Consider the following 57,671-nt stretch of genomic DNA (forward strand, 5'->3'; position numbering starts at 1 on the left):
TCGTTGTGGCGGCCTCGTCGGGCCGCGGTATCGCTGCAAATCTATCAAGCGGCCAGATCACCTGTACCGGTCTGCCGAGGACCCGGTCCAGTGGGACCATTCCGCCGCCCGGTGCCCCCAGCAGGCTGCGGGAGTCGGCCGACGCGGACCGGTGGTCGCCCATCAGCCAGAGCCGGCCCGCCGGCACGATCACGCTGAACTTCAGTTCGCTGGGAGCGTCGCCCCCATACAGATAGGGTTCCGCAACTTGCTGGCCGTTCACTGTGAGCCTGCCCTCGGCGTTACAACAGATGACGTGGTCACCGGGGAGGCCGATGACGCGCTTCACGTAGGTGGTGTCGCTGCCGGTCAGGCCCAGCCAGTGGCCTGCGCCGGCGAGGAAGTCCGCTGCCGGTCCCCGGCCGCTGTTGAGCGGGGCGAAGGATCCCCTGCCGTCGAAGACCACGACGTCGCCCCGGCGGACCGGTTCGAGCGCAAAGTCGGTGCGGGAGACCAGGATTCTGTCCCCGTCCCGGAGCAGCGGTTCCATCGACGCCGACGGAATGAAGTAGACGTCCAGCCAGAGGGAGCGCACCAGCCCGCTGATGAGCACCGCCAGGAACAGTCCCAGCAACGCAAAACGCCAGCCCAGTTTCCTGGACCGGCGTCTTGTCTGTTCCATGCTCCAGGCCCTCTAACGCTTTTCTGAGATGAACAGCGCAGTGGCGGAAGGCCGGGCACAAACCCGGACCCTCCGTGGATCCGCTGGGAAAGTCCGGAGACTTACTTGGCGGTCTGGAAGTCGCGCTTTTCCTTGATCTTCGCAGCCTTACCGCGCAGTGCACGCATGTAGTAAAGCTTGGCGCGGCGCACATCGCCCTTGGAGACGAGTTCGATCTTGTCAATGATCGGGGAGTGCACCGGGAAGGTACGCTCCACGCCGACGCCGAAGGAGACCTTGCGGACGGTGAAGGTTTCGCGGACGCCGTCGCCCTGGCGGCCCAGGACGAAGCCCTGGAAGACCTGGACACGGGAGTTCTTGCCTTCGATGATGTTCACGTGCACCTTGATGGTGTCGCCGGCGCGGAACTCGGGAACATCGCTGCGCAGCGAGGCTGCGTCTACGGAATCGAGGATATGCATTGATCCACTCCTGGTGAACGCCACAGGTCATTCACGTTGGGTCACGGCGGCCAAGCCCGGGCATTGGATGCTCCGGAAATTGCCGCCGAAAGTTTGTCGTTCCGGCGTCGTCAGGACTTGACGGTGCCGGGGTGCCGGGCTGTTGGTAGCGCTCCCCCTGTGGCAGGTTCGCAACCCAGCGGGCACAAGGACTAATTTTGCCACATGGGGGCGTGTTTTGGTGAATCGGCCGCGTGGTTTGCCCAAGTTCAGGCGTCGGAGCGGCGCCGCAGCCGGCCCTCGACGATGTCGTACCCCAGGTCCCCGAAGACCGCGCGGTCGGCGCGGGGCAAAGTGCCGGCGTCGAACCCGTCAAGCAGGTCCGGGCGGCGTTCTGCGGTGCGCCGGTATTGTTCATGCCGCCGCCACTGCGCGATCTTGCCGTGGTTGCCGCTCAGCAGCACGGCGGGCACCTCGCGGTCCCGCCAGTTCGACGGCTTGGTGTAGACCGGGTATTCGAGCAGTCCGTCGGAATGGGATTCCTCCACCAGCGACTCGGGGTTGCCGACGACGCCCGGCAGCAGCCTGCCCACGGCCTCCACCATGGCCAGCACGGCCACCTCGCCGCCATTGAGCACGTAGTCTCCGAGGCTCATGGGCCGGACGGTGAAATGCTCCGCAGCCCAGTCCAGGACGCGCTCGTCGATCCCCTCGTAGCGTCCGCAGGCGAAGACCAGCTGCTGCTCCGCCGCGAGTTCGTAGGCGGTGGCCTGGTTGAAGCGCTCCCCCGCCGGCGACGGAACGATCAGTACCGGCTTGCCGCCGTCCTGCCCGGCGGCCCCCGCGACACCCGCGACGGCGGCAAGGGCCTGGGCCCAGGGCTCGGGCTTCATCACCATGCCGGCTCCGCCGCCGTACGGCGTGTCATCCACCGTGCGGTGCCGGTCGGTGGTGAAGTCCCGGAGGTCATGGACGTTCAGCTCCAGCAGCCCGTCCTGGCGCGCCTTCCCGATCAGGGACAGCTCCAGCGGCGCGAGGTAGTCCGGGAAAATACTGACGACGTCGATCCGCATGTCAGCCGCGGTCCCCGCTGCCGTCGGAGCCGGCTGCCGTGTCGGCATCGGCGGCGGCGTTCGTGTCGGCGACCGTGTCGCCGTCGTCCGGCGCGGCGCCGGCCTCGGCGTTGACCTCGAACAGCCCGTCCGGCGGCGTGAGGCGGATGTACTTGTCGCCGACGTTGACCTCGGGGACGATCTGCTCCACGAAGGGGACCAGGATTTCCTTGCCGTCCGCATCCGTGACGACCAACAGGTCCTGCACCGGCATGGTGTGCAGGGCCGAGACCCTGCCCACCACCTGGTCGCCGACCCGGGCCTCCAGGCCGACGAGCTCGTGCTCGTACCAGCCCTCGTCGTCGTCCTCGTCCAGTTCCTCGGTCTCGATGAAGAGCTTCGCGCCACGCAGGGCTTCCGCGTCGTTGCGGGTCTCCACTTCCTCGAAGGCGAGCAGCAGGATGTCCTTGTTCCAGCGCGCGCTCTCCACCGTCAACGGCCCTGCCGACGCCGGTTCGACCACGAACTGGGTGCCGGGAACAAAGCGGTCACCCGGCGCGTCCGTGAGCACTTGGACTGTTACTTCGCCGCGGATGCCGTGGGGCTTGCCGATTCGTGCCACCTGGAGCTGCATGTGTTCCTCTGTTCGGGTTCTCTGACGTCTTGGATTCGCTGGCGCCTTGGATTCGCTGGCGCCTGCCGCGCAAAACAGTCCGGCCCCTCCACCATAAGCTGGTGAAGGGGCCGGACTGAAGATCGAGCTAAGCTGGCTGCGCTACCGGCGGCGGTCGGTGTCGACGACGTCGACCCTGACCGGTTCGCCGTCGGCCAGTGCCGCCACCACGGTGCGCAAGGCGCGCGCCGTACGGCCCTGGCGTCCGATCACCCGTCCGAGGTCGTCCTGATGAACGCGCACCTCGAGGGTATCCCCGCGGCGGTTGTTCTTGGCACTGACCTTGACGTCCTCGGGACTGTCAACAATCCCGCGGACCAGGTGTTCGAGCGCTTCTGCCAGCAAGTTACTCAGCCTCGGTGGTCTCTGCTTCGGCGTCGGCGGGAGCCTCGGCTGCGTCGTCCTTCTTGGCCTTCTTGGTGATGGCTTCCGGGATGATCACGGAACCCTTTTCCGGGGCGACGAAGGCTTCCTTGGCAGCCTTGGTCTTCAAGGTGCCCTCCTGGCCCGGGAGACCCTTGAACTTCTGCCAGTCACCGGTGATCTTGAGGATCGCGGCGACCTGCTCGGACGGCTGTGCGCCGACGCCGAGCCAGTACTGGGCGCGGTCCGAGTCGACCTCGATGTACGAGGGCTCTTCGGTGGGGTGGTACTTGCCGATCTCTTCGATGGCACGGCCGTCACGCTTGGAGCGTGCGTCCATGACGACGATGCGGTAGTACGGTGCGCGCATCTTGCCGAAGCGCTTAAGGCGAATCTTTACGGCCACTTTTGTGGTCACTCCTGTTTCTGAAACGGGGTCGAGCCCGGTGTTCTGCACCCGTGGGGCGGGCCGTACTAGGGGGTTCTAAAGGACAGGATCCGGACGCGGAGAGAGGGGCCACGCGGATCGAGTACCTGTTCATTGTGCCAGATCACCGCGCGGATTTCGACTTGACACCCGTGCCAGGGGTCTTCAAGGGGTGTTTTTTCTCGGGACGGTCTCCGGGGGCGCACGCTGTCGGGCGTCAGGACGTCCAGACGTAGAGCCCGGTCCTGGCGGCCGGGTCCACGCCTGCCGCGAGTTCGGCCAGCTGCCGGACGTAGCCTGCAGCCTGCTCCGGGCCGAAAGGCATGTCCTCCTCCGCGGCCCACTGCGCGGAGACATCCGCGAGAACGTCACCGTCGCCTTCGGTCTCGTAGCTCAGCAGGTCCGCCAACGCCCGGACCATCGCGGCCGGAACACCCAGCAGCGAGTCGCTCGCCACGTCCACCATTGCCAGCTCATAGTCGGCGCCCGCAGCGTGTACCGCTGTGCCGGCCAGGTCGCCGAGCCGCTCGACCTCGAAGTCGCTGATCTCCGAAATCCGGACTGCGCCGGGGGCAACGGCGGCGCCAGCTTCGAGGGCCGCGGCCCGCTTCAGAGCGGCGTCGTGCGTGGCGACGAAGATTTCAGTAAATCCCAAGGAAGAGCTCCCTAGCTGTCGTGCGGCGCAGTGCCGCTGTTGTCGGCGTGGTTTCAGCCTAGCGGCTCCGGCCGGGCCGACCGCGCACCGGACATGCCCTCCCCTGGCCACCAGCACTGGACATATAGCCGACATGCCAGCCATGACAGCAACCAGTGGACATGCTCTCCTCCGACCGTGAGCAACGGACATATAGGCCATGTGCCCACCCTTGGCCGCGACCACTGGGCATTTCCCCACGTCATCCCAGCCGCGGCCCGCTTTATCCAGGCTCCCGGAGTGGACATGCCCTCCGCCGGACGTGAGCAACGGACATATAGGCCATATGCCCACCCTTGGCCGCGACCACTGGGCATGTCCCACGTCATCCCAGCCGCGGCCGGCTTTGTCCAGGCTCCCGGAATAGACATGCCCTCCTCCGGCCGTGAGCAACGGACATATAGCCAACATGCCCAGCCATGACGTCAACCAGCGGACATGCCCATCGCCCACCACACGCACCGGATATGCCCACCCTTGGCCGCTACCACTGGACATGTCCCACGTCATCCAAGCCGCGGCCCGCTTTACCCAGGCTCCCCGAGCGGACATGCCCTCCTCCGGACGTGAGCAACGGACATATAGGCCATATGCCCTTCCATGACCGCGACCACTGGGCATGTCCCGTGGTTAGCGGACGGTGACGCGGATCCGGTTGCGCCACGGATCGTCGAAGCGCAACTCGGCGCCCGTGTGGTGGGACTGAATGCCGGCGGTCTTGAGCCGGTCGGCAAGAGCGCCGACGTCGTCCCCGGACGGCACCTCGATCACTACTTCACCGAGGCCCAGCGTGTCCCGGCGCGGTCCGGCGCCACGGCTGTTCCAGACGTTCATGGCCATGTGGTGGTGGTAGCCGCCGGCGGAGACGAAGAGCGCCTGGCCGTGCCACCCGGCAGTCTTTTCGAAGCCGAGCGTGCCGACGTAAAAGTCGTGGGCAGACTGCACGTCGCCAACCTGCAGGTGGACATGGCCGACGCCGGCGTCGGTCTGCCGCTGCCCGGCCAGGGACGCTTCGGTGAGGTGCTGTTGGAGGTAACGCTGGGGCGGCAGGGCCAGGCTGTCCATGACGACGTTTCCGCCCTCCCAGGACCAGGCGTCCCGGGGGCGGTCCCAGTAGAGCTCAATGCCGTTGCCCTCCGGGTCGTTGAAGTAGAAGGCCTCGCTGACCAGGTGGTCGGCGCTTCCGGTGAAGGACTGCGGTTCGTACTGCGCCGCGCTGGCCACGGTGGCGGCGAGGGCAGACTGGTCATCGAACAGCAGGGCGGTGTGGAACAGGCCGGCCTCGCCGCGGGAGGGCAGGCTGAGCCCGGGGGCGGGGGCAAGGTGGACCAGCGGCTTCTGCTTGCGTCCGAGGTAGAGCCCGCCGTCCTGCTCCGCCACGATATCGAGGCCGAGGGCGCGCTGGTAGTAATCAGTCATGAGCTTCATGTCGCCAACCTTGAGCATCACGGTGCCCATGGTGAGTTCAGCGGGAAGAAGGTCCTGGGTGCTGGCTTCTGCAGTCATCGAAACGCTCCAGTGGTTGTGCGGCCACCGACCTTCGGCGACCCTCATCTATCTAAATTACTTGAAGCTTCAATTTATTCCTAACGCGCGGAAGGTTCCGGCCGGATCGGTTCGCCGCGGAGCACCACGTGGCTGAGCTTGTGCAAGGTACCGAGGTTTCCGCGCGGGTCTTCGGTGCAGACCAGCACGTCGGCGCTGGCACCCTCGGTGATCGCGTCCGCGCCCAGCCAGTTACGGGCAGACCAGGCCGCGGCGTCGAGGGCGGCCCGGGCGGGGAGCCCGGCGGCATGCAGCGCCTCGACTTCGTCAACGATGCGCCCGTGCCGGATGACGCTGCCGGCGTCCGTTCCCGCATAGATTGCCACGCCGGCCTCGTAGGCGGCGAGGATGCGTTCGGCGCGGCCTTCCCAGAGCGAGCGCATGTGGGCCGCGTAACGCGGGAACTTGGCCTCGGCCTGTTCCGCGATGTCCGGGAAATTGGCGATGTTGATCAGGGTCGGGACGATCGGCACCCCCTGTTCCACGAAGCGGGGCAGGTGCCGGGGAAGCAGGCCGGTCCCGTGCTCGATGCAGTCGATACCCGCGTCCAGCATGTCGTCAAGGGTCTCCTCCGCGAAGCAGTGGGCGGTGACCCGGGCCCCCTCGTCGTGGGCGGCGGCGACGGCGCCCCGCACGCTGGCGGCCGGGAAACTGGCGGCGAGGTCGCCGGCGTCGCGGTCGATCCAGTCCCCCACCAGCTTGACCCAGCCGTCACCGGCGCGCGCCTGTTTACGGACGGCCTCCACCAGCTCGGCGGGTTCAACCTCGACGGCGAAGCCGCGGAGGTACCGCCGCGTCCGGGCGACGTGGCGGCCGGCGCGGATGATGCGGGGCAGCTCGCTTCGCTGCTGGAGCCAGCGCGTGTCGTGCACGGCGCCGGCGTCGCGGACCAGCAGGGTGCCGGCGTCGCGGTCGGTCTGCGCCTGGGCTTCGGCCACGTCCTCCGGAACGTCCCCGCCGGGCCCGAGGCCGATGTGGCAGTGCGCGTCGACCAGCCCGGGAATGACCCACCCGTCCAGGACCAGGTCCGGGACGGACTGCGGACGGTGGAAGGTCAGTGTGCCGTTGACGGACCACAAGCCGCGCCGTTCCTGGTCCGCCGCAGTGAGGATGGGGCCGCTGAACTCGATGATGCCGGTCATGGCTTAAAGCCTAGTCCTCACCCCCGCCGCCGCGCCGCGGTGTCAGGAAGCCCGGGCGTGCCCGCTCCGGTTCATCTCGGCAAGGAAGGTGCGGATGGCGCGGTCCCCTTCCCGGGAGTCCTGGGGCCGGTGTCCGCCGGGCGCGGTGACGTGGAGCGCGCCGGTCTCGCGCAGGTAGCCGGCTATTTCCTCATAGAGCGGCTCCCAGCCGCCGGTGAGGACCAGGGTGGGTACGCCCGGAACGATCTGCAGCGGCGCTTCCCACGCCGGTGCCTGGAGGCGCAGCCGGTGGGCCTCCCGCGCGTCGTCCGCCACCGGCGCGCTGCCCACGGTGCCGCGGACGGGGGCGTGCGCTGCGAAGACGCGGCGGACGAACTCGCGGTGGTAGTCGTCGTCGCTGAGGCTGTGCCGGACGTCGAAAAGGGGCTGCATGAGTTCCCGGTGCGCCGCCGAGGCCGGAAGTTCGGCCGTCAGCGAGAGGCAGGCGGGCTCCACCAGGGTGAGGGAGAGCACCAGGTCAGGCCGTTCCACGGCCGCCATCATCGCCGCGATGGCCCCCTGGGCGTGGGCCACGACGTGACCGCCGGCGGCGCCGCGGCCGTCGTCGGCCAGGGCCCGCAAAACGATGCCGGCGTCCGCCGCGAAGTCCGTTTCCGCAGGTTCGGCAACGGGGTCGTAGCCGTGCCGCCGCAGGAACAGCGCGTCGTAGCTCAGTGCCATGCCGTGCTGTTTCGGCCACGCCGCAGCACCAAAGCTGCCGGCGCCGTGGACGAAGACTACGCGCTCCTTGAACATGACCTAAGCCTATGGCACCGGTTTGTCAGGAAAGCGGACGACATACTGGCCGGAGGCACGCGGCTTTGTCCTTACTTGCTGCCGCCGAGGAACTTGTCGAAGCCCTTGGGCAGGTTCAGCTGGGACGGGTCAAAGTCGCCGCCCTGCTGGCCGAAGGCCGCGCCCGTGGGGAGCGCCTTGGCGCCGGCGGCGCGCCGCGCCTCGGCGTCCTTGAGCTCCTGCGCGGCCTTGGCCGGGTTGCCGGACCGGGCCTTCTTCTTGGGAGCCGGCTTGGCGCCCTTGCGGCCTCCGCCGCCGCCCATCCCGGGCATTCCCGGCATCCCGGGGATGCCGCCGCCGGCTGCCATCTTCTTCATCATCTTCTGGGCCTGGGCGAACCGCTCCAGCAGGCCGTTGACCTCGGAGACGTGCACGCCGGAGCCGCGGGCGATGCGGGCTCGGCGGGAGCCGTTGATGATCTTGGGAGCCAGCCGCTCGTGCGGGGTCATCGACCGGACGATCGCTTCGACCCGGTCGATCTCGCGCTCGTCGAACTGCTCCAGCTGCTGCCGGATGTTCTGCGCCCCCGGCATCATCATGAGCATCTTCTTCATGGAGCCCATGTTGCGGATCTGCTGCATCTGGGCGAGGAAGTCCTCGAGGGTGAAGTCTTCCTGGTCGGCGAACTTCTTCGCCATCCGGGCCGCTTCGTCCTTGTCCCAGTTCTTTTCGGCCTGCTCGATCAGGGTGAGCACGTCACCCATGTCAAGGATGCGCGAGGCCATCCGGTCCGGGTGGAACAGCTCGAAGTCGTCCAGGCCTTCGCCGGTGGACGCGAACATGACGGGCTTTCCGGTGACCGACGCGACCGACAGCGCGGCACCGCCGCGGGCGTCGCCGTCGAGCTTGGAGAGCACGATGCCGGTGAAGTTGACGCCTTCATCGAAGGCCATCGCCGTGTTGACGGCGTCCTGGCCGATCATCGAATCGATCACGAAGAGGACTTCGTTGGGCACGATGGCCCGGCGGATCTGGCGGGCCTGTTCCATCATCTCGGCGTCGACGCCGAGCCGGCCGGCGGTGTCCACGATCACCACGTCGTGCAGGGTGCGCTTGGCTTCTTCGACGCCGGCGCGGGCGACGGCGACCGGGTCACCGGCGGGGTGGTCCAGTTCGGTGGAGGTGGCGCCGGGGTGCGGGGCGAAAACGGGTACACCGGCGCGCTGGCCGACGACCTGAAGCTGGGTGACAGCGTTGGGGCGCTGCAGGTCACAGGCGACGAGCATGGGGCTGTGGCCCTGCGCCTTGAGGAACTTGGAGAGCTTGCCGGCGAGGGTGGTCTTACCGGCACCCTGCAGGCCGGCGAGCATGATAATGGTGGGTCCGGTCTTGGCCAGCCGGATCCGGCGGGTCTCGCCGCCGAGGATTTCAACGAGCTCCTCGTTGACAATCTTGACGATCTGCTGGCTGGGGTTCAGGGCGCCGGACACCTCAACGCCGAGCGCACGCTCCCGGACGCGGGCGGTGAACTCCCGGACCACGGGGACGGCAACGTCGGCGTCCAGCAGGGCACGCCGGATCTCCCGGACGGTGGCGTCAACGTCCGCCTCCGTGAGGCGGCCCTTGCCGCGGAGATTCTTGAAGGTTGCTGTCAACCGGTCAGAGAGTGAATTGAACACGCGCCGTGAACTTCTTTCAGTGGATCTACAGCTGACGGCCGGTGCGGCACGCCAGAGTCGGAACGGTTTCGCCGGAACGAACTGCCCAGACTACGGGACTCGACTATCTAGGGTACCAAGCCACGCCTCGTAGATGGCATGCTGGGCTAGATGAGCAGCCAAACAACCGTAAAGACCCTGCTGATCCTCGGCGCCTCCGGCGATTTGACGGGCCGGCTGCTGCTGCCGGGCCTGGCCCGCCTCGTGGCAAGGGGCCACGCGCCGGAGCTCACGCTGGTTGGCGCGGGCTCGGACGACTGGACCGAGGAGCAGTGGCTGGAGCGGCTGGACACGGCGTTCGCGGACGCCAATTCCCAGGCCGGCGCTGCCGGCAAACGGGAGCTGAAACGGATCCGGAAAGACACCCGCTACCACCGGCTCGACGTCACCGACGCCGGGCAGCTGTCCGGCCTGCTCAAGACGCTGCAGGGACCGGTGGCGGTCTACTTCGCGCTCCCGCCGAAGGTCAGCCAGTTGGCCTGTGAGGCCCTGGCCCCGGAGGAAGTGCCCGCCGGGACGCGGCTGGTGCTGGAAAAGCCGTTCGGCTCGAGCGAAGATTCAGCGCGGCAGCTCAATAAGACGCTTGCCGCGCTGGTGCCCGAGGACCACATTCACCGGGTGGACCACTTCCTGGGCAAGGCCACGGTCCTGAATATCCTGGGCCTGCGTTTCGCCAACGCCCTGCTGGAACCGGTGTGGAACCGGGACTACGTCGCGAAGGTCGAGATCATCTTCGACGAGGACCTGGCCCTCGAAGGCCGGGCCCGCTACTACGACGGCGCCGGCGCCCTGCGGGACATGATCCAGAGCCACCTGCTGCAGGTAATGGCCCTGATGGCCCTCGAACCCCCTGCCTCGGTCCATGAACGGGACCTCCGGGACGCCGTGGCCACGGTCCTGCGCGCCAGCAGCATCAAGGCCCCGTACGCCAAGAACACCCGCAGGGCGCGGTACACCGCGGGCACCATCGAGGACCGGAAGGTTCCGGATTACGCCAAGGAGGCGGGTGTCGATCCGTCCCGGAACACCGAGACCCTCGCCGAGGTCCAGGTCAGCATAGACAACTGGCGCTGGCAGGGCGTCCCCTTCATCCTCCGCTCCGGCAAGGCACTGGGCGCCACCCGCAAGGAAGCCGTGGTCACGTTCCGGCCGGCACCGCATCTGCCCCGGGGATTCACCGGCGTGGACGAGCCAAACCAGCTGCGGATCGGCTTCGGGCCGGACACCCTGCAGTTCGACCTCGACGTCAACGGCCCGGGCGACGTGCTGAGCCTGGACCGGGCCACCCTGCACGCCGAGCTCAGCGCCTCCGAGCTGCTCCCCTACGGCGAAGTCCTCGAAGGGGTCCTCAACGGCGACCCGCTGCTCTCCGTCCGGGCCGACGTCGCGGAGGACTGCTGGCGCATCGTGGACCCCGTCCTCCAGGCCTGGACGCGGGACAGTGTGCCGCTGGAGGAATACGCCGCCGGCTCCCCGGGTCCCCAGGGCTGGCTGGATTAGGCCGCGGCGCGCCGCACCGGGCGCCGCGGCAGCCCCGCCGCACCGAGCCGCCGCAGCCCCGCGCGCAAAAACGGGCCGGACACCTTGGCAGGTGTCCGGCCCGCTGTCGCAGCCCTCATTCGCGATCCGCGGATGCGGTGCGGCTGGAGGGCCGCAGCTTAGACGGCCGCGGCGCCACGCTCACCGGTGCGGACCCGCACTGCCTCATAGACATCGACAATCCAGGCCTTTCCGTCGCCGGCCCGGCCGGTGTTCGAACTGGCGATGATCACGTCCAGAATGTCGTCCGCCTGCTCGTCGGTGGCGAGCACCTCAACCCGGATCTTGGGCAACAGGTCCACGTTGTATTCGGCGCCGCGGTAGACCTCGGTGTATCCGCGCTGCCGGCCGTAGCCATTGGCGGCACTGACGGTCAGGCCCTGCACCCCGTAGGCTTCCAGCCCTTCCCGAATCACGTCGAGCTTTTCCGGCCGGACGATGGCTGTGATGAGTTTCATGCGCCCACGCTCTCTTTGCCGGCTGCCGCCGCCTTCTTGCCGTTGGACGCGGCCCCCATGGCCGGAACCTCAGCGGCGGGAAGCTCAGCGGGTTCGCCCTGGGCTTTGCCGGTGATGAGCTCATGCAGGGGCTGGAAGCTCCCGCCGTTGCCGCCGACGCCGAACTCGTAGGCGGTCTCGGCGTGCAGGCTCAGGTCCACGCCCACGGCTTCCTGTTCCTGGGAGACCCGGAAGCCCATGGTCTTGTGGATCGGGAAGGCGATGAGGAAGGTCATGACCGCGGTAAAGACGATGGAACACAGGGCCGCGAGCGCCTGGGCGACGAGCTGGGTGCTGCCGCCGCCGTAGAACAGCCCTGCCGGGCCCTGCGACGGGGTGGCCAGGAAACCGATGGCAACGGTGCCGACGACACCGGACACCAGGTGCACCCCGACGACGTCGAGCGAGTCATCGTAGCCAAACTTGAACTTCAGGCCGACGGCGAGCGCGGAGGCGGTGCCGGCGGCGACACCAAGGGCGATCGCACCGAGCGGAGAGACGTTGGCGCAGGCGGGGGTGATCGCCACCAGCCCGGCCACCACACCGGAAGCAGCGCCCAGGGACGTGGGGTGGCCGTCGCGGAAGCGTTCGACCGCGAGCCAGCCCAGCATCGCGGCGGCCGGTGCGGCCAGCGTGTTGACCCAGATCAGGCCTGCCTGCTCCACCGTGGCGGCGGCGCCGGCGTTGAAGCCGAACCAGCCGAACCACAGGATGGCGGCTCCCAGCATGACGAACGGGACGTTGTGCGGGCGGTGGTTCGGGTCCTTGCCGAAGCCCTTGCGGTTGCCGATGACCAGGACCAAGATGAGGCCGGCCACGCCGGCGTTGATGTGGACCACGGTGCCGCCGGCGAAGTCGATCACCGGCGCGAAGGTCTGGCCGAACCAGCCATCCTTGGAAAACAGGCCGCCGCCCCAGACCATGAACGCGAGCGGTGCGTAGACCAGGGTGGCCCAGATGGGGGTGAAGATGACCCACGCGGAGAACTTGGCCCGGTCCGCGACCGCGCCGGAGATCAGCGCCACCGTGATGATGGCGAAGGTCGCGGCGTAGCCGACTTTCAGCAGGTCAGCCGGGTCGGTGAAGTTGTGCAGCCCGAAGTGGCTGAAGGGATTGGCGAAGATCTGGAAGAAGTTGTCCTGGTTGCTGGTCGCCATCGAAGCGCCCCACAGGACCCAGGTGATACCGACGGTGCCGATGGCGACGAAGCTCATCATCATCATGTTCAGCGCCGACTTGGCGCGCGTCATGCCGCCGTAGAAGAATGCCAGGCCCGGGGTCATGAACAGCACGAAGGCTGATGCGACCAGGAGCCAAACGAGACCTGCGGTGAGTTCCATGGTCTACGTCCTCTCTTGCTTATGGTGCGGACTGGTCCGCCGGTCCAACGCCTTTTTGCGTTCTACGAAAAGTTTGCCGGGGCCGTGTTTCACCGGTCGCAGAATTGCGTTGCCGGCTTGTTACGGGAGCCGTGGGGAAGTAAATGGTGCGTCTCGCGCTTGTTACGGTTATGTTTCCAGGGTCTATCCCCGCCCCGGGCTTCCCACAGGCACCGAAAGCAGCACCATGAGCAAAGCAACCCGTTCCGCCGACGGCGCCCGGCTGCCCTGGGGACTCCGCCGTCCCGGCGGCCCCCGGCTGCCACGGGACATCAAGGTGATGCTGGCCGCAGCGTTCCTGATCGCGCTGGGCTTCGGCCTCGTGGCGCCGGTCCTTCCCCAGTTCGCGACCACGTTCGACGTCGGGGCGACCGCTGCAGCGGTTATTGTCAGCATCTTCGCGTTCATGCGGCTCGTGTTCGCCCCGGCGGGCGGGGCGCTGATCGTCCGGCTGGGCGAACGTCCGGTGTACGTGGCGGGGCTGCTGATCGTGGCGGCCTCGACGGCGGCGTGCGCCTTCGCCCAGGACTACTGGCAGCTGCTGATTTTCCGGGGCCTGGGCGGGGCCGGGTCGGTGATGTTCACGGTGGCGTCGATGACCCTCGTGGTGCGGCTGGCGCCCCCGGAGAGCCGCGGCCGGGTGTCCGGTGCCTACGCCTCGGCTTTCCTGATCGGCAATGTCTGCGGCCCGATCGTGGGCGGCCTGCTGGCCGGTTTCGGTTTGCGGGTCCCGTTCCTCGCCTACGCGGCGGCGCTGGTGCTGGCAGCCGCCGTCGTGCAGACCCAGCTCAGCCACGTCCCGGCAGGTTCCCGGGCCGCCGGCGGCGCGGCTCCGGCGCTGCGGCTGCGGGAGGCGCTGCGGGACAGCGCATACCGCGCGGGGCTGGGTTCCAGCTTCGCTAACGGGTGGGCGACCTTCGGGGTGCGGATGGCGACCGTCCCGCTGTTCGCCGTCGTGGCGCTCGACGGCGGCCCGGGGTCTGCGGGCTGGGCGCTGGCCGTGTTCGCGGCTGGCAACGCGGCGGCGCTGACGTTTTCGGGGCGGCTGACGGACAGGCTGGGTCGCCGGCCGATGGTGCTCTCCGGACTGCTGGTCACCGGCCTTGCCACCGGCGGCATCGGCCTGACCCAGCAGCTGCCCTGGTTCCTGCTGGCCTCCACCGTGGCGGGCATCGGGGCGGGGATGCTGGGGCCGGCCCAGCAGGCGGCGATCGCCGACGTCGTGGGCAACGAACGTTCCGGCGGCCGGGTGCTGGCGGTGTTCCAGATGACCGCGGACAGCGGCGCCATCCTGGGGCCGGTCATCGCCGGCCTGCTCGCGGACCGCCTGGGCTACGGCTGGGCGTTCGGCGTGACCGGCGGGGTCCTGCTCGCGGCCGCTGTGGGCTGGCTGCTCGCCCGGGAAACCTACCGGCCGAAACCCACCTAACTCGCAGCCGGTGTCATTTTGGGCGCTGACATCGACACCTGCTGCACGCTGGTTCGGCATGGTCCGCCGCGGCTGCATCCATTGGCTAAGCTGGGGTCAATTCCCACGATCTCCCGGAGGCAATACCCCCATGGCCAGAATCGACCCTTCCCCCGGGCCCGCCGACGCCGGTGACCGCGCCAAGGCGAACACCACGAGACGGAAGCGGGCGGGAATTATCGCCGGCGCAAGTCTCGCCGCCGTCGTCGCGGCCGCAGCGGTCCTGGTGCCGCTGGCCGCTGGGAACCCGGCACCGGCGCCGGCACCAGTAGCCTCCGCCACGGAGGAACCCGCAGCAACGACGGCGGCCGCGACGCCTGAAGCGGGGCCGCCTGAGGTGGGCCCGCCGGTAACCTACTACGAGCAGCCTGGGCCGCCGGCCGGGTCTCCGCTGGAAAACGTCGAACCCCTAAAGGTCAGCGTCTCAGCGGACGCTGTTGGAGCAACGCTGAACAAGAGCACCGCAGGGATGTCCTTCGAGGCTACAGACTTGGCCGATCCGGCTCTTGCCGCGGACAACCCCTCAGCGGTCGCCCTTCTGAAGCAAATGGATCAACCGTTCCTCAGGTTTGGCGGCCGGGCCGTCGATCGTCGCTTTTTCTGGACCTCCTCCGGCGAACCCCTACCCTCGAATTACCGAGGAGACAAGGCTCACGTACCGCGGGTCGTCGGCCCGGCGGATCTGACCCGGGTGGAGGCGCTGCTGGAGGCAACCGACGCCAAGCTGACCATCACGGTCGATCTCGGCCACTACGACCCTGCGCGGGCCGCTGACTTCGTCAAACACGCCGCCAAGATTTTCGGCAAGCGGCTCCTCAGCGTCACCGTCGGAAACGAACCCAATGGCTACGCTGCCGACGGCGTCCGGCCGCAGAGCTACAAGGTCGGCGACTACCTCAAGGAACTTCAGGCCTACGCCGCTGCCATCTACCAGGTCGCACCCGACCTGCCGATTTCGGGCCCCGGAACCTATGAGGAAAGCTGGTGGCAGCCCTTCGTTGACCTTAAGCTGCCGCAACGAAAGATCCTGACCTTCCACTACTACGGACTCTTCAGCTGCGATGGCAGGAACGCTGACAGTTCTCCGGTGATGTCGAACTTGATGAGTTCCCGAATGCACGAACGCGCCGTGCAGTACGTCGGCGAAGCACTCAAAATCGGCCGGGCGGCAGGGATTGAAACGTGGCTGCCGGAGACCGGCGCTTCAACCTGCCCCGGTTCCAACGACATTACGAAAACACATGCTTCCGCGCTGTGGGCGGCCGACTACATCCTGAACACAACGCAGCTCGGCCTATCCAGGCTCGCCTTCCACAGCTCCCTGCTGACCTGCGTTGGGGGGCCGCCGATGTCGGCCGTCTGCAGCGGCGGCCCGTACCTGCAGTCCAACGGGGTGCTATCGCCCCGGGCCAACTACTTCGGCATCGCCATGGTCAGTGCGCTGGAGGGCGGGAAGTTTCTGAAGACCTCCAGCGACGGCGGCGGTCTGACGACCGCCTACGGACTGCAGAACGCGGACGGCAGCACCTCGGTTGTCCTGGTCAACGAAAACAACCCCGAGAAAGCCGCCCAGCTGGACGTCACCCTTACCTTGCCGGGCAAGGCTGTCACCGGAACCATGACCCAGCTCACCGGCCCCAGCTACAAGGCCGAGGACCAGACGGTCATTGACGGCGCCAAGTCCGGACCGGTTCCGCTGGCTAAGCGTGCCACGGTCCCCGGCTTCGCCTACAAGTCGGCCACGCAGAAGTTCAAGCTGACCGCCGGGACCGTGACGGTGCTGAACTTCAAGTACTAGCCGTCCCCCGTACCCCGTCCCCGTACCCCGACGGAACGCAGAAGCTCCCCGACCTGGGCCAGGTCGGGGAGCTTTTGGGTTCGGCCGCTGGTTGGGGGGGCGGCCCTAGTTCAGCAGCGCGTCCACAAAGCTTTCGGCGTCGAAGGGCGCCAGGTCGTCGGCACCCTCACCCAGGCCGACCAGCTTGACCGGCACGCCGAGGGACTTCTGGATTGCGACGACAATGCCGCCCTTGGCGGTGCCGTCCAGCTTGGTCAGCACGATGCCGGTGATGTTGACGACCTCGGCGAACACCCGGGCCTGGTTCAGGCCGTTCTGCCCGGTGGTGGCGTCCAGGACCAACAGGACCTCGTCCACCTCGGCCAGCTTTTCGATCACGCGCTTGACCTTGCCGAGCTCATCCATCAGCCCGACCTTGTTCTGCAGCCGGCCGGCGGTGTCGATCATCACGACGTCGACCTCGCCGTCGATTCCTGCCTTGACGGCTTCGTAGGCGACGGAGGCCGGGTCCGCGCCGTCGATGTCGGACTTGACCGTCGGTACGCCGACGCGCTGGCCCCAGGTGGCGAGCTGCTCGGCCGCGGCGGCCCGGAACGTGTCGGCGGCGCCGAGCAGGACATCCTTGTCCTCGGCAACGAGCACGCGGGCCAGCTTGCCCACCGTGGTGGTCTTGCCAACGCCGTTGACGCCGACCACCATCATCACCGCCGGCTTGTCCGCGTGCCGTTCCACGTTCAGGCTGCGGTCCATGCCGGGGTCCACGAGCTTGATCAGCTCTTCGCGGAGCATGGCCTTGACGTGCTCGGGCGAGCGGGTGCCCAGGACCTTGACGCGCTCCCGCAGGGCGTCCACCAATTGCATGGTCGGTTCGGTGCCGAGGTCCGCCAGCAGCAGGGTCTCCTCGACTTCGTCCCAGACGTTTTCGTCGATTTTGTCTGCCGAGAGCAGGGCGAGCAGGCCTTTGCCCAGGATGTTGTTGGATTTGACCAGGCGCTCGCGCAGCCGGGTCAGGCGGCCGGCGACGGGCAGCGGCGTCTCGACCGGGACGGTCTCGAGGCCGGCAACGTTGTCCGGCACCTCGACGGTCTCAAGTCCCTCGAGGTCGGCGGTGTCCGTGGCGGCCGGGCCGGCGGGCGGCGCCGGCCGGTCCTCCAGCAACGTGCTGCCGCCGGAACCCTGCACAGGGTCGTTCGCGTCGCGCGTTCCCGGGTAGTTCGTGATGTTTTTCCGGGTCTTCATGAGCACCGGGATGAGCGCTCCGAGGACCACCAGGACTACGAGGATGGGCAGGAGGATGGGAAGGATGTCGTTCACTCCCCTAGCTTCTCACAGGCACCTCAGACCTCCGCGCCCAGCCGCTGGCTGATCACGGTCGAGACGCCGTCGCCGCGCATGGTGACCCCGTACAGCGCGTCCGCGACCTCCATGGTGCGTTTCTGGTGGGTGATGACGATCAGCTGGCTGGACTCGCGCAGCTCCTCGAAAATGGTGATCAGCCGGCCCAGGTTGGTGTCGTCCAGGGCCGCCTCCACCTCGTCCATGACATAGAAGGGCGAGGGCCGGGCCTTGAAGATGGCCACCAGCAGGGCCACTGCTGTGAGGGACCGCTCGCCGCCGGAGAGCAGCGAGAGCCGCTTGATCTTCTTCCCCGCGGGCCGGGCCTCCACCTCGATGCCGGTGTTCAGCATGTCCGAGGGGTCGGTCAGGACCAGCCTGCCTTCGCCGCCGGGGAACAGCCGGGCAAAGACCCGGACGAACTGGGCGGCGGTGTCCTCGAAGGCCTCGGCGAAGACCTTCTGGACCCGTGCGTCGACTTCCTTGATGATGTCCAGCAGGTCCCTCCGGCTGGCTTTAAGGTCTTCGAGCTGGCTGCTGAGGAACTGGTGGCGCTCTTCCAGGGCCGCGAATTCCTCCAGCGCCAGCGGATTGACGCGGCCCAGGGCGGACAGGTCACGCTCGGCTTTGCGGAGCCGCTTCTCCTGCTCGGCACGGACGAACGGCTTTCCCTCGACGATCTCCCGGCCCTCCTCGTCCACCGGGGCGCGGAGGGCGGCCCACTTGTCCGCCGTTTCGGATGCGGCCACGGGGACCGGACGGTCCGGGCCGAAATCGGCGACGAGCTGGTCCGGGGTCAGGCCCAGTTCTTCGATGCTTCGCAGTTCGAGGGCCTCGATCCGGAGCCGCTGCTGCGCCCGGGCCAGTTCGTCCCGGTGCACGGAGTCGGTCAGGTCGGCCAGCTCGCGGGCCAGGGCGTCGTTGCCGCTGCGCACGTCGGCGAGTTCCCGTTCCATCTGCTCCCGCCGTTCCTCGGCCTCGTCGCGTTCCCGGCGGGCCAGGTCCACGGACACGTCAAGGTAGCCGATGACGTGTTCGACGGCGGCGGACACGGCGGCGGCGCGGCCTGCCTGGAGCCGGCGCCGGCGGGCCCGTTCGGCGGCTTCCTCGCGGGCCCGGCGTTCGGTGGCGGCGGCCCGTTCCAACGACGTCGCCCGGTTGCGGATCGCGGTCAGCTGTTCCTCCGCGCTGCGCAGTGAGAGCCGCGCCTCCATCTCCGCGGCCCGGGCCGCCGTTGCGGCGGCCGCGAGCGCGTCGCGGTGTTCCGGCGAGGGTTCCTCCTCCGTGGGGGCTTCCTGCGCGGCGGCCAGCCGGGCGGCGACGGCCTCCAGCGCCTCCTGCTCCGCAGCGATGTTGGCTTCGGCGCGGGCCAGCGACGCGGCCAGCCGGTCGCTTTCCCCGACGGCGCTGCGCAGCACCGAATTCAGGTGGCCGAGCCGTTCGGCGACGGCGGCGAGCCGCGCGTCGGAGTCGTGCAGCTTCTCCAAGGCGGCGTCGGCCCGGTCCTGCGCGGCGGCCCGCTGCGCCTGCGCGGCGGAGACGGCGAAGCGGTTGCGTTCCAGGTCCGCGGCGAGGCTCTCGAGCCGGGCGGCGGCGTCATCCACGGCGGCCTGGACTTCCAGCAGCGAGGGCGCCGTGGCGGACCCGCCGCTGACCGTAACCGCGGTGAACACATCACCGGCCCGGGTCACAGCCGTCAGTTCGGGCCGGGCGGCCACCAGCCGCGCGGCGCCCTCGAGGTCCTCGACGACGGCGGTGCCAGCCAGCAACTGCCCCAGCGGGGCCGCGGCGCCGGCGCGCTTCCGCCCGTCCCCGGCGTACCGGACCAGGGTTGCGGCCCACCGGGCGCCGTCCGGGAGTGCCGCCGGTTCCGCCTGGGGTTCCCCGGCGGCGTCCGCCAGCAGCAACGCGGCCCGGCCGGCGTCGTCGGCCTTCAGCAGGGCGACGGCGGCGGCGGCGGCGGCAGCGTCGCGGACCACCACGGCATCGGAGCAACTGCCCAGCGCCGCGGCGACGGCCGCCTCATAACCGGGTTCAATGGTCAGCATGGCCGCCAGGGCGCCGACCACGCCGGGCAGCTCCGCGGCCAGCAGGTGCCCGGAACCGTCCTTGCGGTTCAGGCCCAGCTGCAGGGCATCCCGGCGCGCGACCAGGGCGTCGCGTTCGCGCTCGGCATCCCGTCCAGCTGCCGTCAGGGCGTCGATTTCGGCGGTCGAAGCGTCCAGGGCTTCGCTGGCAGCCTCGTATTCGGCGTCGAGGGTTTCCTCGCCGTCCTCCACGCCGGCAACCTGGGATTCGAGGGCGGTGAATTCGCTCTGGGCGAGGCGGCGGCGTTCCTCGCCGGCCTTTTGGGACTCCCGCAACCGGCCCAGCTCGGCCTGCGCGGATTCGACCCGCGACCTGGCGGCGCCGACCTGGCCGGCCAGCCGGGCCAGGCCCTCGCGGCGGTCCGCGGCGGCGCGGAGCAGCGTGGCCAGGCGTTGGTCTTCGGCGGCTGCGGCGCTTTCGGCCTGCTGTTTGGCGGCGGTGGCCGCGTCTAGGCTTGTGCTCCGCTCGGCGATCTGCGCTTCGAGTCCGGCCTGTTCGGCGCGGACCCGGGCTGCCTGCCGGTCCAGCTGCTCAGGGTCCCGGCCGGCGTCCGGGGCCGGGTCCGCTGCCCCCAGCAGCCGGCGGCGTTCCTCGGCGAGGGACCCGAGCGACCGCAACCGTTCCCGGGCGGCGGAGAGCTGGTACCAGTTGTCCCGGGCGGCGTTGAGCGTTGGGGTTGCCTCCGCGGCGAGCTGCTCCAGCGTGGCCTGCCGACGGCGGCCGCCGTCGAGGTCCCGCTCGACGACGGCGCGGCGGGCCTTGAGGGCGGTCTCGTCCGCGACGTCCTGGTCCAGCACGGTCTGTAGTTGGACCAGATCGTCCGCGAGCAGCCGGGAGCGGGCATCACGGACCTCGAACTGCACGGTCTGGGCGCGGCGGGCCACTTCGGCCTGCTTTCCAAGCGGGGTGAGCTGGCGGCGGATCTCCCCGGTCAGGTCGCTAAGCCGGGCCAGGTTGGCCTGCATGGCTTCGAGCTTGCGGACTGTTTTTTCCTTGCGGCGGCGGTGCTTGAGGATGCCGGCGGCTTCCTCAATGAAGCCGCGGCGGTCCTCCGGGGTGGCATGCAGGACCTTGTCCAGCTGTCCCTGCCCGACGATGACGTGCATCTCCCGGCCCAGGCCGGAGTCGGAGAGCAGTTCCTGGATGTCCAGCAGCCGGCAGCTTGCCCCGTTGATGGCGTATTCGGAGCCGCCGGCGCGGAACAGAGTGCGGGAGATGGTCACTTCGCTGTAGTCGATGGGCAGCGCGCCGTCGCTGTTGTCGATGGTGAGGGAGACGCGTGCGCGTCCCAGCGGTGGCCGCCCGGACGTACCGGCGAAGATGACGTCCTCCATCTTGCCGCCGCGCAGGGTCTTGGCACCCTGTTCGCCCATGACCCAGGACAGTGCGTCCACCACATTGGACTTGCCCGAACCGTTGGGTCCCACCACAGCGGTGACGCCGGGTTCGAATTCGAAGGTCGTCGCCGAAGCGAACGACTTGAATCCCCGGACGGTCAGGCTCTTGAGATGCAAGGCGGTTCTGGTCTCCTGCTCGGCGGGGCGTGGTTGCGGATTCAGCTGTGAACTTTGGTGCGCACGGTGTGCTGGACGGCTCCGGGTACTTACAATCTACTGCGGAGCTGTGACAATTCCGCGCAAAGCCGTGCGAAGCCGCAGTTGGTGCTGATCCCGGCATGCGGGAATGGTCCTGGAACGGGCATAGTTAAGCTCTTGGGCTTGTGCTTGAAGGGTGCGACCTACTGCCGGAGCGCAGGACAGATACGAACAGAGGCTTGATTTGGTAGGGAACGCAACATTCCGGCATAGCAACACAGCACTGCTCTCGGTAAGCAGCGTCGAAGCTCCGAAGATCGTCAGTTCCGCGGACTTCGACCGAAGGCTGGCCCCTACCCTGAGCCGGCTGAAGTTCCCGCCCAAGCTGCTCGAACGGGTGGCCGGTATTACGCACCGGCGCTGGTGGGCGCCCGGGACAGCGTTCGACGACGCCGCCATCGAGGCCGGGGCAAAGGCTCTGGCCGAATCCGGCATCGAAGCCTCGGAGGTGGGTCTGCTGATCAACACCTCGGTCACGCGGCGCAGCCTTGAACCGTCCGTCGCGGTCAAGATCCACCACGGGCTGGGCCTGCCGTCCTCGGCCATGAACTTCGACCTGGCCAACGCGTGCCTGGGCTTCGTCAACGGCATGACGCTGGCCGCGAACATGATCGACAGCGGGCAGATCAAGTACGCCGTGATTGTCAATGGAGAGGACGCCCAGGCCACGCAGGAAGCCACCCTGGCTCGGCTGGCGCGGCCGGAGACCACCCGCGCGGACTTCAACCGCGAATTCGCCACCCTCACCCTGGGCTCCGGCGCCGCGGCGGCAGTCATGGGCCCGGCGGACCAGCACCCCGGGGCGCACCGGATCATCGGCGGCGTCATGCGTGCCGGCACCGAGCACCATGAACTGTGCGTCGGCGGCATCGACGGGATGGCCACCGACACCAAGGGCCTGCTCGACGGCGGCCTGCGGCTCGTGGTTGAGGCCTGGCATGAGGCGCAGCCCGAATGGGACTGGACCGCGATGGACCGGTACGTCACCCACCAGGTGAGCAACGCCTACACGCAGGCGATCATCGAGGCCATCGACCTGGATCCGGAGAAGGTGCCCATCACGTTCCCGCACTGGGGCAACGTGGGTCCCGCTTCGCTGCCGATGACCCTGGCCGCCGAAGCCCAGACCCTCGGTTCCGGAGACCGCGTCCTGTGCATGGGCGTCGGATCCGGCCTGAACACCGCCATGGTGGAAATCGTATGGTAGCCGCCGGCTGGTCCGGCGTAGACCCCGAATGGTCACGGGAAATCGAGGTAGCGTCCAGCTCCGCCGCGGACCAGCCCGGCACGACCCGCCGCTGGCACCTGCTCGATAACGGGGACCAGCTCGCCCGCCGCGGCCTCACCCCTGCCGGCACCCTACTCTGCGTGCACGGCAACCCCACCTGGTCCTATCTGTGGCGCAGCCTGCTGGCCGCCGGAACCGACCCGGCCCACCCCTGGCGCGTGGTCGCCGTGGACCAGCTCGACATGGGATTCTCCGAACGCACCGGCACCTTCCGCCGCCTGGCCGACCGGATCAACGACCTGGCCGACCTTACCGCCGCGCTGGAACTCGACGGCCCCGTGGTCACCGTCGGCCATGACTGGGGCGGCGTGATCAGCCTCGGCTGGGCGCTGGCGCACCCGGAGCAGCTCGCCGGGGTGGTGCTGACGAATACCGCTGTCCACCAGCCCGCCGGCAGCCCCATTCCCCCGGCGCTGCGGCTCGCCCTGCACCCGGCCGTGCACCGCTGGGGAACCGTCACCTCCGACGCCTTCCTCCGGGTGACCCATGCACTCGCCCGCCCGGCGCTGGCCCCGGAAGTCCGCGCCGCCTACCAGGCCCCCTACCGGGGCGCCGGACGCCGCGACGGCGTCGGGAACTTCGTGGCCGACATTCCGGCCGGACCGGCCCACCCCAGCTTCGCCGAGCTCAACGGCGTGGCCGAGGGCCTGCGCGGGCTCACGGTTCCGGCCCTGATGCTGTGGGGCCCTCGGGACCCGATCTTTTCGGACCGCTACCTCAAGGACCTGATCTCCCGGCTGCCGCACGCCCAGGTGCACCGGTTCGAGGGCGCCGGGCACCTGGTCGCCGAGGACCGGGACATCGCCGCCCCGGTGTTCGACTGGCTCGCCGGGCAGCTACCCGCCCCCGGCACCGCTGCCAGCCCGGACAAGCCCCCCGCCTCCACTCCCCCGCATCACGACGCCGGGACACCGCCGTTATGGGCGCCGCTCACCGCACTGGCCGCTGGTCCGTCCGCCGGGGACACCGCCGTCGCGGAGATGTCCGCCGAAGGCTCGGTGTCCCGGTCCCTGAGCTGGCGGGAGCTCGAGCAGCAGATTGCCGGCCTCGCGGCCGGCCTGCAAGGGGCCGGAGTGGGCCCCGGCAGCCGGGTGAGCCTGATGGTCCCGCCCGGGGTGGACCTGACCGTGGTGCTGTACGCCTGCCTCCGGCTTGGCGCGGTGGTCGTCGTTGCCGACGCCGGCCTGGGCACCCGCGGGCTGAGCCGCGCCGTGAAGGGCGCCACCCCGGACTTCCTGGTCGGCATCGACAAGGCCCTGGCCGCGGCCTCCGTGTTCGGCTGGCCAGGCCGCCGGATCAGCGTGCGGGACCTGCCGGCCGCCCGCCGCCGCCTGCTCGGCGTCGAAACCTCCCTCGCCGCCCTGGCCCGCCGCGGAACCGAAACCAGCCAGGCATTCCCGGCACCGGCCGCCGACGCACCCGCCGCCGTCCTCTTCACCTCCGGCTCGACCGGCCCGGCGAAGGGCGTGCTCTACACGCACCGACAACTGGGGGCGATGCGCGATACCGTGGCCGCCACGCTGGGGATCCGGCCGGGAGCGCGCCTGGTGGCCGGGTTCGCCCCGTTCGCCCTGCTGGGCCCGGCGCTCGGAGCGGTCTCGGTGACGCCTGCCATGGACGTCACCGCCCCCCGGACGCTGACCGCCCGGGCGATGGCAGCAGCCGCCGCCGCCATCGACGCCACCGTGGTGTTCGCCTCACCCGCCACGCTCCGCAACGTCCTGGCAACCCGGGACGGGCTGGACGACGCCGGCCGCCGTGCCCTGGCACAGGTGGAACTGCTGCTCTCAGCCGGCGCCCCCGTCCCCGAAGCCCTCCTCGCCCAAGTGCAGCAGCTGCTTCCGGCTGCCTCGCTGCACACCCCGTACGGCATGACCGAGGCGCTGCCCGTGACGGACATCAGCTTCGAAGAGATCCGCGCGGCCACGGCCGACGCCGCCGCCGGGACCGTTCCGGGAGCGGGCCACGGCGTCTGCGTCGGGCTGCCGGTGGACGGCGCCCGCGTCGCCGTCGTCCCGCTCACGGCTGACGGCAGCGCACCCGGCAGCCGCCCGGTCACGGACGCCGGCGTGACGGGTGAAATCCTGGTCAGCGCCCCGCACGTGAAGCAGGCCTACGACCGGCTCTGGCTCACCGAGCGGGAAAGCGCCCGCACGCCGGGCTGGCACCGCACCGGCGACGTCGGGCACTTCGACGCCGCCGGCCGGCTCTGGGTGGAGGGACGGCTGGTGCACGTGGTGACGGCGCCCGGTACTGTCGTGACCCCGGTGGGGGCCGAGCAGGCCATCGAAGCCGGCGTGAACGACGTCGGCCTCGCCGCCGTCGTCGGGGTCGGCCCCGCGGGCACGCAGGCCATCGTCGCGGTCGTCGAGACCGTCCCGCCGGCGCGCCGCGCCGGCCCTGCCGCGCCGGCGCTGGCCGGCCGGGTGCGTGCCGCGGCACGCCTGGCCGGGATCGAGCTGGCCGCCGTGCTGGCCGTTCCTGCCCAGCCGACGGACATCCGCCACAACGCCAAGATCGACAGGACCCGGCTCGCCCGCTGGGCTTCGCGGGTGCTGGCCGGCGGCCGTCCGGGCACGCCGTGAGAGTGCTCGTCACCGGCGCGAGCGGCCTGCTCGGCGGCGCCGTGGCCCGGCTGCTGGTGGATCAGGGGCACCAGGTCAGCACGTTCCAACGCCGCCCCTCGGGGATCGACGGCGCCGCAGACCTCGCCGGGTCCGTCACGGACCCGGCGGCCGTGCGCCGCGCCGTGGCCGGCGCCGAAGGCATCATCCATCTCGCCGCAAAGGTGTCCTTCACCGGCCGGCCGGCGGACTTCGAGGAGGTCAACGTCGAAGGCACCCGCGTCCTGCTGGCGGCCGCCCGCGACGCCGGCGTCCCCGACCTGGTCTTCGTGTCCTCCCCGTCGGTCGCCAATTCGGGGGCGGCCATCGCCGGGCTGGGTGCCGAACCGGCGGACCCGGTCCGTGCGCACGGAGACTACTCGCGGACCAAGGCCACGGCGGAGCTGCTGGCCCTCGCCGCGGATACGCCGGAATTCCGGGTCGCCGCGGTGCGGCCGCACATCGTCTGGGGCCTGGGCGACACGCAACTGGTGGAGCGGGTGCTCGAACGCGCCGGCCGCCGCCGGTTGCCGCTGCTCGATGCCGGGGCGGCGCTGATTGACACCACCTACGTGGACAACGCGGCGGCGGCGATCACCGCGGCACTGCACCGGATGGAGCACATCCACGGGCGGGCTCTGGTGGTCAGCAACGGCGAGCCGCGGCCGGTCGGTGAGCTGCTGGCCGGAATTTGTGCCGCCGGCGGCGTGCCGGCTCCGTCGTGGCGGGTGCCGGGCAGGATCGCGCGGGCCGCGGGCTCGGTCGTGGAGCGGGCCTGGACCCGGGCCGGCCGGGCCGGGGAACCGCCGATGACCAGGTTCCTGGCCGAGCAGCTGTCCACCGCGCATTGGTTCGACCAGCGCGAAACCCGGGAGCTGCTCGACTGGGCTCCGGCGGTCTCACTCGATGAGGGCCTGGCCAGGCTGGCCGGCTACTACCAGCGGCCGTTGCGGGGCCGCGGCTGGCACACCGGGCAGGTGTAGGACGAGCGGTTCATGAACTGCTCGCGTTTGATCAGGCTGACGATTCCGGCCGCGGCGCAGCGCCGGCATTCCTGGCCCACGCGGCCGTAGGCGTTCAGCGACCGCTCGAAGTAGCCGGAGGCCCCGTTGACGTTGACGTAGAGCGAGTCGAAGCTGGTGCCGCCGGCGGCGAGGGCGTCCGTCATGACCTCGCGGGCGGCGTCGAGCACGCGGCGGGCCTCGGCCCGGCGCAGCGTGTCCGTGGGCCGGGCGTAGTGCAGTTTGGCGAGCCAGAGCGCCTCGTCCGCATAGATGTTCCCGATCCCGGAGACCAGGCCCTGGTCCAGCAGGGCACGCTTGAGCCCGGTTTTCCGGGCCCGGAGCCGGCGGTAGAACTCCTCGAAGGAGAACTGCGGGTCCAGCGGGTCCCGGGCGATGTGCGCGGCTTCCTCGGCGATCAGCGGCAGTGGGGTCTCGGCCAGGCCGCCGGGTCCGCCGTCGGGAGTCGGGATCAGCGAGGTGAGGAAGAGTCCGCCGAAAATGCGCTGGTCCACGAACCGGAGCTGCTCCGGCATTCCGGCCGCGGCGCTGAGCCGCAGCCGGACCTTCAGGTGTTTCTCGTCCGGGACGCCGGCGTCCTGCATCAGGAGCTGCCCCGACATGCCCAGATGTGCCATCAGCGCCACCTTCGGCGCGGGCGCTGCCGGACTGGCGGTCCCGGAAGGACCCGCCGGCGCCGGGGCGTCCGTGAGCGGGAGCCAGAGGAACTTTCCGCGCCGGACCACGTCCAGCACGCGGGCGCCTTCGAGGTTGCCGGCGAAGTCCTCGGCGCCGAGCGCGTGCCGGCGGATGGACCGCGGGTCGAGGACCTGCGCGGCGGTGATGGTCCGGCCGCGGACCCAGTTCACCAGGCCGCGTCGGACTACCTCCACCTCGGGCAGTTCAGGCAACGGGGGGCCTAGCTGCCGGACTGCGGCATTTTGACTTCGGCGCGGGTTTCGGCGCTGGTTTCGGCGGCCTCGGCCGGTACCGTGAGCCGGCGCCAGGCGTCGGCGGCGGCTTCCTGTTCGGCTTCCTTCTTGGAGTTTCCGGAACCGCTGCCGTAGTCGGTCCCGCCGATCCGCAGCACGGCCTCGAAGGAGCGTGCGTGGTCCGGGCCGGAGCCTTCCACCGCATAGTTGATGGTGCCGAGCTGGCGGCTGGCCGCCAGCTCCTGGATGCTGGTCTTCCAGTCGGTGCCGGCGCCGAGCGCGGCGGCGTCCTCGAGCAGCGGGCCCACCAAACGCATGACCAGTTGCCGGGCTGTTTCCAGCCCGTTGGACAGGTAGGTGGCGCCGATCAGCGCCTCCATGGTGTCCGCCAGGATGGAGGCCTTGTTCTTCCCCTGGGTCAGCTTCTCGCCCTGGCCGAGGTAGATGAACTCCCCCAGCCCGATGCTCCGGCCGATGCCGGCCAGCGCGCGGGTGCTGACGACGGCGGAGCGCCGCTTCGCGAGGTCGCCTTCGGGCAGTTCCGGGTTGTCCCGGTACAGCGCGTCGGTGACGGAGAAGCCCAGGATGGAGTCACCCAGGAACTCAAGCCGTTCGTTGGTGGGAATGCCGCCGTTTTCGTAGGCGTAGGAACGGTGTGTCAGAGCAAGACGAAGCGTCCCGGCGTCAATAGAGACACCGAGACGCTTCAGAAGCTCTTCAATTGAAGACATCTTAGTCAGCCAGTTGGCGGATTAGACGTCTGCGACCTTGCGGCCCTTGTACTCAAGGAACAGCGCGGTGCCAGCCGAGTCGGTAACGACCTTTGCCTGGTGCGGCAGGCTGTACACAACCTGGCCGTTTTCCACGGTCTTCACCAGGTGGGGGGCGGTTGCCTTCCACTGGGAGCGGCGGGCGCGGGTATTCGAGCGAGACATTTTCCGCTTGGGAACAGCCACGGCTAACTCATTTCTCTCTAGTCCAACACTTACAAATCAGTTTTGCCGGTCAGGCTTAGCCAAGTCGGCTAGGGCAGCCCAGCGAGGATCTACGACCTCGTGGTGGTGCCCCGGCTCGTCTTCCAGGCGTACTCCGCATTCGGAGCAAAGGCCCTGGCAGTCTTCCCGGCACACCGGCTGGAACGGCAGCATTGTTACTACTACGTCCCGCAACACCGGCTCAAGATCGATCAGATCGTGCTCTACTCGACGTTGCTCTTGTTCGTCTTCTTCATCCGGGAATTCAGCCTCCCCATAGAAGAAAAGTTCTTGCACATTGACCTCTTGGTCATACGCAAGGGGATCCAGGCATCGACCGCATTCGCCGGTTACGCTGACGATTGCGGTACCCGATACCAGAATTCCTTCGTGTACGGCCTCAAGCCGCAGGTCCAGCTCGACATCCGAGCCTTCCTGCACCCCAATGAGCGCCACACCAAGGTCACTTGGTGCGGGGACATGTTCCTTCAGTGTCCGCATGGTTCCCGGACTGCGTCCGAGGTCCTTGACGTCGAACGCCAGGGGCGAACTAGCATCTCGTTTAATGAGAACTCCTGTTGAACATATGACCGACGTACCATCTTAGCCTGAACTTCCGGGCGGACTCAAACCGGACGAACCCTCCGGGACGGAAGGCCGGCGCGGAAGGCCAGCACGGAAGGCCCGGACGTGGCCGCACCCAAGGCAGCAGGCCGCCGAGTACCGATCAAGCTTACCCTCTGCGCGGCGGTTCCTGGCCCGGCTCGCCGGACCGCAGCCGTTTCAGCACGGACCGGGGCACGAAGTCGGAGACGTCCCCGCCCAGGGTGAAGACCTCCTTGATCAGGGTGGAGGACAGGTGCAGGTAGTGGCCCTCGGCCGGCAGGAACACGGTCTCGACGCCGGTCAACTGGCGGTTCATGGTGGCCATCGGCAGCTCGTAGTCAAAGTCGGAGGAGGACCGGAGGCCCTTCACAATCGCGGAGGCGCCGCGCTGCCGGCAGTACTCGGCGAGCAGGCCCGGTCCCACGGGTTCGACCACGATGCCGCGCAGCGACGCCAGCGTTTCCCGGGCCATCTCGAGGCGTTCGTCGAGGTCGAAGCGGTACTTCTTGGCGTAGTTGGTCGATACCGCCACGATCACCTCGTCGAAGAGGCTGGCGGCGCGGGCGATGACTTCCAGGTGACCGTTGTGGATGGGGTCAAAGGAGCCAGGGCATACGGCGCGTCTCATGTTTCGAACCTACCGCATCGGCCGTGCCGCCGGGATAGCATGGCGACATGCCAGCATCCACGATCGCCCCGGCGATGCCCACCGGACGGACCGACGCGGAGGGAACCCGGTGACCGGGCAGCTGTCGCCCTGGCAGCGCGCCGCCACGGGAGCCAACCTGCTCTCCCCCGGCGGCGGCCTGGGTGTGACCATCTTTGAAGAAATGACCACCCTGGCGCTGCAGACCGGGGCCATCAACTTGGGCCAGGGTTTCCCGGACGAGGACGGCCCGGCCGAAATCAAGGACGCGGCCCAGGCCGCGATCGCCCTGGGCGCCAACCAGTACGCCCCCGGGAAGGGCATCCTGGAACTACGGGAGGCCATCTCCCTGCACCAGGAACGGTTTTACGGGCTGACCCCGGATCCGCAGACGGAAATCGTCGTCACGACCGGCGCCACGGAAGCCATCGCTGCAGCGCTGCTCGCCCTGGTGGGGCCGGGCGACGAGGTTCTCACGTTCGAGCCCTTTTACGATTCCTACGGCGCCATCATCGGCCTGGCCGGCGCCCGGCACGTCACTGCCCCGCTGCTGGCTCCGGACTTCATGCCGGACTTCGACGCCCTGGCCGACGCCTTCAGCGACCGCACCAAGGTCGTGCTGGTCAACAACCCGCACAACCCCACCGGCGCGGTGTTCCCCCGCGAGGTCCTGGAGCGCATCGTGGAACTCGCGGCCCGGCACGACGCCGTCATTCTCACCGACGAGGTCTACGAACACCTCACCTTCGGCGTCGACCACGTGCCGATCGCCACCCTGCCGGGCGCGGCCGAGCGCACGCTGACCATCTCCTCCGCCGGGAAGACCTTTTCCTTCACGGGCTGGAAAATCGGCTGGCTCAGCGGTCCGGAGCACCTGGTATCCGCGGCCCGGACGGTGAAGCAGTTCCTCAGCTACAGCTCCGGTACCCCGTTCCAAAGCGCGATCGCGGTGGGCCTGGGCCTGCCGGACGAGTTTTACGCCGGCATCGCCGACACCCTGCGGCTCAAGCGGGACATCCTCAGCGAAGGGCTCCGCGCAGCCGGCCTGGAGGTCTACACCCCGCAGGGGACCTACTTCGTGAACGTGGACACCGCACCGCTGGGGATTACCGATTCCGTGGACCTGGCCCGCCGGCTGCCGGAACTGGTCGGCGTCGCCGCCATCCCGGTCCCGGTCTTCTGCCACGCCGAAGGCGCGGAACGGACCCGGAGCCTGCTCCGCTTTGCCTTCTGTAAGAAGACCTACGTCCTGGAGGAGGCCGCGGAACGCCTCTCCACCCTCCGGGACAGGCTGTGAGCGCCGACCGGTCCGTCGCGCGGTATCTGCGGACCACCGGCCAGCATGCCGTGATCGAACCGGACACCTATACCGACGGCGGGTACGTGCTGAGCATCGGCGGCGCCGAGCAGTCCCACGTTGACCCGGCGGACCCGGGCGAGATTTTCTACGAGTACCTGCGCCGGATCGGGCACCTGGTGGATCTCGCGGCGCCCTGGGGCGAGCCGATCACCGCACTGCACCTCGGTGCCGGCGCCCTGACCCTGGCGCGCTACATCCAGGCGACCCGGCCGGGATCCGTGCAGTATGCGGTGGAACTGGAGCGGGAGCTGCTGGACTTCGTGCTGCAGCAGCTCCCGCTGCCGGAGGGCACTCAGCTGCACACGCTGATCGGCGACGCCCGCGAGTCGCTGGCCAAGCTGCCCACCCAGCTTCGCTTCGACGTCGTGATCCTGGACATCTTCTCGGGTCCGGAGGCGCCGGAACATCTAGCCTCCACCGGGTTCTACCGGGAAGCCGCAGCCCTGCTGACGCCGCGGGGCATCCTGGTGGTCAACGTCGGCGATGAACCCGGCCTCACCCTGGTCCGCAGCCAGGTCACGGCGCTGCGCCGGGCCATGGCGGACGTGGCGGCCTTCGCGGAAGCCGGTATGTTCGCCGGCCGGCACCCCGGCAACATCATCCTGGCCGGCACCCAGGGTCCGTGGCCGGATGCGTGGACGGCGGCGCTGACCGCCCGCGGACCGCACCCGGCGAAGGTGCTGGCCGGCGTCGAACTGGACGTCCTGGCGGGCTGAGCCGCCAGGCCGCCGGATTCATCCGAACGCGATCTTTCGCAGCAGAATCCGTAGCTGATCCCGTTCCGGTCCCGCCAGGGCCGCCAGCGAGACCTCTTCCGCTTCCCGCACAGCCACTGCCGCGCGCCGGTGCAGCTCAAGGCCGGCGGGCGTGGGACGAATGACCTTGGACCGCCGGTCCCGGGGGTCCGGGGCCCGCAGCACCAGCCCGCGCTGCTCCAGCGTGTCAACCAGCGCGACGATCTGACTGGGGTCCAGGCGCAGGAATTCGGCAAGTTCACGCTGCGAGGGTTCCGTATCGCTGCAGGCCATCGCCAGCACCGAATAGGAGCGGACCTTGAGGTCCAGCGGGGCCAGCCTCGCGTTCGCGTTGCCGCTGCCGAGGGAGCGTGCGCGGGCCGCGAGGAACTCAATTTCATGGACCAGGTTGGCGGCGAGCAGCCGGTCCGTGCCGGCCTCGGGCGGTGCACTCCCGCACGGCTGATCGCCCGGCTGGGTTGACTCGGCCACTTGTCCTCGCTGCTCCTGGGTACTCCGGAAAGTTTAACGGCTCCAACCATACCGGGCGCCTGACGGCATCCCGCAAACCGTTGAAGAAATTATCATTGACAAGATCAACTATATGGGTTGTCATTTATACACCCCGGCGGTGCGGCTCCCAGCTTCGTCGCCCGCACTCGTCGGATAACTCGCGCCCCAAGGAAGTGGACTGTTATGAAGAGACTTAAGTTTGCCGTTGCCGGCGTTGCCGCGGCGCTGCTGCTCTCGGGTTGCGGCGGCGGATCGCCCTCGGGTTCCGGCTCCGCCGCTGCCAGCGGGGAAGGCCTGCGAAACATCAGCGTCGGAGTGATCTCGATTGCGCCGTCGGCCGCCGTGCAGCTGGGCATCGACGAGGGGATCTTTGCCAAGCACAAGCTGAAGGTCGAATTGCAGAGCGGCCAGGGCGGGGCCGCGATGCTCCCGGCGGTCTCCACCGGCACCATGAACTTCTCCGTCGGCAACCCGCTGTCCGTGCTGCTGGCCAAGAACAAGGGCCTGGACATGAAGATCGTCTCGGGCTATTCGAACTCGCTCCCCACCGGCAAGGACATCAACGGCGTGGTGGCAAAAGCGGGCTCCGGCATCACCTCGGCCAAGGACCTTGCGGGCAAGAAGGTCTCGGTCAACACCATCAATGCCCAGGGCGACCTGACCATCAAGGAGGTCGTGGCCAAACAGGGCGGCGATCCGAACGCGGTCAAGTTCCTTGAGCTGCCGTTCCAGGACATGGGCGCCCAGCTTGCCCAGGGCAACGTGGATGCGGTTTGGGTTCCAGAACCGTTCCTCTCCAAGCTGTTGGCGGAGGGCAACACGCTGGTCACCTACAACAACCAGGAGGCGCTTCCGGGCCTGCCCACCATGGTCACCTTCACCAGCGGCAACTACGCGCAGCAGAACCCGCAGGTCGTCGCGGATTTCAAGGCAGCCATAACGGAGACGCTGTCCATGGCGCAGGCGAACCCGGACAAGGTCCGTGCGCTGCTGCCCGGGTTCATGAAGATGCCGGAGGCGGTCGCCAAGGACCTGCGGCTGGAGGCGTTCGACGGGAAGGTGGACGAGCCCACCCTCGGCAAGCTGGGCGACCTGATGGCCAAGTACGGGATTGTGCCCTCGAAGCCTGACGTTTCCGGCACCATCCTGAAGTAACCGTCCGGTGCATGCCGGTCCGGCGTGGGGCCTAGTCCGCGGCCGCCACGCCGGGCTCGGCGAACCAGAGCCTGGTCTCGCCGTACTTCTTCTCCGCGAACCGCTCCAGGCCCTCCGGCCAGCTGGGCTCCGGGGTGCGGGCGGAACGTTCCACCACGACGACGGCGCAGCATCTAACTCTGCGCTTTAGGAGAACGCCCCTGGCAACATCAAGCAACGCGGGCCGTGGCGGCGGAGGTCTTCGAGGCGGTGGTGTAGCCGGCCTTGGTCCCGGTCACGGTCACCGTCAGGGTCTTGCCTGTATCGGCGGCCACGGGCTTGTAAGTAGCGGCCGTCGCGCCGAGGACGGCAACACCATTGGCCTTCCACTGATACGCCAACGCCACCGGCGCCGGCCCCCAGGTTCCCGCCGCCGCAGTCAGGATCGAACCGACCTTCGCCGTCCCGGTGACGGTCGGAACAGGCGCCGTAAGAGCCAGCGCCACGGCCACGACTACCGCCGTGGCGGCGGAGGTCTTCGAGGCGGTGGTGTAGCCGGCCTTGGTCCCGGTCACGGTCACCGTCAGGGTCTTGCCTGTATCGGCGGCCACGGGCTTGTAAGTAGCGGCCGTCGCGCCGAGGACGGCAACACCATTGGCCTTCCACTGATACGCCAACGCCACCGGCGCCGGCCCCCAGGTTCCCGCCGCCGCAGTCAGGATCGAACCGACCTTCGCCGTCCCGGTGACGGTCGGAACAGGCGCCGTAAGAGCCAGCGCCACGGTGAAGTCGATCGACGTTCTTTCCATGCCTGCCGTCAATGTCACAGGCGTCGCACTATCAACGGTGGGGCCGCCGTACCACCCCTCTCCCGCGCCGGAGCCGATTACGACGAATCTCACCATGTACGTGCCGGCGGACAGCCCGACCACCTTATACGTTCCGTCCGCCGCGATTGAGGCAGTACCGCCCGAAAATCCGTTGCTTGTGTTGTAGGCCCAGACGATACCGCTGGACGGATCCACGCCAGGCCGGGCTGTAATCTTCCCGCTGATGGTGGCGCCCTTGACAAGCGTGGCGTTGATTCCGGTGATGTCTTGCCCGGTGGTGACGGATAGGGCCGTAGCAGTGTCAAAGGAGGTAGCATCTTTGTACCACTGGTCCAACGCACCCCCGCCTCGGAACACCAGTTTGTAACTGCCAGTGGCCAGCCCGGTCACCCTAAACGCCCCCTCGGCGTCGACGGAAGCGGTGCTGGCCGGGTTGCTGCTGCCGTCGGGGTTGGCCGCTTCGACGCTCACGGCAGCCAGGTCGATGCCGGGTGGCGCCATGACCTTGCCGCTGACTGTGGCACCGCGGATGAGGGCGGCGTTGACGCCGGTAATGTCCTGCCCGGTTGCGACGGCCACGGGCGTGGCCGTCTCGAAAGTCGCAGCATTGTTGTACCACTGGTCCACAGCGTCGGAGCCATAAGCGAAGAATTTTAGCTTGTACTTGCCGGCTCCGAGACCGGAGAGCGTGTAGGTGCCGTCAGTTGACACGAACGCGCTGACCACGGAGCTCTCCTCCGGCGAAGCCAAGTCACCCTTATAAGCGTATACATGTGTTGAGCCGGCAATCGTTCCTGGCGGTGTGGTGATCTTTCCGCTGATCGTGGCCCGCTTCACGACTGTGGCATTGATGCCGGTGAGATTTTGGCCCACATCTAGGGAGATCACGGTTGCGCTCTTGAAGGACGATGCGTTGCTGTACCACTGGCCTTCTGCGCTCGACGAAAATTCAGAGAAAGCCAGTTTATAGCGGCCGGCCCGCAAACCAGCTGCTGTGTACGTTCCGTCCGGCGCTGTCCCCAGGACGGTCACCATACCGGCGCCCCAGTCTGCTGCATCTGCGCGTACCACGTGCACGTAGGCTGAATTAGCGTTGACCCCTGGGCCAATCTTCACAGTGCCGCTGATACTCGCAGTCGATGTGTCCACAGCTGCCGTCACCCGGGGACCTTCAACCAGCACAAGTGCGGTAGCAACCGCCAACGTGATAGCCAACCGCTTAAGCCACGTCTGTCCAACGCCAAACATGTTTGCCCCCAATATGGTTACCAGCCGCCCATCGCTGAATCGTGGCGATGTTGTGAGTCTAATCATGACCGCAGTCCAAACCTTGGATTGTTCTTGAACGCCCTAGCCCCTTAGTCAGTGGCCTCCACGCCGGGCTCGGCGAACCAGAGAGAGCCTGGTCTCGCCGTACTTCTCCTCTGCGAACCGCTCTAGGCTGCGTGTCGAACTGAAAACGCGAAGTATGGCGCCGACCGTAAACATTGACATTTGTCCCCCTGAATTGTGCCTGCCGTGTTGCAGCGACGGAATTGCCTTCCGAATGCGTGAACGGCTTCTGGAGGACTAATGGCAGCAGGTCACAGTCATCAAGTCCTTCGGCGCTGCCGAGATTAGGGCGGCGGGCTTTACCGTTAACGAATACGATGCGAGTTTAGCGCTGCCGCCAAATTACCAACCCGTGGTCATTCCGGTATGAGTAGTTACTACCTGTATTCGCGCCCAATCCCTGTTGGTTCACGCCGCATCCAAAAGGCAGCAACGCTTTAGTGCTCCAAACCTCTAATGGGAAACCGGGTCGAATGGGGTCGTCTGGCGGAGAAACTAGCCGGCGCCCCCGTCACCGGGCTCAGCGACGTCGGCCTCCGCGGCCGCCACGCCAGGCTCGGCGAACCAGAGCCTGGTTTCGCCGTACTTCTTCTCCGCGAACCGTTCCAGGCCCTCCGGCCAGCTGGGCTCCGGGGTGCGGGCGGAACGTTCCACCACGACGACGGCGCCCTCGGCCAGGTGCGGGAGCAGCTTGGCCAGCACGGCCGCCAGGGCAGGTTCCTCCAGCGGGTAGGGCGGGTCCAGGAAGACCAGGTCCCAGCGGGCGCCCTCGGCCGCCCGTTCCAGGAACGGCTCCACCTTGGAACGGTGCACGGAGACGACCTTGCGTCCCGCCACGGTGTTCACCAGGTCCGCGTTCCGCTGGCAGACCTCGCTGGCTTTGCCGTCGGATTCCACCAGGTCAACGGCCAGGGCCCCGCGGCTGGCACTCTCGACGCCGAGCGAACCGGCTCCGGCATACAGGTCAAGCACCCGGGCGTCCGCGATGACCTCGAAGGCATCCAGCCGCGAAAAGAGCGCCTCCTTGACCCGGTCCGTGGTGGGCCGGGTCAGGGATCCGGGCACACTGGTTAGCGGTGTCCCGCCAGCCGCGCCGGCAATGATGCGGCTCATCGCCGGACTCCGCCGGCTGAGCTGCCGGCTAATCTGCCGGCTGAGCCGCCGGGGTTTCCGCCTGCCGCGCCGGCCGGGTTCCCAGGCACGTTCCTAGCCACGTTCAAGGAACGCCTCCTTCTCGGGGTTCAGGTAGTGGTCGATGGCCGCGGCGAGAGCGGCGTGGCTGTCAAGGTCCGGGTCCGCGCCGACGATCGCCTGGGCATCCTGGCGGGCGCGGGCGATCAGGTCCTCGTGCTCCAGGACCCTTAGCAGCTTCAGGGTGGAGCGGCCGCCGGACTGGGAAGCGCCCAGGATGTCGCCTTCGCGGCGCAGCTTGAGGTCCTCCTGGGACAGTTCGAAGCCGTCCGTGGTGGCCGCCACGGCGTCCAGCCGCCGCCGGCTGGGGTGACCGGGTTCCAGGGTGGTGACCAGCAGGCACGTGCCGGGCAGGCCGCCGCGGCCCACCCGGCCGCGGAGCTGGTGCAGCTGGGAGATGCCGAACCGGTCCGCGTCCAGGATCACCATCAGCGTCGCGTTGTGCACATCCACGCCCACCTCGATCACGGTGGTGGAGACCAGCAGCTTGGTCTGGTTGGCGGTGAAGGACGCCATCGTCTCCGATTTCAGGACCGGGTCCTGGCGTCCGTGCAGCGGCGCCACCGGAACACCGGACAGCGCCGGTTCGTCCCGCAGCTGTTCGAGCACCCCGGTGACGGAGGCGAGTTCGCGTGCCCCGGTCTCGGCCAGGTCGGCGTCGCTGGGCTCGGCCTCCCCCGGGCTGAAGTCGCCGTCGTCGTCGGCGCCGATCTTGGGGCAGACGACATAGACCTGGTGCCCGGCGTCGATCTCCTCGCGGGATCGGGACCAGATCCGGGTGGCCCAGGCCGGGTGCTCGGCGAGGCCCACCACGTGGGTGGAGATGGGGGCGCGGCCGGCGGGCAGTTCGTCCAGGACGGAGGTTTCCAGGTCGCCGAACACGGTCATGGCGACGGTCCGCGGGATGGGTGTGGCGGTCATGACCAGCAGGTGCGGCGGTTTGCTGGCCTTGGACCGCAGCACGTCGCGCTGTTCGACGCCGAAGCGGTGCTGTTCGTCCACCACGATCAGGCCCAGGTCGTAGAAGGAGACGTTGTCGCTGAGCAGGGCGTGCGTGCCGATGATGATCCCGGCGGTCCCGGCGGCGGCGTCCAGCATGGCCTGTTTCCGCGCGGCGGTGGGCATGGAGCCGGTCAGCAGCGTGACCTGGACCGAGTCCGGGCCGAGGCCGCCGAGCAGGCCGTCGCGGGAGAGCGGGCCCAGGGTGCGCCGGATGGATTCGTAGTGCTGCGCGGCGAGGACCTCGGTGGGCGCCAGCAGCGCTGCCTGTCCCCCGGCGTCGACCACCTGCAGCATGGCCCGCAGCGCCACGATGGTCTTTCCGGAGCCCACTTCACCCTGCAGCAGCCGGTTCATCGGCGAGTCCTGGGCCAGTTCCTCGGCCAGGGTCTTGCCGACGGCGGCCTGGCCGGCGGTCAGGGTGAACGGCAGTTGCCGGTCGAAGGCGGTGAGCAGCCCGGCCTGGACGGGCCGGCGCGCGGTTGCTTCCTCGGCCGCCAGCTGGGCGCGGCGGCGGGCGAGGGCGGACTGCAGCACCAGGGCTTCCTGGTAACGGAAGCGGTCCCGGGCGCGCTGCCAGTCGGCCGGGGTCTGCGGCGTATGGATCAGCCGGTACGCCTCGGCGACCGGGAGGAATTTCTCCCGCGCGGCAATCGGAGCGGGCAGCGGGTCGTCCAGGCGGTCCAGTTCGGCGGTCTCCAGCAGTGTCGCGATGACCTTCTGGATGGACCAGCTGGTCAGCTTGGCGGTGGCCGGGTAGATGGGGACGGGCATCGCGGCGAGCTTCTCCGGGTCCATGCCCGGGACGTCCGGGTCCTCGTCGAGCAGCTGGTACTGCGGGTTGGTCAGGCCCAGGGAGCCGGCGTAGCGGGTGACCTTGCCGGAGAACAGGACGCGCCGGCCCGGCAGCAGCTCAGCCTTGGCCCGGTAGGCGTTGAAGAAGCTCACCTTGATGGTGCCGGCGTCGTCGGTGATGACGACGTCGGTCAGCGTTCCCTTGCGGGCACGCATGGACCTGGTGCTGCTGGAGACCACCCGTGCAATGAGGGTGACTTCCTCGTCCAGCGGGACCTCGCTGATGGGGGTCAGTTCACCGCGGTTCAGGTAGCGGCGGGGGAAGTAATTCAGCAGGCCGCCGACGGTGCTGATGCCCAGGTGCTTTTCAATGACGGCCGCGGAGCGCTTGCCGATCCGCCGGTCCAGGCCAAGTTCAAGTTCAGCGTTCATGTCCGTCGAGGTCCGTGCTGCGGGGCTGGGCGCCGGGAACCGTTTCCGCGGGGAGAGAGTCGGGCTCCTCCGGCAGGGCAAGGTCGCTGACGGTCAGGTCGGACGGTTCACCGAGCGAGCGGATCAGGACGAGGGCGGGTTCGGCGTCCGGGACGTGCACGTGGACGCGCCAGCGGTAGGCCCCGTTGGGGTCCGCGTCACCGCCCACCTGGCTCATGATGACCGACTGGCCCAGTTCGTCGAGGCGTTGCCTCAGCGTGGCTGCTTCCAGCGGCGCGAGCGTGATGGTGCACATGACCTCCACGCCTTCGTCGCGGGGCATGGCGGTGTGGATGTGTGGGGCCTGCACCCCGTAACCGTGCAGGCCGTCGAGCAGGTTGTCCTGGAGTTCCTCGCCGAGCACGGCGGAGCGCAGGCAGTCCAGGATCAGGAGCATTCCGACGCCGCCGGCGTCGACCACGTGCGCGGCGTGCAGCGCTTCGAGCTGGTCCTCGGTGTGGACGACGGCGGCGACGGCCGCCTCGAGGGCGGCGTCGAGGGCCAGTCCCAGCGTGTGGTTGCTGTCGTCGCCGTCGTGTTCGGCGTCGACGGCGGCAACGGCCTGCGCCGCCGCTTCCATCACCGAGAGCATGGTTCCGGGAACCGGGTCGCTCAAGGCGGACCAGGCGCGGATCTGGGCGCGGTGCAGGGCGGCCGCCAGCAGGGCTGAGCTGAGCCTGGCGTGCCCGGCGAGTGGTTCGGCGGCGGCGCAGAGGAACACGGCAAAGAGCGTGCCGGAGTTCCCGCGGGCCTGTTCGATCGCGGCCTGGCCGGCCCGGGCGAGGATGGCGCCGACGTCGTTCTGCGCCGGGTCCGGCGGCCCCACGTGGACCACCGGGATGCCGGCGTTGAGCACCGGGAGGGCGGTGGTCTCCGTGGGCACGTCCTGGAGCGCCCGGGCGGCGGCGCGCACCGTGAGGTAGAGGTTGGTGCCGGTGTCGCCGTCCGCGACGGGGAAGATGTTGATGGCGTTCAGGCGGTCGCTGTGGTTTCCGAGCGTTGTTTCCGCCTTGCCCAACCACCGCTTCATCGCTTGCGCGTTGGCGGCAATCTTAGTCTGCAAAGTGATCCCATCCCACAGTGTCCGCGGGCCGGCCCGCTATTGTCACGCCTGCGCTGTCAGTCGTGGCAGGCGTCTTTACCGAGCCTATCGCAGTGAAACTGTGTGGCAGCTGAATGTCCGGCGGGAAGGTTGCCAGCAGTCCGTGGTCTTCGCCGCCGCCCAGGACCCAGTCCAGCGGGTCCGTGCCGAGCAGGTCGGCGGCCGGCCGCAGCGGAGCGGCGAGCCCTTGGAGCGCCTCAGGGTCCAGGGCTAGGACGGCGTGGCTGGCCCTGGCCAGCCGCTGCCCGTCACGGATGAGGCCGTCGGAGATATCCATCAGGGCCGTCGCGCCGTTTTCCCGGGCCAGCGGGCCGGCGGCCAGCGGCGGCCGGGGCCGGCACTGGGTGTCCATCAGGGCGCGTTGTTCCTCGGTGAGGGCTGCCACCGGCGTGGCGGATTCCAGCAGGGCCAGGCCGGCGGCGGCGCGCCCGACGGTGCCGGCGAGCGCCACAATGTCCCCCGGGCGGGCACCGGAGCGCAGCACGGGCGGCGCCCCGTCCAGGCTGCCGAGGATGGCAACGCTGACGGCCAGTTCGCGGCCGCGGCCCAGGTCTCCGCCGGCCACCGCGCAGCCCGCGGCGCCGAGCTCCCGGATGCCCGCGCTGAGCCCGTCGGCGAAGTCCTCCACCCAGGACACCGGCGTCGTGCCCGGCATGGTGAGGCTGACCACCAGGGACGTGGCGCGGGCGCCCATCGCATTGATGTCGCTGAGGTTCTGGGCGGCGGCTTTCCAGCCGACGTCGTAGCCGGGCGTCCGGTAGCCGTTGTTCCACTCGAGCCGGAAGTCCTGGTCCACCACCTGGGTGTCGATGCTGACCAGTGCGCGGCCGTCCGGCGCGGCCACGATCGCTGCGTCGTCGCCCGGGCCCAGCAGCAGCGTGCTGCTGTCCCCGCCGTGCAGGCGCGGGAAGATCCGGGCGAGCAACTCGGACTCGGAGAGGTCGGCGACCGTCAGGGTTCCGGCGGTCAGGGGCGGCGGGGTGAGTGGTTCTGGCACAGCCTTACGCTACCGCGCGGGGGTGACAATGGCGCCGGGTGCCTGCCGCGGCACTCCGGGCTGCCGTATTTCGCGCTTACGGGCGCACGTGCAAAACTCTTACGCATGCCCCGACTTTTGCCCGCGATGCCGCCTGTGGTGGCACAGTCGTTGGCTTTCCTCGCCGGCGGGGCCGTGCTGTGGCTGATCATTGCCTTTCAATTGTTCGTCAACGTGGATCCGCTGAGCGTGCACCGGACCGATGCGGTGATCATGCTGGGCGGCGCCGCTTCCGAACGGCTACCGGTGGCGCAGCGCCTGCAGCAGGAACTCGGCGCACCGGTGCTGGCGCTCTCGCACACAGACACCAGGGGCAACAGGCTGGCCGACGAGGCCTGCAATACGGCGCAGTTCCCGAATGCCGCCCTGGTCTGCTTCACCCCGGGCGACTACGACACGCGCGGCGAGGCGCAGGCCATCCGCAAGCTGGTGGCCGCCAACGGGTGGAAGTCCATCACGGTGGTGACCTCCAGCTATCACCTCACCCGGGCCGGGCGGCTGATGGGGCAGTGCACGACGGCGGAGGTCCAGATGGTCGCCTCGCACCCGGACTTCTCCCTGGGCCAGTGGTTGCGGCGGTTCGTGATTGAAACCGGCGGCCTGATCGACGTGTCGCTGCGGCCGGAATGCTCCTAGGGCTGTCCACTTACAGCCCGCTGATGTAGTCGAGGAGCCTCTTGTGGGCCGGTGAAGGCTCGAAGCCCGCGGCTGTGACGCGGCTCAGGTCCAGCACGCTGTTCTCCGGGCGCGGTGAGACTTTTTTCCCGCGGAAGTACTCTTCGGTGCTGACGCCGGTGACGGCGTCCCGCGGTTTGCCCACCAGTTCGTACACGTCGGCGGCGATGTCCGCCCAGGACTGCGGTTCCCCTGCGTTGCTGACGTTGTAGGTGCCGTAGGGCGAGCCCGTCTCGAGCAAGTGCCGGATCCCCGCAGCAATGTCCTGGGTGAAGCTCAGGCGTCCAATCTGGTCGTTGACCACGGACGGTTCGATGCCGCGGGCGGCGAGGGACGCCATGGTGCGGACGAAGTTGTTGCCCTCCCCGATCACCCAGCTGGTGCGCACGATGTAGTGGCGCGGCACCACGCTGACGACGGCGTCTCCGGCGGCCTTGGTCTGGCCGTACACGCCCCGCGGGGAGAAAGCCTCGTCCTCGGTGTGGACCTCCTGGGTGCCGTCGAAGACGTAGTCGGAGGACACGTGCACCAGGGTGAGGTCGTGTTCGACTGCGGTCCGGGCCAGCCGCGCCACGGCAGCCACGTTCACGTCCCAGGCCATCCTGCGGCCCTCGTCGGTCTCGGCGGCATCCACGGCGGTGTAGGCGGCCGCGTTGATGATCGCGGAGTAGTTCTTCCAGTTGCGCCCGGCAAATTCCTCCCCGCTGCTGAGGTCAAACTCGCCCCGGCCGGCGAACTCAACGGATGGATTGCCCTCGTACGCCGCACGCAACGCGTTGCCGAGCTGCCCGTCGGCGCCGAGCACCAGGATCTTTTTCGGCGGCATCGGTGTGACCTCGGCCAGGCGGGGGTGTGCCTTGTCCTTCTCGGACAGTTCGGCCCGGTCCAGGGGAATGGGCCAGGCGATGGCGGCGGTCTCGTCGGCGAGGTTCAGGAACGTGTACTGGCCCTGGGCGTCCGCGGACCAGTGGTCATTGACCAGGTAGGTGTACGCCGTGCCATCCTCCAGCGTCTGGAACGCGTTGCCCACTCCCCGGGGGATGAAAATGGCCTGGCCGGGGTCCAGTTCGGCCGTAAACACCGCGCCGAAAGTCGGCCCTTCACGCAGATCCACCCAGGCGCCGAAGATCCTGCCGGTGGCCACGGAGATGAACATGTCCCACGGTTCGGCATGGATCCCGCGGGTGGTGCCGGCCTTCTCGTTAAAGGAGATGTTGTTCTGCACGGGCCGGAAATCCGGCAGACCGAGGGCGACCATCTTGTCCCGCTGCCAGTTCTCCTTGAACCAGCCGCGGTTATCGCCGTGGACCGGCAGGTCGTACAGGACGACGTCGGGGATAGGGGTTTCGTGGGCAGTGAGCTTCTTCGAGAACTCGATCGGCATGGTGTTACTGGCCCTGTTCCGTGTATTTGGCTTCGGTCGCGGCTTTCTGCGGCCGCCACCAGTCCTCGTTCTCCCGGTACGGCTGGTCAACGACATGGTCGTAGGCGTCCGGGGCCTCACCCATCTGCTTGAGGATCAGCTCGACCACGTCTTTGTTGTTCTGCTCGCCGTCGGCGCCGACCAGATACGTCTCCCCGATCCGGCCCTTGGCGATGATGGCAAGCACGGCGGAAGAGTGGTCGTTGGCGTGGATCCAGTCGCGGAGGTTTTCGCCCTTCCCGTAGAGCTTGGGCCGGATCCCGTCAATGACGTTGGTGATCTGGCGCGGGATGAACTTCTCCACGTGCTGGTATGGACCGTAATTGTTCGAGCAGTTGCTGATGGTCGCCTGCAACCCGAACGACCGCACCCAGAGGTCGGAGCCGGCCTTCGTCGGCGAGTAGGGGCTCGACGGGTTGTACGGGGTGCTCTCGGTGAACCGCTCCGGATCGTCCAGCTCCAGGTCACAGTAGACCTCGTCGGTGGAGATGTGGTGGAACCGCCTACCGTGCTTTCGCGCGGCCTCGATCAGGGTGCAGGTACCGATGATATTCGTGTCCAGGAACGGGCGCGGTTCCTGCAGCGAGTTGTCATTTTGGGACTCCGCCGCGTAATGAACCACGACGTCGGCATCCACCACCAGAGTGCCGACCAGTGGGGCATCGCAGATGTCACCCTGAACAAACCGGAAGCGCCCCTCCGGAAGGCCCCTGAGGGAGTCCAGGTTGCCGGCATACGTCAGCTTGTCCAGAACGGTCACGTGGTGGTCCGTGTTTTCAAGTACGTAGTGGACGAAGTTGGACCCAATGAAGCCGGCGCCACCGGTGACAAGAAGTCGCTGCATAATGCAGACCATACCCGTTGCGGTTGTTCCGATAGACATGAAAAATGTGCCCATGCGGGGAATCATTCTTGCCGGGGGAACCGGTTCACGGCTGCATCCCATTACGTTCGGTACTAGCAAACAACTGGTTCCGGTTTACGACAAACCCATGATCTACTACCCTCTTTCGACCCTGATATTGGCGGGAATTCGCGACATTCTGGTTATCACTGCCCCGCACGACGCGGAGCCTTTTCAGAGGTTGCTGGGAGATGGCTGGCAATACGGCGTGAACATCACCTACAAAGTTCAGCCTTCCCCGGATGGGCTGGCGCAGGCTTTCATCCTCGGCGAGGATCATGTGGGTACCGACTCCGTGGCCTTGGTGCTCGGTGACAACATCTTTTACGGGCCCGGGATGGGAACCCAGCTTCGTCGGTACACGGACGTCGCGGGTGGTTCGATTTTTGGCTACTGGGTGCAGAATCCTGCAGCGTACGGTGTGGTGGAATTTGATGACGCCGGGCAGGTGCTGACCCTTGAAGAGAAACCTGAGGTGCCGAAGAGTAACTACGCGGTCCCCGGCCTGTATTTTTACGACAACGACGTCCTGGACATCGCGCGCGAATTAAAACCGTCTCCGCGCGGGGAACTCGAAATCACTGACGTTAATAGGGCTTATCTCGGGTTGAACCGACTGCGTGTCGAGGTTCTCCCCCGCGGCACCGCGTGGCTGGACGCGGGCACCTTCGATGACCTTAACGATGCTTCGAATTTTGTCCGCACGGTCCAAAAACGCCAGGGCCTGATCATTGGTGCGCCGGAAGAGATTTCATGGCGGCTCGGATTCCTTGGAGACGACGAGTTACGCGCCCGGGCGGAGCCACTGGTAAAGAGCGGCTACGGCTCCTACCTCCTGGGCTTGCTCGACGACTAAGCGTCCCTGCGCGCGGGCGGACAGCGGAAGAATTCCCGAGTCTCCGCGGGCAGAGTGTGCTCCTGATCGTTGCAGGTGCAAGAATTGAGACCGTCCCAGCATCAGGCGCCGGCCAGGACGGTTACCGCACGAGCGAGGAGGACAGACGTTGGAACACACCGCGGATGACACTCCCCTGCGGGTCGCAGCGCCCCGGCACCTGAACCGGCGCCGCTTCCGGCACGACATCTCCGACCTGCTGCTGGTACCGGGTGCGGTACCGTACCGCGAGCCCCGGCAATCGGTTGAGCCGGCCGCGAGCGCATTTTCCGCCAAACGAGCCGCCAAAGCCGCCCCGGCCGCCGACGCAGCCTACCGGCGCAAGCGCCTGGCCGCGTTGCTGCTGGTCTTTGCGGTCACCGTAAGTATTCCGGTGCTGATCGCCGCGCTGGTGCTGGCCGGCTAGCACCGGCACATAAGCTTTTATACTGCCACTATTTATATGGGGGATTCTCCTTGCACAGCATCATGCCGATCTTCGGTACCAGGCCCGAAGCCATCAAAATGGCCCCGATCATCAGCGAACTCAAGAAGTCCCCGCTGTTCCGCTGCGTGGTCACCGTTACCGGCCAGCATCGGGAAATGCTTGACCAGGTCAACGAGCTTTTCGACATCGTCCCCGACTACGACCTCGAAATCCTGCAGCCGCGCCAGTCGCTGTCCGCGATCATGACCCGCACCATCGAGGGCCTGGAAGTAGTCTTCGCGAAGGACAAGCCGGACGCCGTGATCGTCCAAGGCGACACCACGACGTCGACGGCGGCCGCCATCGCTGCGTTCTACCACGGCATTCCCGTGGTCCATGTGGAAGCAGGGCTCCGAAGCGGAGACCTCTTCTCCCCGTTCCCCGAAGAAGCCAACCGCAAGATCACCAGCCAGATCGCGAGCCTGCATCTGGCGCCAACGTCGGTCAGTCAGGCTAACCTGCTCGCCGAGGGCGTGAACGCCGCGGACATCGCCGTCACGGGGAACTCCGTTATAGACGCCTTGTTGACCACTGTTGGCAAGGACATCCCCTTCTCCGACCCCCAGCTTGAGGACCTGGCGGCAAGCGGCCGGAAAATCCTGCTGGTGACCACACATCGGCGGGAGAACCAGGGCGACGCCATGCGCGGGGTCGGCCGGGCTCTGGCCCGGATCGCGGATTCCGAGCCAGAACTAGTCATAGTCCTGCCGGTACACAAGAACCCGGCGGTCCGGGAAGCCGTCCTGCCGGCGCTGCAGGGCAAACCCAACGTTCTGGTCACCGAGCCGCTCCCCTACGGCGAATTCACCCGTATGCTCGCACTGGCCCATCTGGTCGTGACCGATTCCGGTGGAGTACAGGAAGAGGCCCCCAGCTTGGGTAAGCCCGTGTTGGTGATGCGGGACAATACCGAGCGTCCGGAAGCCCTGCGGGCCGGCACCGTGAAGCTGATCGGCACGGACGAAGAGCGGATCGTTTGTGAGGTGACCAGGCTATTGACGGATCCTGCCCACTTCTCGGCCATGGCTAACGCGGTAAATCCCTACGGCGACGGCAAGGCTGCCGCACGCACCGTGGCGGCCATCGAAGAGCTGCTGAGTGTTGGCAACCGGCTCGCGGAGTTCAGCGGGGCGTAAAGCTTACGTCTTGATGCCCGGCAGGCCAGCGGGCGCGGAAGCGACTGCCGGCGGAGCAGGTATTAGCATCCTACGGTTGGCAACGCGCAGCCGGTCCCGGACGGCGGCCCAGATTCCGCTCAGCAGGCGGTACCAGCCGTGGAGCGGATGGGCGGGCCCGCAGTCCGCGGCAAGCTGCCGGTAATACGTGTGCAGTCGCTCGGCGCCCCTGGGACCACCCCCGTACGCGTAGCCTGCCCAGGCCCGGTAGGCCAGAGCGTCGGGGTGGGCCAGGGACTTCCGCAGCTCCAAAGGGGTGCTGGCCAGTTGCCCTTGCGATGGCGCCGGGTTGGTGAAAAGTTCGTCGAACCGGTCCAAAATCTCGTGGGAGAACTTAAACATCCGTCGGTGCGTCCCTCCCGGCGAGTAGGTGAATTCACCAAAAACCGGCCCTGTTGGGCTGTCGAACATGTCGATACTCACGAACGGGGAGTCGGCTTCGCGCGATAGACGCTGCGCCCACCAAAGCATTTCAGGCGCGTTGAGCGGGACGATTGGAACTCCCGGCTTTGCCGAATCGCTGAGGAGATAGTCCCGTCCCTGTCGTAAGGGGCGGAATGCGCCGTCGAAGAGGACGATCCGTACCGGGCCGGAGTTGCGGTCGATCTGTACGACGAGCCCCACTTCGCCGTGGAAACAGTAAAACTTGTAGTCGAAGGGGATGGCCCCCACCCCCAGCGTGTGCACCACAAGCTCCTCCACGATCCAGAGGCTCTTCTTTTGCGAAAAGGACTCCGCGGACGCCTTTTGCATGCGTATGATCGACTTAGCGTCCAAGGTCTGCAGGCTCATGTGGTCAAAATACTGCCCTGGGCCGGTCCGCTCGAGGATCATGACACCCCTAGAGGACCAGCCGTCGGCCAGCTTGAGGACGAACATGTCGGGAAGACCCTTGCTACTCAGGTTTTGCAGGTCATCGAGGATAGCAATCCGCTTGGGCACCCGCATGCCCAGCTCCTCGACGAAAGGGTGTGAAACGATTTTTTGCGCGAGTTCCTTGCGGCGCGCCGTGCCCCGCCGCTGGTATTCCGCGGCTACAAAGGCCAGGAATGGCGATTCTTCATCGGCACGGTCAAATCCTGCCGGTCCAAAATTATTCAAGTGTTGCCCCCATTGGCCTCGGTTGGCTATGACCAAAAAGTCAGCCGACTCTTAGCCTGTGCCGGTAAATTTCTAGCTTATGGACTGCTGCCACACCGAACAAATCGTGGGACTATAAGGTGTCAGCCGGGGGCGGGAGCGCTTTACTTGGCCGCAGTGGAGCGAAGTGAGTTGAAGTGAATATGGACCGCAGAAATTTCTTGAGGCTCTCCCTTGCGTCATCAGCCGGCGTGGCTGCCGCTGCTTGGGCACCGGCCCCGGCGGGCGCCACGATGGACCTGGGGCGTGGAACCCAATTCCCGGCGGATCTTCCTGGTCCGGCACTCGTGCCGGACCTTCTCATCCCGGCGGGCGCACGGAAAGGCGTCGGCTTGGACTTGGGTAAAAGGCAGGGCGTGGCGCAACTCGACTCCCTAAACGCGAACTGGTTCTATACGTGGGGTTCTACCTATCCTGGTGTCCGGCGAATCCCGGGGTTTGTTCCGATGATTTGGGGGCAGGGAGCAGTCGACGGCAACGCCGTGGGCGACGTCGTTTCGCGAGTTCGTAGCACCGGCGCGAAGGAGCTGCTCGGGTTCAACGAGCCGGACCATCCCCGTCAGGCAGCAATGAGCGTAGGTGCGGCGATTGCTGACTGGCCCAAGTTGCAGGCGTCCGGGCTACGGTTGGGCTCGCCAGCTTCCGTGCATGCCCTGGGCGACTGGCTGAAGCAGTTCATGGATCAAGCTTCAGCCAAGAATCTGAGAGTCGATTTCGTCACGATGCATTCCTACGCTTCGCCAAACGCCCAGGCGTTCCTTAACAACGTGCAGACGCTCCATGCCCGGTACGGCAAGCCCATCTGGATCACGGAATACGCGGTTGCGGATTGGGCGGGCACCGTCGCCTCCCCCAGCCGGTACTCGGAAAGAGAAATCATGGCCTTTATGGCCGAGACCGTAGCCGGGCTGCGCCACATGCCGTTCGTGGAGCGCTTTGCCTGGAAGACCAGGGCTGAAGGAGACCCCGTGATGGGCGCCTCGGCCCTGTTTAGGAAGGACGGCTCGCTCACCGCGACCGGGCAGCTGTATCGATCTCTCTAGCGACCAGCTAAACTATCGCGGCGAGCTCCAGCAGTTCACTCTTGTGGCCCAGTGCCACAACGTCCCACCCTGCTGACGTCCATGCCTCGTGCTCTAGGACATTGCGCCCGTCAAACATGCGTTTGTGCGCGACAGCCTGACCCATCTCAGCAGGATCGGCCTTAACGAACTCGGACCATTCTGTGAGAAGCATGACCAAGTCGGCATCATCGACAGCGGCGGCTAGAGACTCCACGTAGTCCAGCCGGGGGAACCGCTTGGCGGCGTTGGCGTTAGCCGCCGGGTCGTACACGGCCACGTTCGCTCCCGCGTTGAAGAGCCTCGCCGCCACGTCAAGTGCCGGCGAATCACGGACGTCGTCGCTGTTTGGCTTGAACGCAACGCCCAGGACGGCCACGCGCTTGCCTTCAACGCTGCCCAAGAGTGTCTCGGCAACGTGCACTGCCCGGTCTCGACGGCGCAGGTTCACTTCGTCGACCTCGTTCAGAAAGCGCATGGTACGGTCCAAGCCGAGTTCGGAAACCCGTGCTTGGAGAGCCCGGATGTCCTTGGGCAGGCAGCCGCCGCCGAAGCCGATGCCGGCGTTGAGGAAGCGGCGGCCGATCCGAGAGTCGAGGCCAATGGCGTCGGCCAGGGTGCGGATATTGCCGCCCACGGTTTCGGTGACCTCGGAGAATGCGTTGATGAACGAGATCTTGGTCGCGAGGAAGGCGTTTGCCGCAACCTTGACGAGTTCCGCCGTCTCGAAGTCCGTTGAGATGAACGGGGTGTTGCGGCTGATAGCGTCGGCGTAAACCTCACGCAGGATGGCTTCTGCGCCGGCCGACTCAGAACCCACGACCAGGCGGTCTGGACGCAGGGTGTCCTCCACGGCGAAGCCCTCCCGCAGGAACTCCGGGTTCCAAGCGAAGTCGACCGTGACACCCTCTCGCGATTCTTCGGCGACAAGATCCCTCAGCCGACGTGCAGAACCGACAGGGACAGTGGACTTACCCACGATGAGGCAGTCCTTCGTCGCTGCGGCGGCAATTGCTGCCACTGAAGCGTCTACGTACGTCATATCCGCCGCATGTTCTCCGGCACGCTGGGGCGTACCCACCGCGATGAAGTGCACGTCACCGAAGGCGCCAGCCTCCTCGAATGAGGTGGTGAAGCGCAGGCGGCCCGACGCGGTGTGCTTGCGCAGCAATTCGGGCAGGCCAGGCTCGTGAATGGGCAGCTCTCCCCTGCTGAGGCTGTCGATTTTTTCCTTGTCGACGTCGACGCCCAGGACTTCGAATCCCAGTTCAGCCATGCTTGCTGCATGCGTCGCGCCCAAATATCCCGTACCAATCACGGTAAGTCGTAGTGTCACTAGTCCCCCAGTCGCTGCAGTAAATTTCGTTATCTTGGGCGCAGATGGCGCAACCAAACGGGTCCACTATATAGCGTTCAGTTCGGTTTCTCGTCCCCCCGCAGAGTTGAGTGACGTATATCAACGAGAGATCGAAGCCGGTAGGAGCCTCCGCGCGCAGCCTTGCGCAGGACAAGCCGTTCGATATCGTTAACCCGCTGTGTCAGGCCGTCTTAACAACGTCATCGTTGTTTAGCCGGGTCAATACGTCGCGGGGTGTCAGGGATCCCAGGATTTCCCTTGGACGGAATGACTTTGCCCTTTGGCGGATACTCAAGGACGAGTCCCGTGTTGTTCTCGTCGGTGCGACGCTTCGGGCGCGATTGGGGGTTGAGGTAGTTCCTGGCTAAGCTCTCTTGCGCCTGGCAGGCCATTTCCGCTCCCTGATCCGGTACCAAGTCAACGGGCCGCGAATCAGCACCGGCAGATCGTTGATTCCTTCGATGAGCACATCAGCCATGCAGTCGACTTCCTTGCTTCGGGCACAGTGAGCATGATCAGGAACCGGCTGTCCCGCTCGGCGAAGGTGGGACAGCCCTCCTGCCCGCCCTGCCGGTTCCTGGGCCCCCTTCGCCGGAACAGGCAACCCAGGGGTCTGATGCTTCTTCGGGCCGTACATCGACTCTGACCATGCCCGCGACCGGCGCGCCGCGTTCACTGAGGGCCTTTACAGGCTCTTCACGGTTCGTGGTGAATGTTCTGCTGAGATGAATGCTTGTTAGCGGCCATGAAAAACTGCCCATAGCGGCTGAGCGGCACTGCCGCTCCGTGCCCGTCGAAAATTGCGCGCGGGTCACTCTTGGCTTGTGGCTATGTCTGGGCTGGAGGCGAATGATGGATAGTGTCCGTCACGGTAATCGCCGGATCCGCCTTGGTGCTTTTGCCCGTCCCATAGCGTGGTGAGAAGGGCCTCCACGGGAACCGTGGAATGTTGCCTCGAGCACGAGTAATAGATTCCTGATTTATCCCTGTCCTTCCCTTGGCGGACGCTCTGGATTCGAGCCAAAGGAGGAGCATCGTGGATGTTGTGCATGAACGTGCGGTCGGCATCGACATATCTAAACGGGACGCAAAGGTTTGTGTCCGTGTGCCAGCCAAGCGTCAGGGGCAGTTCACCTCGACGGTCACGACATGGGGTTCGACGACGAACGAGATTCTAAAACTGAGTCAGTTCATCGCGGAAACCCAGGCAACGGTTGTCGTGATGGAAGCAACGAGCGATTACTGGAAGCCCTTCTTCTATCTCATGGAGGAGTCGCTGCCGGTGATGCTGGTCAATGCCAAGCACGCCAGGAACATCCCGGGCAGGAAAACGGACGTCTCTGATGCGACCTGGCTGGCCCAACTCGCGGCCCATGGCCTGCTGCGGGCATCGTTTGTCCCCCCTCCACCGATCCGTGAGCTACGGGACCTTACGCGAGCCCGGGCACTAGCCGTAGGCGACCGAACACGCGAAGTTCTACGACTCGAGAAGATGCTGGAAAGCTCTGGAATCAAGCTCTCCGGGACAGTCGCAAGCCTCACTGGAGTGTCGTCCCGGGCGATGCTGGACGCATTGATTCGGGGCGAGCGGGACCCTCTGATTCTCGCGCAATTTGCGCAGCGGCGGATGAGATCCAAGATCCCTGAACTTGTCGAAGCGCTCACGGGACGGTTCAGTGAACATCACGGGTTCTTAGCAAAGCTCTATCTGGATGAGATCGACACTCACACGCGGACAGTTGATGCGCTCACCGAAAGGATCGAGTCGGCTATCAAGCCTTTTGAATCCGCGCGTGAAGCCCTTGTCACGATCCCGGGCGTCTCGACTTTGGTTGCTGACGTAATTATCGCCGAAACCGGAGCCGACATGGCTGTCTTCTCCGATGCCGGTCACTTGGCGTCCTGGGCAGGAGTATGTCCCAGCGCGCACGAGTCCGCCGGTCGAATTAAGTCGTCCAAGACACTGCCAGGAAACAAATATCTTAAGGCGGCACTGGGCATCGCTGCTTTGGCTGCTTCTCACCATCGGAGCAGCTACCTGGCGGTAAAGTACAGGCGAATCGCTGCACGACGGGGACCGGTCAAGGCTGTCGTCGCCATAGAACATACCCTTCTGAACGCAATCTGGAACATGCTCAGCAATGGCCAGTGTTATGTGGACCTGGGCGCCGACTACGAAGCTCGATCAAATCCGGGAGCAGTGAAGGCTCGCGCACTAAAGCAGCTCCGAGAACTCGGCTACGAGGTCACCCTCACTTCTTCGATGCGGACCGCATCATCTTAATTTTCGTAATAGGCGGCCACGAAAGTGCCCACTGACGGCCAGTAGAACTGCCCGACGGTGGCCATGAGATCTGCCCACTTCCTTACTGAACCGACCGCGTCTTAAGCGGTGGGGGCCTCTCCCTGGGGTTTGATGACGGTGTCTAAGCGCACCAAAAGCGAACCAGGAAGAGGCCCTGTATGAAGTCTGACGGAGAAATCATGGAAATTCTTGCTGCCTACGATCTGACCGGATCGTTGCGCGCCACCGCGGAGCTCACGGGCTGCTCGCACCACACCGTTGCCAAACACGTCGCTGCCAGGGACGCTGGCCGGCCGATCGGGGAACCCGCGGCCCGGGGCCGGGTCACGGACGCGTTTCTGCCCAAGATCGAGGAATGGATCGAAGGATCCAAGGGCCGGATCCGCGCGGACAAAGCCCACGAAAAGCTCGTTGCCCTGGGCTACACGGGTTCGGAACGCTCCACCCGCCGCGCGATCGCGCAGGTCAAAGCGGCGTGGCGGCTCGGCCATACCCGGGTCCACCGGCCCTGGATCACCGAGCCGGGGATGTGGCTGCAGTACGACTTCGGCGACGGGCCCCGGATTGGCGGGGTGAAGACCATCCTGTTTGTGGCGTGGCTGGCGTTCTCCCGGTTCCGGATCGTGATCCCGCTCAAAGACCGGACCGCGCCGAGCGTGTTCGCTGCCTTGGACCGGTGCTTCCGCATCCTGGGCGGGGCACCAACGTATGTGCTCACCGACAACGAGAAGACCGTCACCACCGCCCATGTCGCCGGGGTCCCGATCAGGAACCAGCAGACCCTGGACTTCGCCCGGCACTACGGTGTCACGGTCCTGACCTGCCAGCCGGCGGACCCTGCCACCAAAGGCGGGGTCGAAGCGTCCGTGAAACTCGCCAAGGCCGACATCGTGCCCAAAGACACCAACCTCCGCGACGAGTATTCCTCCTTCGCGGAACTCGAGGCTGCTTGCGCGGCGTTCATGGACGAGGTCAACAACCGTGAACACCGGGCGACCCGGCGCAAACCGGAGTCCATGCTCGCCGAAGAAGCCCCCAGGCTGCACCGGATCCCCGATACCGCCCACACGGTCGCGTTCGGACTGGCGCGCACCGTCCCGGAGAACACCCCGATGGTCACGTTCGAGAACGCCCAATACTCCGTCCCGGCGCACCTGCTCGGGGCCCGGGTGTTCGTGCGCACCCACGGGACGGGCCGGCGAACAGGTCATCATCGTCCACCCCGGCGCCTCCGGCCCGGTCGAAGTCGCCCGCCACGACCGGGCACGGCCCGGCAGCCCCGCCATCAACGATGAGCATTTCCCCGGAACCAGGACCCGGATCCCCGGCGACTACGAGGTCAGGGCCCGCAGCGCGGACGAAGCCGCGTTCCTGGCCATCGGTGACGGCGCCAGAACCTGGCTGGTCGAGGCCGCCGCGGCCGGGACGACACGGATGAACGTGAAGATGGCCGAGGCAGTGACCCTGGCGAAAATCGCCGGCACCGCGGCAGTGGACCGGGCACTGGGCGACGCGGCCCTGCATGGCCGTTTCGCGCACCCGGACCTCGCCTCCATCCTGAACGCCAACATCCGCCGCACCACCACCCACGCCGCTAACGAAGCCACCTCCCTGACCCAGGGAACCGGCGCGTGGGCCGCGATCGGCAACCCCGCCCTGAACACCGCGGCCACAAACACCACCCCGGAGGAGCCCCGATGAGCCCCGTCACGACGACCAACACCGCGGCCCCGCCGCTGCCGCCGGACCTGGAGGCCCTGATGCGGTCCCTGAAGATGCCTCACGCCCGGGCGCTGGCACCGGAGCTGATCGCGACAGCCCGCGCCCAGCGGTGGGAACCGGTCGAGGTCATCAAGGCCCTCTTCGCCGAGGAATCCGCCGGGCGGGCCCGGTCCATGCTCGCCTCCCGCCGCAAGGCCGCGGGCTTCCCGACCGGGAAAACCTTCGATGCCTGGGACCCGGCCGTGTCCTCCATCCCGGCCCCGACCCAGCAGGCGCTGCGGACCCTGGAATGGATCAGCCGGCGGGAGAACCTGGTCGTCTGCGGACCCTCCGGCACCGGCAAGACGTTCTTCCTCGAAGCCCTCGGCCAACAGGCCGTGGAAGCCGGGATGCGCGTGGCGTGGTTCCGGCTCGAGGACCTCGGCGTCCTGATCCGAGCGCACCGCACCGACGACACCGTCACCCGCGCCGTCGCCCGGATCCTGCGCGCCGAACTCGTGGTCATCGATGACATCGGCCTGCTGCCGGTGGCCACGGACGCCGCCGAAGGCCTCTACCGGGTCGTGGACGCCGCCTACGAAAAACGGTCAGTCGCGATCAGCTCCAACCTCCACCCGGCCGGATTCGATGAGCTCATGCCCAAGACGCTCGCCACCGCCACCGTTGACCGGCTGCTGCACCACGCCCACGTCTGCCAGACCAGCGGCGATTCCGTCCGCCTCACCCAAGCCCTCGCAGGAAAAGGAGTAACCCGACTGAACTAACCAAACCAAACGATGGCCAACCCCGCCGAACAAATCAGTGGGCAGATCTGTTGGCCATCACCGGGCAGTTCTACTGGCCACCAGCGGGCACATCAACTGGCCGCCCGTGGGCAGAAACTACTGGCCATTGACAAATGCTCATGCCGCTGTTCTGGCGGCACTGCGCAACAGGATACGCGTTTTGTAGTTGCGTGCGTTGGTGAATCCCCGGCCTGTCCTTTTTATGTGCTTGATCGCGGTGTTGTTGGCTTCCACTTTCGCCGTTGTCGCGCCGGTGACAATGAGGACTTCGATCTCTTTCCACCACCGGCAGATCGTGCGCCAGAGCCGGTTCGTTTCCGGCTGGGCAGCTTGTTCTACCAAGGCCTGCATGCGGTTTTTCGCGGCAGCCGCGTCGGCCAGGGATCCTGTGGCGAGCAGCGTCCGGAGCTGCTCTTTGACCAGCCAGGCTGCATGCAATTTTCCGGTGTCATCGTCGGTGGCGAACACGGTGCTGAGCCTGTTGCGGGCCCGGTCTGAGAGTGTGTCCCCGGCCCGCAGCAACAGGCGCCGGTTGGCCCAGACCGGGTCGATCGAGCGTCCCCGCCGGCCATGGACCTGCTGGGTGAGCCGCTGCCGGACTTCGGTGAGCATCTCGTTGCCGAGCTTGACCAGGTGGAACGCGTCGACCGAGACCGCGGTGCGTGGCAGCCACATTCTCAGGGCCTTGCGGAACGCCGCTGACGGGTCAATCGCGACGACCTGCACGCCCAGGCGCCACTGGAGCGGGCGGGCGAACAGCCAGTCCCCGACGCCTTCGCTGTCGCGGCCATCCACGATTCCGAGGACCTGGCCGGTGTCCAGATCGACGATGGTGGTCATCCAGGGTTCGTAGCGTTTCCAGGCCTTGGTGGCTGGGTCGCGGAAGAACCGCACGGAACGGTAGCGGTGTTCATCGATGCCGAGCATCCGGGGTGCCAGGGCATCAACATCGGGCAGTGTCAGTGCTGCGGAGTCCAGAGCCCGCTGGACCAGCCACCATGAGACACCGAACGAGGAGGCCGCTTCCGCGGCGGCCCGTCCGGATCCGATGACGGCGGCTACGAGGGCGTCGCGGAGCCTGCGGGTGGACCTGGCGCGGCGCGGGACCTGGGCTGTTTCCTCGGCGAAGGTCCTGCGCGGGCAGAGGTATTCATCGCAGAAGAATCTCCGTTTGGCCCAGATCACTTCGACCGGGCCGGCGACAGGGATGTCGCGCAGACGTTGTGGTCGGCGGGAATGCACGCGGGTGCTGATCACGCCACAGGCGGGGCACCCGGACTCGGCAGTGGCTTCGACGCTGACCCGTCTCTGCCCGAAAGTGAGGATCTCAGTGTCGGTGACGCGGTAGTCGGGCAGGTTGAAAAGGGCGGTGGCAGCATCGGGGCGCGGGGAAGTAGGCTCGATCAAGGCTCGTAGCTCCTGACTCTTGATGAATGCGTAGAGAACATCCATCACAGCAGGGCTACGAGCCCTTCAGCTTTCAAGACACGGAATCCGTTTCACCACGAACCACGGAGAGCCCCTTTACACAGATCGCGGCGGGCTCCTTTGGAACCCAGCGGGATGCCGTCCTTCGCCAACTCATCGGTAGACGGGGTGTGGATCAAGCGATAAAGCGCAGCTGCAAAGCTGCACGCGTGCACAGCGGACATGGGAGCCAGACATGATGTCTAAACGCAAAGGGCCCCATTTCCCCACGAACCGTAAAGAGCCGCCTCGCGGAGTCGTTCCCACCGCTCCTACCGAATCTAATAGACCAACAATAGATTCGTTCATTCCCGGTTCTCTATTGGGTCTTGGTTGTTTGATTGCGACCAATTCAAAGAAACCCCGAGCTCTTTCAGCCGCCCCCTGCCGCCAGCGCACACCACCTACGCGACGCCGTCATCCTCAGACCCGGGATCGATGCTTATTTGTGAAGGCCCCGTTTGTGGCCCGGCCAAGCCCCACTTGTAAGAATTCCCACGGACAGCCACCCCCTCCTACCGAATAGGCGAGAGACTGCCCTGCGTATTAGGTATCTCCACCAATGCGAAACTCTTGGAACGACTCCTCAGTAACAGGAGTATTTCTGTTGACGCGTCGGCTCAGAGTTTGACCAATAATCTGATCAATGAACTTGGGAGGCAGGCCGTACCCCGGACGCACGCTTCTTACATGCTCCGGCCGTACAACTGCGCCTTCTTCCATGTCCTGCACGAAATACAACGACCGACGGAATTGTGCATTGCCTGACTCACTGGACTTTCGCCCGTAGTCGACAACCCCGAGGGATTCCCAGGCAGTACGAGTGTCCCGGCACAAAGCCGCTAGCTCTTGCGGCTCGAGGGAGAAGCTGTCGTCCGGTCCTCCGCCATTGCGGTCTAGAGTCACATGCTTCTCAATCAAACTTGCGCCCATCGCAACACTCGTGACAGCGGTCACGTTGTCGGTGGTGTGATCAGAGAGGCCTGTGACCACCCCAAACTTTCGCCCCATGTCGGCAAGAGTGCGTAAATTGTAATCTCCTGCAGGTGCTGGGTAGCCACTCACGCAGTGCAAGATTGCGAGTGACCGGCAGCCACCATCTCTCGCAGCATCGATAGCTTCCTGAATTTCTTCAGCATTAGCCATACCTGTGGAAATGATTATTGGCTTACCAGTTTGGGCGACATACCGAATGAGCGGAAGATCGACAGCTTCAAATGACGCAATCTTGTAAGCTGGAGCGTTCAGATCTTCGAGCAGGTCTACAGCGGTGCGATCAAATGGTGAACTAAAAATAGTTATCCCTTTATCACGCGCATACTTAAACAAAGGTCCGTGCCACTCCCAAGGCATGTGGGCCTCTTCATACAACTCATAAAGAGTTCGCCCATCCCAGAGACCACCCGAGATTTTAAAATCTTGGCCATCACTGTCTAGCGTTATCGTGTCCGGACGGTAAGTTTGCAGCTTAACGGCATCCGCTCCCGCTTTCTTCGCCTCAGCGATGATTCGAAACGCATTGGCAATATCCCCGTTGTGATTCGCGGACAGTTCCGCGATA

Annotated in this window: 48 protein-coding genes and 2 pseudogenes (2 of these 50 only partly in view); 17 read left to right on the top strand and 33 right to left on the bottom strand. The window is 67.0% G+C overall.

What is annotated here, in order from left to right; translation table 11 throughout:
• The 11 genes from lepB to ffh form a co-directional block, all read right to left on the bottom strand.
• A protein-coding gene (gene lepB / locus AC3ANP_RS15895; RefSeq protein ID WP_488331092.1) for a signal peptidase I crosses the window boundary here: on the bottom strand, nucleotides 1–661 show its 5' portion. Its footprint begins 17 nt before the window's first position; only the first 661 of its 678 coding nucleotides appear in the window; its start codon is at nucleotides 659–661; its stop codon lies beyond the left edge, outside the window.
• Between the two features lie 101 nt (nucleotides 662–762).
• Nucleotides 763–1,122 carry a 50S ribosomal protein L19 gene (gene rplS, locus AC3ANP_RS15900; protein ID WP_090953186.1) on the bottom strand — a complete coding sequence of 120 codons (360 nt, stop codon included), beginning with the start codon at nucleotides 1,120–1,122 and terminating at the stop codon, nucleotides 763–765.
• Between the two features lie 248 nt (nucleotides 1,123–1,370).
• Nucleotides 1,371–2,174: a tRNA (guanosine(37)-N1)-methyltransferase TrmD gene (gene trmD, locus AC3ANP_RS15905; RefSeq protein ID WP_488333088.1), complete on the bottom strand. Its 804-nt coding sequence runs from the start codon at nucleotides 2,172–2,174 to the stop codon at nucleotides 1,371–1,373.
• Nucleotide 2,175: 1 nt separating this feature from the next.
• Entirely contained in the window at nucleotides 2,176–2,787 is a 612-nt protein-coding gene (gene rimM, locus AC3ANP_RS15910) for a ribosome maturation factor RimM (protein ID WP_488331093.1), read from the bottom strand.
• 141 nt (nucleotides 2,788–2,928) lie between these two features.
• Entirely contained in the window at nucleotides 2,929–3,171 is a 243-nt protein-coding gene (locus AC3ANP_RS15915; protein WP_056426755.1) for an RNA-binding protein, read from the bottom strand.
• A gap of 1 nt (nucleotide 3,172) precedes the next feature.
• Nucleotides 3,173–3,595, bottom strand: coding sequence for a 30S ribosomal protein S16 (gene rpsP / locus AC3ANP_RS15920; RefSeq protein WP_488331094.1), 423 nt, complete (start codon nucleotides 3,593–3,595; stop codon nucleotides 3,173–3,175).
• 238 nt (nucleotides 3,596–3,833) lie between these two features.
• On the bottom strand, nucleotides 3,834–4,271 hold the full coding sequence (locus AC3ANP_RS15925; protein WP_488331095.1) for a hypothetical protein: 438 nt from the start codon (nucleotides 4,269–4,271) through the stop codon (nucleotides 3,834–3,836).
• 669 nt (nucleotides 4,272–4,940) lie between these two features.
• Nucleotides 4,941–5,816, bottom strand: a complete 876-nt coding sequence (locus AC3ANP_RS15930; RefSeq protein ID WP_488331096.1) for a VOC family protein — start codon at nucleotides 5,814–5,816, stop codon at nucleotides 4,941–4,943.
• An 80-nt stretch (nucleotides 5,817–5,896) separates the two neighbouring features.
• Nucleotides 5,897–6,997 (bottom strand): amidohydrolase family protein, encoded by a 1,101-nt coding sequence (locus AC3ANP_RS15935; protein WP_488331097.1) that lies wholly within the window; start codon nucleotides 6,995–6,997, stop codon nucleotides 5,897–5,899.
• Nucleotides 6,998–7,039: 42 nt separating this feature from the next.
• Nucleotides 7,040–7,792 (bottom strand): alpha/beta hydrolase family protein, encoded by a 753-nt coding sequence (locus tag AC3ANP_RS15940; RefSeq protein ID WP_488331098.1) that lies wholly within the window; start codon nucleotides 7,790–7,792, stop codon nucleotides 7,040–7,042.
• A 71-nt stretch (nucleotides 7,793–7,863) separates the two neighbouring features.
• Nucleotides 7,864–9,450, bottom strand: coding sequence for a signal recognition particle protein (gene ffh, locus AC3ANP_RS15945; protein ID WP_488331099.1), 1,587 nt, complete (start codon nucleotides 9,448–9,450; stop codon nucleotides 7,864–7,866).
• 150 nt (nucleotides 9,451–9,600) lie between these two features.
• On the opposite strand from ffh, the gene AC3ANP_RS15950 reads away from it, so the two are divergent.
• A complete protein-coding gene (locus AC3ANP_RS15950; RefSeq protein ID WP_488331100.1) occupies nucleotides 9,601–10,989 on the top strand; it encodes a glucose-6-phosphate dehydrogenase in 1,389 nt (462 codons plus the stop codon).
• Nucleotides 10,990–11,147: 158 nt separating this feature from the next.
• Here the strand turns inward: AC3ANP_RS15950 and AC3ANP_RS15955 are convergent, their stop codons facing one another.
• Entirely contained in the window at nucleotides 11,148–11,486 is a 339-nt protein-coding gene (locus AC3ANP_RS15955; RefSeq protein WP_488331101.1) for a P-II family nitrogen regulator, read from the bottom strand.
• Entirely contained in the window at nucleotides 11,483–12,865 is a 1,383-nt protein-coding gene (locus tag AC3ANP_RS15960; protein WP_488331102.1) for an ammonium transporter, read from the bottom strand. Before AC3ANP_RS15960 ends, AC3ANP_RS15955 begins: the two co-directional genes overlap by 4 nt.
• Nucleotides 12,866–13,184: 319 nt before the next feature.
• Between AC3ANP_RS15960 and AC3ANP_RS15965 the strand changes: the two genes are divergently transcribed.
• Nucleotides 13,185–14,333, top strand: coding sequence for an MFS transporter (locus AC3ANP_RS15965; protein ID WP_488333089.1), 1,149 nt, complete (start codon nucleotides 13,185–13,187; stop codon nucleotides 14,331–14,333).
• A gap of 130 nt (nucleotides 14,334–14,463) precedes the next feature.
• Nucleotides 14,464–16,170, top strand: a complete 1,707-nt coding sequence (locus AC3ANP_RS15970) for a glycoside hydrolase family 5 protein (RefSeq protein ID WP_488331103.1) — start codon at nucleotides 14,464–14,466, stop codon at nucleotides 16,168–16,170.
• A 105-nt stretch (nucleotides 16,171–16,275) separates the two neighbouring features.
• On the opposite strand, the gene ftsY is transcribed toward AC3ANP_RS15970, so the two are convergent.
• Together ftsY and smc are read right to left on the bottom strand one after the other, a co-directional pair.
• The gene (gene ftsY, locus AC3ANP_RS15975) at nucleotides 16,276–17,484 is read right to left on the bottom strand and encodes a signal recognition particle-docking protein FtsY (protein WP_488331104.1); all 1,209 of its coding nucleotides are present in this window, start codon (nucleotides 17,482–17,484) and stop codon (nucleotides 16,276–16,278) included.
• A 23-nt stretch (nucleotides 17,485–17,507) separates the two neighbouring features.
• Complete coding sequence (gene smc, locus AC3ANP_RS15980; RefSeq protein WP_488331105.1) at nucleotides 17,508–21,107, bottom strand: chromosome segregation protein SMC; 3,600 nt, start codon at nucleotides 21,105–21,107, stop codon at nucleotides 17,508–17,510.
• A 265-nt stretch (nucleotides 21,108–21,372) separates the two neighbouring features.
• On the opposite strand from smc, the gene AC3ANP_RS15985 reads away from it, so the two are divergent.
• Genes AC3ANP_RS15985 through AC3ANP_RS15995 form a run of 3 tightly spaced genes read left to right on the top strand, consistent with a single transcriptional unit; the run spans nucleotide 21,373 to nucleotide 26,062 of the window.
• Nucleotides 21,373–22,395 carry a 3-oxoacyl-ACP synthase III gene (locus AC3ANP_RS15985; protein ID WP_488331106.1) on the top strand — a complete coding sequence of 341 codons (1,023 nt, stop codon included), beginning with the start codon at nucleotides 21,373–21,375 and terminating at the stop codon, nucleotides 22,393–22,395.
• Nucleotides 22,389–25,061, top strand: a complete 2,673-nt coding sequence (locus AC3ANP_RS15990) for an alpha/beta fold hydrolase (RefSeq protein WP_488331107.1) — start codon at nucleotides 22,389–22,391, stop codon at nucleotides 25,059–25,061. Before AC3ANP_RS15985 ends, AC3ANP_RS15990 begins: the two co-directional genes overlap by 7 nt.
• Nucleotides 25,058–26,062 carry an NAD-dependent epimerase/dehydratase family protein gene (locus tag AC3ANP_RS15995; RefSeq protein WP_488331108.1) on the top strand — a complete coding sequence of 335 codons (1,005 nt, stop codon included), beginning with the start codon at nucleotides 25,058–25,060 and terminating at the stop codon, nucleotides 26,060–26,062. The genes AC3ANP_RS15990 and AC3ANP_RS15995 overlap by 4 nt, the downstream gene beginning before the upstream one ends.
• On the opposite strand, the gene mutM is transcribed toward AC3ANP_RS15995, so the two are convergent.
• From mutM to coaD, 5 genes are all read right to left on the bottom strand, one after another.
• Nucleotides 26,014–26,991, bottom strand: coding sequence for a bifunctional DNA-formamidopyrimidine glycosylase/DNA-(apurinic or apyrimidinic site) lyase (mutM, locus tag AC3ANP_RS16000; RefSeq protein ID WP_488331109.1), 978 nt, complete (start codon nucleotides 26,989–26,991; stop codon nucleotides 26,014–26,016). The two genes, AC3ANP_RS15995 and mutM, sit on opposite strands and share 49 nt — an antisense overlap.
• 8 nt (nucleotides 26,992–26,999) lie before the next feature.
• The gene (gene rnc, locus AC3ANP_RS16005) at nucleotides 27,000–27,743 is read right to left on the bottom strand and encodes a ribonuclease III (RefSeq protein WP_488331110.1); all 744 of its coding nucleotides are present in this window, start codon (nucleotides 27,741–27,743) and stop codon (nucleotides 27,000–27,002) included.
• Between the two features lie 21 nt (nucleotides 27,744–27,764).
• Nucleotides 27,765–27,968, bottom strand: coding sequence for a 50S ribosomal protein L32 (gene rpmF / locus AC3ANP_RS16010; RefSeq protein ID WP_056738282.1), 204 nt, complete (start codon nucleotides 27,966–27,968; stop codon nucleotides 27,765–27,767).
• A 36-nt stretch (nucleotides 27,969–28,004) separates the two neighbouring features.
• Nucleotides 28,005–28,529 (bottom strand): YceD family protein, encoded by a 525-nt coding sequence (locus tag AC3ANP_RS16015; protein ID WP_488333090.1) that lies wholly within the window; start codon nucleotides 28,527–28,529, stop codon nucleotides 28,005–28,007.
• Nucleotides 28,530–28,719: 190 nt separating this feature from the next.
• Nucleotides 28,720–29,220 carry a pantetheine-phosphate adenylyltransferase gene (gene coaD, locus AC3ANP_RS16020; protein WP_488331111.1) on the bottom strand — a complete coding sequence of 167 codons (501 nt, stop codon included), beginning with the start codon at nucleotides 29,218–29,220 and terminating at the stop codon, nucleotides 28,720–28,722.
• Nucleotides 29,221–29,329: 109 nt separating this feature from the next.
• On the opposite strand from coaD, the gene AC3ANP_RS16025 reads away from it, so the two are divergent.
• Complete coding sequence (locus AC3ANP_RS16025) at nucleotides 29,330–30,535, top strand: aminotransferase class I/II-fold pyridoxal phosphate-dependent enzyme (protein WP_488331112.1); 1,206 nt, start codon at nucleotides 29,330–29,332, stop codon at nucleotides 30,533–30,535.
• Nucleotides 30,532–31,314: a spermidine synthase gene (locus AC3ANP_RS16030; RefSeq protein ID WP_488331113.1), complete on the top strand. Its 783-nt coding sequence runs from the start codon at nucleotides 30,532–30,534 to the stop codon at nucleotides 31,312–31,314. Before AC3ANP_RS16025 ends, AC3ANP_RS16030 begins: the two co-directional genes overlap by 4 nt.
• Before the next feature lie 18 nt (nucleotides 31,315–31,332).
• Here the strand turns inward: AC3ANP_RS16030 and AC3ANP_RS16035 are convergent, their stop codons facing one another.
• Nucleotides 31,333–31,824 (bottom strand): MarR family winged helix-turn-helix transcriptional regulator, encoded by a 492-nt coding sequence (locus tag AC3ANP_RS16035; RefSeq protein WP_488331114.1) that lies wholly within the window; start codon nucleotides 31,822–31,824, stop codon nucleotides 31,333–31,335.
• A 204-nt stretch (nucleotides 31,825–32,028) separates the two neighbouring features.
• On the opposite strand from AC3ANP_RS16035, the gene AC3ANP_RS16040 reads away from it, so the two are divergent.
• Nucleotides 32,029–33,000 carry an ABC transporter substrate-binding protein gene (locus AC3ANP_RS16040; RefSeq protein WP_488331115.1) on the top strand — a complete coding sequence of 324 codons (972 nt, stop codon included), beginning with the start codon at nucleotides 32,029–32,031 and terminating at the stop codon, nucleotides 32,998–33,000.
• A 31-nt stretch (nucleotides 33,001–33,031) separates the two neighbouring features.
• Here the strand turns inward: AC3ANP_RS16040 and AC3ANP_RS16045 are convergent.
• The 6 genes and pseudogenes from AC3ANP_RS16045 to AC3ANP_RS16070 all read right to left on the bottom strand — a co-directional run.
• Nucleotides 33,032–33,169: pseudogene (locus AC3ANP_RS16045) on the bottom strand (16S rRNA (guanine(966)-N(2))-methyltransferase RsmD); the annotation flags it as partial.
• 40 nt (nucleotides 33,170–33,209) lie between these two features.
• Nucleotides 33,210–34,697, bottom strand: a complete 1,488-nt coding sequence (locus AC3ANP_RS16050; RefSeq protein WP_488331116.1) for a carboxypeptidase regulatory-like domain-containing protein — start codon at nucleotides 34,695–34,697, stop codon at nucleotides 33,210–33,212.
• Nucleotides 34,698–35,636: 939 nt separating this feature from the next.
• Entirely contained in the window at nucleotides 35,637–36,254 is a 618-nt protein-coding gene (rsmD, locus tag AC3ANP_RS16055) for a 16S rRNA (guanine(966)-N(2))-methyltransferase RsmD (protein WP_488331117.1), read from the bottom strand.
• A 93-nt stretch (nucleotides 36,255–36,347) separates the two neighbouring features.
• On the bottom strand, nucleotides 36,348–38,558 hold the full coding sequence (locus AC3ANP_RS16060) for an ATP-dependent DNA helicase RecG (RefSeq protein WP_488331118.1): 2,211 nt from the start codon (nucleotides 38,556–38,558) through the stop codon (nucleotides 36,348–36,350).
• The gene (locus AC3ANP_RS16065; RefSeq protein WP_488333091.1) at nucleotides 38,548–39,627 is read right to left on the bottom strand and encodes a DAK2 domain-containing protein; all 1,080 of its coding nucleotides are present in this window, start codon (nucleotides 39,625–39,627) and stop codon (nucleotides 38,548–38,550) included. Before AC3ANP_RS16065 ends, AC3ANP_RS16060 begins: the two co-directional genes overlap by 11 nt.
• 22 nt (nucleotides 39,628–39,649) lie before the next feature.
• On the bottom strand, nucleotides 39,650–40,696 hold the full coding sequence (locus AC3ANP_RS16070; RefSeq protein ID WP_488331119.1) for a thiamine-phosphate kinase: 1,047 nt from the start codon (nucleotides 40,694–40,696) through the stop codon (nucleotides 39,650–39,652).
• Between the two features lie 105 nt (nucleotides 40,697–40,801).
• Between AC3ANP_RS16070 and AC3ANP_RS16075 the strand changes: the two genes are divergently transcribed.
• On the top strand, nucleotides 40,802–41,371 hold the full coding sequence (locus tag AC3ANP_RS16075) for a YdcF family protein (RefSeq protein ID WP_488331120.1): 570 nt from the start codon (nucleotides 40,802–40,804) through the stop codon (nucleotides 41,369–41,371).
• Nucleotides 41,372–41,381: 10 nt separating this feature from the next.
• On the opposite strand, the gene AC3ANP_RS16080 is transcribed toward AC3ANP_RS16075, so the two are convergent.
• Both AC3ANP_RS16080 and AC3ANP_RS16085 read right to left on the bottom strand, forming a co-directional pair.
• A complete protein-coding gene (locus tag AC3ANP_RS16080) occupies nucleotides 41,382–42,794 on the bottom strand; it encodes a sugar nucleotide-binding protein (RefSeq protein ID WP_488331121.1) in 1,413 nt (470 codons plus the stop codon).
• Nucleotides 42,795–42,798: 4 nt separating this feature from the next.
• Nucleotides 42,799–43,677: a dTDP-glucose 4,6-dehydratase gene (locus AC3ANP_RS16085; RefSeq protein ID WP_488331122.1), complete on the bottom strand. Its 879-nt coding sequence runs from the start codon at nucleotides 43,675–43,677 to the stop codon at nucleotides 42,799–42,801.
• Between the two features lie 52 nt (nucleotides 43,678–43,729).
• Here AC3ANP_RS16085 and rfbA point away from each other — a divergent pair, with 52 nt between their 5' ends.
• The 3 genes from rfbA to wecB all read left to right on the top strand — a co-directional run bounded on the left by rfbA (nucleotide 43,730) and on the right by wecB (nucleotide 46,234).
• Entirely contained in the window at nucleotides 43,730–44,593 is an 864-nt protein-coding gene (rfbA, locus tag AC3ANP_RS16090) for a glucose-1-phosphate thymidylyltransferase RfbA (RefSeq protein WP_488331123.1), read from the top strand.
• Nucleotides 44,594–44,741: 148 nt separating this feature from the next.
• Nucleotides 44,742–45,038, top strand: a complete 297-nt coding sequence (locus AC3ANP_RS16095) for a hypothetical protein (RefSeq protein WP_488331124.1) — start codon at nucleotides 44,742–44,744, stop codon at nucleotides 45,036–45,038.
• Nucleotides 45,039–45,100: 62 nt separating this feature from the next.
• A complete protein-coding gene (gene wecB / locus AC3ANP_RS16100) occupies nucleotides 45,101–46,234 on the top strand; it encodes a non-hydrolyzing UDP-N-acetylglucosamine 2-epimerase (protein WP_488331125.1) in 1,134 nt (377 codons plus the stop codon).
• 3 nt (nucleotides 46,235–46,237) lie between these two features.
• Here the strand turns inward: wecB and AC3ANP_RS16105 are convergent, their stop codons facing one another.
• Complete coding sequence (locus AC3ANP_RS16105) at nucleotides 46,238–47,410, bottom strand: ATP-grasp fold amidoligase family protein (protein ID WP_488331126.1); 1,173 nt, start codon at nucleotides 47,408–47,410, stop codon at nucleotides 46,238–46,240.
• A 359-nt stretch (nucleotides 47,411–47,769) separates the two neighbouring features.
• Here AC3ANP_RS16105 and AC3ANP_RS16110 point away from each other — a divergent pair, with 359 nt between their 5' ends.
• Nucleotides 47,770–48,456, top strand: a complete 687-nt coding sequence (locus AC3ANP_RS16110) for a glycosyl hydrolase (protein ID WP_488331127.1) — start codon at nucleotides 47,770–47,772, stop codon at nucleotides 48,454–48,456.
• 7 nt (nucleotides 48,457–48,463) lie between these two features.
• Here AC3ANP_RS16110 and AC3ANP_RS16115 read toward each other — a convergent pair whose 3' ends face one another.
• Nucleotides 48,464–49,750 (bottom strand): UDP-glucose dehydrogenase family protein, encoded by a 1,287-nt coding sequence (locus AC3ANP_RS16115; RefSeq protein WP_488331128.1) that lies wholly within the window; start codon nucleotides 49,748–49,750, stop codon nucleotides 48,464–48,466.
• 1,117 nt (nucleotides 49,751–50,867) lie between these two features.
• Here AC3ANP_RS16115 and AC3ANP_RS16120 point away from each other — a divergent pair.
• From AC3ANP_RS16120 to istB, 3 genes and pseudogenes are all read left to right on the top strand, one after another.
• Entirely contained in the window at nucleotides 50,868–52,115 is a 1,248-nt protein-coding gene (locus AC3ANP_RS16120) for an IS110 family RNA-guided transposase (RefSeq protein WP_488331129.1), read from the top strand.
• Nucleotides 52,116–52,294: 179 nt separating this feature from the next.
• Nucleotides 52,295–53,837: pseudogene (gene istA, locus AC3ANP_RS16125) on the top strand (IS21 family transposase).
• Nucleotides 53,834–54,622, top strand: coding sequence for an IS21-like element helper ATPase IstB (gene istB / locus AC3ANP_RS16130; RefSeq protein ID WP_488331130.1), 789 nt, complete (start codon nucleotides 53,834–53,836; stop codon nucleotides 54,620–54,622). Before istA ends, istB begins: the two are co-directional and overlap by 4 nt.
• A gap of 138 nt (nucleotides 54,623–54,760) precedes the next feature.
• Here the strand turns inward: istB and AC3ANP_RS16135 are convergent, their stop codons facing one another.
• On the bottom strand, nucleotides 54,761–56,050 hold the full coding sequence (locus AC3ANP_RS16135; RefSeq protein WP_488331131.1) for an ISL3 family transposase: 1,290 nt from the start codon (nucleotides 56,048–56,050) through the stop codon (nucleotides 54,761–54,763).
• 606 nt (nucleotides 56,051–56,656) lie between these two features.
• Nucleotides 56,657–57,671, bottom strand: partial view of a pseudaminic acid synthase gene (gene pseI / locus AC3ANP_RS16140; RefSeq protein ID WP_488331132.1) — the 3' portion only. 65 nt of this gene lie beyond the right edge of the window; the window shows 1,015 of its 1,080 coding nt (coding positions 66–1,080); its start codon lies off the right edge, out of view; the stop codon is at nucleotides 56,657–56,659.

The organism is Arthrobacter sp. JB02-1C, from assembly GCF_057748045.1.

Coding starts and splice junctions, on each gene's coding strand:
- rplS (WP_090953186.1), bottom strand. CDS start 1,122: ATGCATATCCTCGATTCCGTAGACGCAGCCTCGCTGCGCAGCGATGTT.
- trmD (WP_488333088.1), bottom strand. CDS start 2,174: ATGCGGATCGACGTCGTCAGTATTTTCCCGGACTACCTCGCGCCGCTG.
- rimM (WP_488331093.1), bottom strand. CDS start 2,787: ATGCAGCTCCAGGTGGCACGAATCGGCAAGCCCCACGGCATCCGCGGC.
- AC3ANP_RS15930 (WP_488331096.1), bottom strand. CDS start 5,816: ATGACTGCAGAAGCCAGCACCCAGGACCTTCTTCCCGCTGAACTCACC.
- AC3ANP_RS15935 (WP_488331097.1), bottom strand. CDS start 6,997: ATGACCGGCATCATCGAGTTCAGCGGCCCCATCCTCACTGCGGCGGAC.
- AC3ANP_RS15940 (WP_488331098.1), bottom strand. CDS start 7,792: ATGTTCAAGGAGCGCGTAGTCTTCGTCCACGGCGCCGGCAGCTTTGGT.
- AC3ANP_RS15950 (WP_488331100.1), top strand. CDS start 9,601: ATGAGCAGCCAAACAACCGTAAAGACCCTGCTGATCCTCGGCGCCTCC.
- AC3ANP_RS15955 (WP_488331101.1), bottom strand. CDS start 11,486: ATGAAACTCATCACAGCCATCGTCCGGCCGGAAAAGCTCGACGTGATT.
- AC3ANP_RS15960 (WP_488331102.1), bottom strand. CDS start 12,865: ATGGAACTCACCGCAGGTCTCGTTTGGCTCCTGGTCGCATCAGCCTTC.
- AC3ANP_RS15965 (WP_488333089.1), top strand. CDS start 13,185: ATGCTGGCCGCAGCGTTCCTGATCGCGCTGGGCTTCGGCCTCGTGGCG.
- AC3ANP_RS15970 (WP_488331103.1), top strand. CDS start 14,464: ATGGCCAGAATCGACCCTTCCCCCGGGCCCGCCGACGCCGGTGACCGC.
- AC3ANP_RS15990 (WP_488331107.1), top strand. CDS start 22,389: ATGGTAGCCGCCGGCTGGTCCGGCGTAGACCCCGAATGGTCACGGGAA.
- rnc (WP_488331110.1), bottom strand. CDS start 27,743: ATGTCTTCAATTGAAGAGCTTCTGAAGCGTCTCGGTGTCTCTATTGAC.
- coaD (WP_488331111.1), bottom strand. CDS start 29,220: ATGAGACGCGCCGTATGCCCTGGCTCCTTTGACCCCATCCACAACGGT.
- AC3ANP_RS16040 (WP_488331115.1), top strand. CDS start 32,029: ATGAAGAGACTTAAGTTTGCCGTTGCCGGCGTTGCCGCGGCGCTGCTG.
- rsmD (WP_488331117.1), bottom strand. CDS start 36,254: ATGAGCCGCATCATTGCCGGCGCGGCTGGCGGGACACCGCTAACCAGT.
- AC3ANP_RS16060 (WP_488331118.1), bottom strand. CDS start 38,558: ATGAACGCTGAACTTGAACTTGGCCTGGACCGGCGGATCGGCAAGCGC.
- AC3ANP_RS16065 (WP_488333091.1), bottom strand. CDS start 39,627: ATGAAGCGGTGGTTGGGCAAGGCGGAAACAACGCTCGGAAACCACAGC.
- AC3ANP_RS16075 (WP_488331120.1), top strand. CDS start 40,802: ATGCCCCGACTTTTGCCCGCGATGCCGCCTGTGGTGGCACAGTCGTTG.
- AC3ANP_RS16080 (WP_488331121.1), bottom strand. CDS start 42,794: ATGCCGATCGAGTTCTCGAAGAAGCTCACTGCCCACGAAACCCCTATC.
- AC3ANP_RS16085 (WP_488331122.1), bottom strand. CDS start 43,677: ATGCAGCGACTTCTTGTCACCGGTGGCGCCGGCTTCATTGGGTCCAAC.
- rfbA (WP_488331123.1), top strand. CDS start 43,730: ATGCGGGGAATCATTCTTGCCGGGGGAACCGGTTCACGGCTGCATCCC.
- wecB (WP_488331125.1), top strand. CDS start 45,101: ATGCCGATCTTCGGTACCAGGCCCGAAGCCATCAAAATGGCCCCGATC.
- AC3ANP_RS16115 (WP_488331128.1), bottom strand. CDS start 49,750: ATGGCTGAACTGGGATTCGAAGTCCTGGGCGTCGACGTCGACAAGGAA.
- istB (WP_488331130.1), top strand. CDS start 53,834: ATGAGCCCCGTCACGACGACCAACACCGCGGCCCCGCCGCTGCCGCCG.